This is a genomic window from Allobosea sp. P4_C6 (assembly GCF_056402015.1).
In genome coordinates this window covers 56464-111390 of the sequence record NZ_JBFUIF010000011.1, presented here as the reverse complement: position 1 = coordinate 111390, position 54927 = coordinate 56464, and the positions used below count along the sequence as shown (strand labels likewise).

Below are 54927 nucleotides of genomic sequence, written 5' to 3'. Positions count from 1 at the left end.
CATTCCTTCCATCGCATCCTGATGCGCTCGGCCGCCAAGCTCTCCTACCAGCAGGCCCAGGCCGCGATCGACGGCAATCCCGACGACAAGACCGGGCCGATCCGCGAGAGCATCCTGATGCCGCTCTGGGCGGCCTATGGAATCGCGGCCCGCGCCCGCGATCAGCGCCAGCCGCTCGAACTCGACCTGCCGGAACGCAAGCTCGTCCTGAAGCCGGACGGTGCGGTCGATCGCGTGATCACGCCGGAACGGCTGGCGGCGCACCGGCTGATCGAGGAGTTCATGATCCTCGCCAACGTCGCGGCGGCCGAGACGCTGGAGAAGGCGGGGAGCCTGCTGATCTATCGCTGCCATGACGAGCCCTCGCTCGAGAAGATGCGCGCGCTCGGCGAGGTACTGGCGTCGATCAGCATCAAGCTGCCCAAGGATGGAGCGCTCCGGCCGGTGCTGTTCAACCGCATCCTCGGCATGATCAAGGGCTCGGAAAACGAGACGCTGATCAACGAGGTGGTGCTGCGCACGCAGGCCCAGGCCGAATACGTCGCCGAGAATTACGGCCATTTCGGCCTCAACCTGCGCCGCTACGCCCATTTCACCTCGCCGATCCGGCGCTATGCCGATCTGATCGTGCATCGCGCGCTGATTTCCGCGCTCAGGCTCGGCGATGACGGCCTGCCGAAGAGCACGGCGCTTGCCGAGCTGCGCGAGGTCGCGACGCGCATCTCGGCCGCCGAACGGCGCGCCATGGCGGCCGAGCGCGAGACCACTGACCGGCTGATCGCGCATTTCCTCGCCGATCAGATCGGCGCCAGCTTCGACGGACGCATCGGCGGCGTGAACCGGGCCGGGCTCTTCGTGAAGCTCGATGGAACCGGCGCCGACGGTTTCATTCCGGCCTCGACACTGGGCGGCGATTACTACCGCTATGACGAGGCCGCCCATGCCCTCATCGGCGAACGCACCGGCGAGAGCTGGAGGCTGGGCGACAGGGTGCATGTCAAGCTGGTCGAAGCGGCCCCTGTCGCCGGCGCCCTGCGCTTCGAATTGCTCTCCGCCGGTCGGACTGTGGCGACGGGACGCGCTGGCAAGCGGCGCGGCGGCGCGCCATATGGCGAGAGCCGGCCGGCCAGCTTCGCCAAAAAGGGCAAGCCGAACTGGGGAAAGCCCGGCAAGAGGCGGTGATGGGCGTCCAGATCCATAGCGCAGGTATGCATGTCGAGAGCCGCGACTGGCGCCAGGCCGTGGCCCGCGGGCTGAAGGGCCGGTGCCCGCATTGCGGGCGCGGCCGCCTGTTCCGCGCCTTCCTCAAGCCGGTCGACCGCTGCGAGGCCTGCAACGAGGACCTGCACCACCAGCGCGCCGACGACCTGCCGCCCTATATCGTCATCACCATCGTCGGCCATATCGTGGTCGGCGGTATCCTGCTCGCCGAGAAATACGCCGACTGGCCGATGTGGTGGCACATGGCGCTTTGGCCGGCGCTCACCCTGATCCTGTCGCTGGTCCTGATGCAGCCCGTGAAGGGCGGTGTCGTCGGCCTGCAATGGGCCGTGCGCATGCATGGCTTCGGCGGCGAGCCCGACAGGCCCGAGCGCCAGCCCCTGCCCTCACCCGGCCCCCAAGCCTGAAACGAACCGCGTCATGACCGATCACACCGTCACCCTGACCCAGGCCGAACGGGCACGAACCGGGGTCAATCTGCGGCCCAAGGACGCCGCCACCATGATGATCCTCGACCGCAGCGGGGCGCGGCCGAAGGTGCTCATGGGCAAGCGCCATGCGGGCCACAAATTCATGCCGGGCAAATACGTCTTCCCCGGTGGACGCCTCGACGACGGCGACCGGCGCATGGTCGCGACCGGGGCTGTGCCGCAGATCTGCGAGGATCGCCTCGGCAAGCGCTGCCTGCGGCCCAGCGCCGGCAAGGCACGGGCGCTGGCGCTCGCCGCGATCCGGGAGACCTTCGAGGAGACCGGGCTGCTCTTCGGCTCGGATGAATTCGGCGCGCCCGAGAGTCCGCCGCCCGGAAGCTGGACCGATTTTGCGGCGCAGGGCGTTTTCCCCGATCTCTCTGCGGTCACCTTCGTCGCCCGTGCGATCACGCCGCCGCGCCGGCCTAAGCGCTTCGACACGCGCTTCTTCACGATCGACGCCTCGGCCGTCGCCAAGAAGGTCGAGGGCGTGATCGGCCCCGATTCGGAACTCGTGGATCTTGTCTGGGTCGATTTCGACGAGGCCAAGGAACTCGACCTGCCGACGATCACCAAGGTGATCATCCAGGAGGTCGAAACCCGCATCGCCGGGGGCTTTGCGCCCTATCTGCCGGTTCCGTTCTATTGGGAGAAGCGCGGCAGCTTCGTACGCGAGGAGCTCTGACAGCGCAGATGCCTGTCCATACGGGCCGGACGTCATCCAATCGTTATTCTTTCTTGACTTCACCGGCTCGTTGCGGCATTCCCCGCGCTGACGGTTTGCCGGGTTCGCCCGGCCATTTTCTTTTCCGAGGGCCGACGGCCCGCATGGTTCGAGGATAGTCCCATGGCCAAGGCCGTGACGATCAAAATCAAGCTGCTTTCGACCGCCGACACGGGCTTCTTCTACGTGACGAAGAAGAACTCGCGCACGATGACCGAGAAGATGTCGAAGAAGAAGTACGACCCGGTCGCGCGCAAGCACGTCGAGTTCAAGGAAACCAAGATCAAGTAAGGCTTGGCCTTACCGATCTGGCACAACATGAAACCGCCCTTTCGGGCGGTTTTTTCTTGCCTGGATTTCAGTGTGCTTTTCGTCGCCAGCACCCACGGATCGAGCGAGCGCAAAGCCCTATCGAGCGGCCAAAGCGGCTAGATTTCGAGCGGCAGATGCGTGCGATCGGCGATGAGCCACGACAACAGGCCCGTGCCCAGCATGAGGACGGCCACCAACAAGGCTTCGACCATGACGCTACTGCCCCCGATTCCCCGCGCGGCAATAGCTAGAATTTTAATGTTTTGTAAATGAATTTGTTGAGCAGAATCGCGTTGATGAAGGCTGCATGACACCTGTGGAGCAGCCCGATATGGACGAACTCTCTGAAGCCGGGCTGGATCTCGAGCTCGGCGAATTCGGCAAGCGATTGGATTCGCTCCTGATTTCCCGCGGCTGGAACCCGAAGGCTCGTCGAGGCCAGCGCTCCTCCTTCGAGTTTTCGGCCAAGCGGTATGCTCCTAATTGTGTACATATCGTGCTGGACGCGATCATCCCTGAAGCCGCAGCCAGGGAAATCATGACGCTCGTCGCCCGGCATGGCGTCATCGAAGCCACAGAGCAGCAACAGCCGCCTCCGCAAAGCTGAACAGCTCGAGGCCGGCCACAGGCCGTCGATAGCCATCGAGCACGAGAATTTTGAGCCTGCCTCCCCCGGGAGCTGCCCAGCAGCATCCGCCATTGACTCTTTCGGGAAAGCGCCCGCCAGATGACCCTTCAACGAGGTCACGCGACCTGAATCTTTTGACGCATGACCAGCGAGGCCACATTGCCCCTCAGGGGCCGGCCTTCGCCTCGGATGTGCGGTGAACGAGATCGGCAGGCGCGACAGGGCGCGAACGGCATGTTGCGAGGGCTGCTGAAACTACTGGTCGAGATCGATTCCTCGCGTTTCCTGACGACACGCGCTGCGGCGGCACTCGGCCTGATCGCCTTGCTCGCGGCCTTCGGCGCGGTGGGATACTGGCTGCCGGCAGCTATTGCCGGCTATTTCGGTCACTGACCTTGCGCTGAAAAACGAGGTGGCCGGCCGGCGGCGGTTCTGAGGAGGCCAGAATTCCGTCACCGACCGACCGAGCCCTCCGGTTTCCCAGGAGATGCGGCGGACCTGAGCACCCGAGGGGCATTTGGGAGCGATCCGTGGATCGCTGCCTCGCGAGAACCCTTACAATGCAGCGTATCCGAATCAATCAAATCCGACCGATTCGCTAATGTTCATCGATCGTTAACCCTACCTGCTAATCTTAAATTTCCGGGATTCCGACCTGACTCTACGGCAATTGTCGAAATAACTTCAGAATCTTGCCCGCGGTTCTTCGCGCATTGGATAAGAACCCTCACCGAAGCGCGCCGAAGCCCGAACGATCGGCGCCGCCGAAGCCGCCGCGGGATCGACCCGAGCCGCTTTACGCCTCTTCGGAATTGGGAATGGCGCTGGGAGGCGTTGTCAGGCGGCGCTGGCGACGATGACGCGATTGCGGCCGTTGGCTTTCGCCCGATACACGGCGTCGTCTGCGCGCTTCATGATATCGGCCGAGGAGGCATCCCCCGCGCGACGATTCGCGACGCCGACCGAAACCGTGACCCTGATGTCGCGCGTCTTGTTCTGGATCGCGAACGGCTCGCTTTCGACCCTCTCGCGGATGCGTTCGGCGACCTGACAGGCGGCATCGCGCCCGGTATCGGGCAGGACGACGACGATCTCTTCGCCGCCCATGCGGGCGACGAGATCGATGCCGCGCGTACAGGCACGGACGCGGTCGGCGAATTCGCGCAGCACTTCATCGCCGGCATCATGCCCCCAGCTGTCGTTGACCGCCTTGAAGTGGTCGACATCGAGCACGAGGATCGCCAGCGAACGGGCGCGCAAAGCCGACTCGTCGAACATCATCGCCAGCCGGCTGTCCATGAAGCGGCGGTTGTACAGGCCCGTGAGCTGGTCCATCACCGCCATCTCCATCGAGGACTGCACGCTGTCGCGCAGCCGCTCGGTGAAGCGCTTGCGGCGCACCTGGGTGCGGACGCGGGCAAGAAGCTCGTTTCGGTCGATCGGACGCATCAGGAAGTCGTGCGCACCGATGTCGAGGCCACGCAGGATGCGGGCGCGGTCCTCGACCTCCCCCATCAGGAGCACCGAGATGTTGCGCGTGCGCTCCAGCGAACAGAGCTGGCTGCACAGCCGCAAGCCATCCTGGTCCTTCAAGTCGAGGCTGATGATGACGCTGTCGAAGCTGTCTTCGGCTGCCCGCACAGCGGCTTGCCGGATATCGCTCTCGACCTCGACCGCGTGGAAGGCCGAAAGCGCGTTCTGAAGCCGCTCGACCACATGCGGACGGTCCTCGACCAGCAGGATGCGGCCATTGAGCCCCGTCTCGGCGGCGGCAGCCACCAGCGGATCGGCGATGCCGAGCCGGACCGAGGCGACGGCACGGCCGCGCAGCTCGTCCGTCATCGCCTTCAGCCTTGCCAGGCTGCGGACACGCGCAAAAAGAGCCGCATCGTCGAGCGGCTTGGTCAGGAAGTCGTCGGCCCCGGCATCGAGCCCTTGCAGGCGGTCGCGCGGCTGGTCTAGCGCCGTCACCATGACCACGGGAATATGGGCGGTTGCCGGCGTGCTCTTCAGCCGGCGGCAGACATCGAAGCCGTTCATGCCGGGCATCATGACGTCGAGCAGCACGATGTCGGCCTCGCCGCGCTCGCAGATCGCGATCGCCTCGGCGCCGCTCAATGCCGTCACCACGGCGAAGTACTCGGCCGAAAGCTTGGCCTCGAGCAGCTTCACATTGGCGGCTATGTCATCGACGACGAGAATGCGGGCGGGCATGGATCGCTCTAGGGTCGTCAGGCCGCGCCGGCATAGGTGCGGACTGTCTCCAGGAATTTCGCGACCGAGATCGGCTTGGAAAGATAGGCCTCGCAGCCACCTTCGCGAATCCRCTCCTCGTCGCCCTTCATCGCGAAGGCGGTGACCGCGACCACCGGGATCATCTTGAGGTCGTCGTCCTCCTTGATCCATTTGGTTACTTCGAGGCCCGAAACCTCGGGAAGCTGGATGTCCATCAGGATCAACGCCGGATGATGCGTCCGCGCCAGCTCGATGGCCTCGATGCCGTCCGACGTCTTCAAGGTCGCATAGCCATGCGCTTCGAGAAGATCGTTGAAGAGCTTCATGTTAAGCTCGTTGTCCTCGACGATCAGAACCGTCTTCATCAGGCCGCCCTTCATTTGCGCCAGGGATACCCGCCGTGAGGCGACGGTCTTCCCAAAATGGCGGCGTCGTTGGATGATTGCAGTAGCACGCGAGCAGTTGACGAAACGCAAACCGGATACGCGACTCCAAGCCCCATGGCACTCAGACTGACCTACGAGGACGCAGAAGCGCTGGCACTGCGTGCCCTCGGCTTCCTTGCCGCCGAACCGGAGCGGATCGAGCCGTTCCTGAGCACGACCGGCCTCGGCCCCGCGAATCTCCGCTCCGCTGCGAGCGAACCCGGCTTCCTGGCGGCCGTGCTCGACCATATCTCGGGCAGCGATTCGCTACTGCTAGAGTTTGCAGAGAATTTAAGGCTGAATCCGGAAAGAGTCGGCGAAGCGCGCCGCCTGCTCGCCGGGCCGGAGCCGGACGACTTCGCTTGAGCGCGTCAGCCCTCTCGCTGCGCAGCCTTTGCCGCGATTGCCTGGCGGACCATGATGGGCCCGAACCGTTGCGGCGCTGCCCGGCCTGCGGCTCGCCGCGCCTGATCCGCCACGCCGAGCGCGACACGCTAAGCCTCGCCCATATCGACTGCGACGCCTTCTACGCGACGATCGAGAAGCGCGACGATCCCAGCCTGCAGGACAAGCCGGTGATCGTCGGCGGCGGCAAGCGCGGCGTCGTCTCGACCTGCTGCTACATCGCCCGCACCTATGGCGTCCGCTCGGCCATGCCGATGTTCAAGGCGCTGAAGGCCTGCCCCGAAGCGGTAGTGGTCAAGCCGAATATGGCGAAATACGTCACCGTCGGCCGCGAGGTCCGGCAGATGATGCGCGAGCTGACGCCGCTGGTCGAACCGCTCTCGATCGACGAGGCCTTCCTTGATCTCTCCGGCACGGAGCGACTGCATCATGCCAGCCCCGCCGCGACGCTGGCGCGCTTCGCCAGGCGTATCGAGGCCGAGCTCGGCATCACCATCTCGGTCGGCCTGTCCTATGCCAAGTTCCTGGCCAAGGTCGCGTCCGACCTCGACAAGCCGCGGGGCTTCTCGATCATCGGCCGTGGCGAGGCGGTCGCCTTCCTCGCCGACAAGCCGGTCAGCCTCATCCCCGGCATGGGCCCGGCGAGCGTCGCGAAGCTGGCGGAAGGCGGGTTCAAGCTGATCGGGGATCTGCGCGAGGCGCCGGTCGAGAAGCTGTTCCGGCTCGCCGGCAAGGACGGCCCTCGCCTGAAGAATCTCGCCAACGGCATCGATGCGCGCACGGTCACGCCGGAGCGCGAGACCAAGAGCGTGTCCAGTGAAACGACGCTCGATGTCGATCTCTCGGGCTTCGATGAGCTGGAGCCGATCCTATGGCGGCTCTGCGAGAAGACCTCGAAACGCCTGAAAGCGCAGGAACTCGCCGGCCGGAGCATCACGCTGAAGCTGAAGACGGCCGATTTCCACACCATCACCCGCGCCACCCGGTTGCCCGAGCCGACGCAGCTTGCCGCGCGGCTCTTCGCCGCCGGCCGCGACCTGCTGAAGCGCGAATGCACAGGACCGCGCTATCGCCTGATCGGCATCGGCACGAGCGATTTCAGCCCGCCCGCTGAAGCGGACCATGGCGACCTCGCCGACACGGCGACGCCACGCCTGAAGGCGATGGAAGGCGCGCTCGACAAGCTGCGCGCCCGCTTCGGCGACGAAGCGATCGGCAAGGGGCTCAGCCTCAGGCTGCCGCAGCGGCGCTCGGGCGAGCCCGCTATTTCGCGCAAGCTTCCTGAGGAAGAAGATCCAGACGCGTGAGCGTGCCGCGCAGCGCGAAGCTGCCATAGTCGAGCTTGATCGCGCCGGTGACGCCGTTGTCGTAAAGCTCGAAGGAGATCGTATAGGACGGCGTCGATTCACCCGAGCCGACCTTGAAATACGAGATCGTGACCGGCCAGCGCGCGATCTTCTCGAATTCGGGACGCTGCAGCGGCTTCTCCGTGGGCTCGCTCTCGATGCGCTTTCCGATGACCGAAAGCGTGTCGTAGACCTCCTTGCCGGAGTTCGCGCCGTCATAGAGCCGCACGTTCAACGTATGCTGGCCGGCGCGCGCTGCCTGGATGACTGCCTTCATCTGGGCATTCGGGAAAAGCGCGTCGCTTCCGTCCCGATGGGTTTCGTCCTTGGGCTGACGCAGCTTCACCTCGTAGCCGCCGCCGTTCTTCGCGGCGGTGCCGTCGACCGTCTCGGGCTTGGAGCCGCCGGACGAGCTTTCGGTCTTGAAGCGGTAGCTGGCGCCGTCGCCCGCCTCGAAGCTGGTGGTGCGGGCGTCGATGACGCGCGGGCCGGCTTCGGTGCCGAGCTGCGTCACCTGGCGGAACGACAGTGCATAGCCCTCGCAGGCATCGCCGGTGAACTCGAAGGCAATGCGGCCGCGCGCCGTCTCGATGTTGCCGGAAGGCTTGGCGTTGTCGAGCACGAGATCATAGACCGCGCGATGCGGGGCGAGGATCACGCGATCCGCCCCCGACTGAGCCGCCGTTCCCTGCGCCCAGGCCGGCGCCGCGGCCAGCATCAACGCTGCGATACCGACTTGGCCCGCGTAAGCCGCGAGCCTCAAACCTGTTCCGTTCATGCGCCGCTTTCCGTTCCGTCCTCGTTGGAAATCTAGGTGCATTGCGGCAATGGCGCAAACATGGCGAAACACCGTTTCGCGAGCGGCGCAGCGGCCCTGCCGAGGCGGCATGGCGCGATGCTTGCGGGCCGTCCGGGCTTCGGCCATGAAAGACCGTCTCGAAAGACCCTGCCTCGCTCGCGGAGCCACGCCATGAACGTCGTCGAAACCCGTCTCGCCGAACTCGGCATCACCCTGCCGAGCCCGGCCGCGCCCGTCGCGAACTATGTGCCTTACGTGATCACGGGCAATCTTCTGATCATCTCGGGGCAGATCTGCTTCGGCCTCGACGGCAAGCTCTCCGACTCCCACAAGGGCAAGCTCGGCGCCGAGATCTTCAACGAGGCCGGGCTGGAAGCCGCGCGGCTCTGCGCCATCAACGTGCTGGCCCAGGCCAAGGCCGCGCTCGACGGCGATCTCGGCCGCATCGTGCGCTGCGTCCGCCTCGGCGGCTTCATCAATGCCGCCCCGCATTTCGCCGCGCTGCCGGCAATCATGAACGGCGCGTCCGACCTGATGGTCGAAGTGCTCGGGGACAAGGGCCGCCATGCCCGTTCGACCGTGGGCGTCGCCGAGCTGCCGGCCGATGCCGCAGTCGAGGTCGAAGCGATGTTCGAGATCATCTGATGGCTCAGGCTTCCAGGGATGCCGGCCGACCCGATCTCGGCTGGCTGGTCGCACGGCCGATCGCCCATCGCGGCCTGCACGATCTTGCCGCCGGTGTGATCGAGAACAGCCCCTCGGCCGCACAGGCTGCGATCGCCGGCGCCTTCGGCATCGAGTGCGACGTCCAGCTCACCGCCGATGGCGAGGCGGTCGTGTTCCACGATTTCGTGCTCGACCGCCTGACGGGCGAGACCGGCGCGGTCGTCGAGCGCAAGGCCGAAGCACTTTCCGCCATCACGCTCAAAGGCAGCAACGACCCTATCCTGACGCTCTCGGCCTTCCTCGACCTGATCGGCGGGCGGGTGCCACTCGTCATCGAGATCAAGAGCCGCTTCGACGGCAATCTGGCGCTGACGCGCCGGACCGTCGAGGTTGTCGCCGGCTACCGGGATCATCCGATCGTGATCAAATCCTTCGATCCCGCAATCGTGACCGCGTTGCGTGAACTCGCGCCGGACATTCCGCGCGGCATCGTGGCGATGAACGCCTATGACTATGGGGACTACGACAGGCTCTCCCCGGAGCGGAAACACGCGCTCGCCAATCTGTTGCACTTCACCGAGAGCCGGCCGCATTTCCTGTCCTGGAAGGTCGTCGATCTCGAAAGCGCCGCGCCGTATCTCTGCCGCAACGCGCTGGGCCTGCCGCTGATGAGCTGGACCGTGCGCACGCCGGATGAACGGCAGCGGGCGGCGAAATACGCCGACCAGATGGTCTTCGAGGGTTTTCGCCCTTGAGCGAGCCTGAGGGCGGCGATCTCACCGTTCGTGTCGCGACCTCCCTCAAGGCCGTCCCCGCAGGCGCGTGGAACGCCTGCGCCAATCCTCACGCGCTGCTGGACGCCGTCTCGGTGCTCGGCAGCGCTCGCCCGGGCCCGGCCATAGACCGGGACAACCCCTTTGTCAGCCACGAATTCCTCACCTCTCTGGAGGAGAGCCGCTGCACCGGCGGGCGCAGCGGCTGGTCGCCCGCCTATCTGGTCGTCGAGGATGGCGCGCGGCAGATCCTCGCCGCCGCGCCCAGCTTCCTGAAAAGCCACAGCCAGGGCGAATATGTCTTCGATCATGGCTGGGCCGACGCCTATGAGCGCGCGGGCGGTCGCTACTACCCCAAGCTTCAGGTCGCGGCGCCCTTCACGCCGGCGACGGGCCCGCGCCTGCTCGTCGCCGACGGCCCGCGCGCGGAGGAAGCCCGCGCGGCCTTGATCGCGGGGCTGGAAGCGCTTCGCGCGCAGACGCAAGCCTCCTCCGTCCATGTCACCTTCGCGCAGGAGCCCGATATCGCCGCGCTGAAGCAGGCCGGCTATCTCGAACGCAACGATCTGCAGTTCCATTGGCAGAACGAAGGCTTCGGCACCTATGACGACTTCCTCGCCACGCTGGCCTCGCGCAAGCGCAAGGCGCTGAAGCGCGAACGGCGCGAGGCTGTGTCCGCCGGCATCACCATCGAAGCTTTGTCGGGCAGCGATCTCACCGAGGCCGTCTGGGACGGTTTCTTCGGCTTCTACCAGGACACCGGCTCGCGCAAATGGGGCCGCCCCTATCTCAACCGTGCTTTCTTCTCGCAGGTCGGCGCGGCGATGGGCGAGCGCGTCGTCCTGATCATGGCCAGGCGCGCCGGCCGCTATATCGCGGGCGCGATCAACTTCCGCGGTGCCAACACGCTCTATGGCCGCAACTGGGGCTGCATCGAGGATCACCCCTTCCTGCATTTCGAGGTCTGCTATCATCAGGCCATCGACTATGCGATCGCGCACGGGCTCGCCCGCGTCGAAGCGGGCGCACAGGGCGAGCATAAGCTGGCGCGCGGCTACAGGCCCGTCATCACCCACTCCCTGCACCATATCGCCGATCCCGGCCTGCGCCGGCCGGTCGCGGCCTACATCGCGCAGGAGCGCGATCAGATCGCAGCGGCACAAGTGGCGCTCGCAGCCGAAAGCCCTTTCCGCAAGAGTGACACGGCCGATGACTGACGCCCCGGGCATTGCGGCCGCGCCGGCCGCGTCGAGCTTCTGCGGGGATGCCGAACTCGGCTACCGGCGCAGCCTCACCGATTTCTCCGCGCCGCTTCGGCTCGACGACAGCTACCGGCTGGCACATCTGCCGCTGGTCGCGCCGGAGCATCCGGGCGTGATCCCCCGGCGTGCGGACGGGTTCTACGAGATGGGGCGGCACCCCCGCGTGTTCTCGCTGGTGCTGCCGGTCGAGGATGCAGCGCTACGCGCCTCGCCCGCATTTCTCGCGCTGGAACAGGACCTGAAGGCCGCGCCTTTCGCCCGCAAGATCGCCTGGGACATCCTTCCGAAGCGACAGGACAGGCTCCACGCCACGGTCTGCGGCTCGCTCGGCCTCGATCACCCGCCGGTCATCGCCGAGGAGACCGCCAGGGAACTCCGGCAGGTGGGGCCTTTCGCCGTGGAGCTGCGCGGGCTGTTCTCCGGCAACGTCAATCGCGGCAGACTCTACCTCGCCGTCTATCCGGAGAAGCGCGGCGGCAGGAACATGCTGCAGGCCGCGCAAGTCGCGTTCGGGCGCCCGCCCGGCGACATCTGGCTCGTCGGCCTCTACAATCTCGTCGACGATCTCGATGCCGCCGAGACGGCGGCGTTGGCCGGCATCGTCTCGCGCTGGTGGAACGAGCCGCTCCTGCGCCTGACCGTGATGGAGCTGCAGGTCATGGGCGCCTGCGACGATCTCGTCCTCGACAGCGCCGTCGAGACGACATTGTCGCTGGGTTCCTGACGCAGGACGGGTCCGATTTCGCGGCCTTGACGCCCTCGCGAGCGGGCCACAGGTTGCATGTTCCGCTTCCAAGCCGTTCGGAACCGCCATGACCGCCTATGATCCGTCCAACGTCTTCGCCAAGATCCTGCGCGGCGAGCTGCCCTCCCACACCGTCTACGAGGACGACGAGACGATCGCGATCATGGACATCATGCCGCGCGCCGACGGGCATGTGCTGGTGGTCCCGAAAGCGGCGTGCCGCAACGTCTTCGACGCGCCGGCCGAGGCGCTGAAGGCCGTCGCGCTGTCGACGCAGAAGCTGGCGCTGGCGGTCAAGACCGCCTTCGCCGCCGAGGGAGTGACCATCCAGCAGTTCAACGAGGCTGCCGGCGGGCAGGTCGTGTTCCATCTCCACGTCCACGTCATGCCGCGTTTCGACGGCGTGGCGCTGCGGCCGCACACCGGCGCGATGGAGAAGAACGAGGTGCTGGCTGACAATGCCGAGAAAATTCGCGAGGCCCTGAAAAAAATCTGACGGCGGATGTCACAGGGGCGGAGGCTGCCTCGTCTTATCGTCATCAACCGATGGAGATGACCATGAGCCAACGCCTCAATGCCTTCCAGGTCGCGCCCGGAGCGATCGAAGCGCTGCTGAAGACGCAGAATTACGTCAATGAGAGCGGGCTCGAGCACAGCCTGCTCGAGCTGGTGAAGATGCGGGCGTCGCAGATCAACGGCTGCGCCTACTGTCTGCACATGCACGCGATGGACGCCCGCAAGGCCGGCGAGACCGAGGCGCGGCTCTATCTGCTCGACGCCTGGCACGAATCCGAGCTCTACACGCTGCGCGAGAAGGCCGCTCTCGGCTGGACGGAGGCCCTGACCCGACTGTCGGAAGCGAGCCCGAGCGACGCAGCCTTTGCGGAACTCCGCGCCCATTTCAGCGAGAAGGAATGCGTCGATCTCTCGCTGTCGATCAGCACGATCAACGCCTGGAACCGGATCAATGCCGGCTTCCGCTCGCGCCATCCGGCCGACAAGCCTGCCAGGGCTGCCGCCTGACCTCCACCTCTTGACGCTCCCGGCCCTGAGGCCGAACCTGAAGGCCGGGAGCCGCACTGCCAGCGAGAACCACGATGAGCAAACGTCTCAACCCCTACACAGTCGCGCCCGATGTCATGAAGCCGCTGATCGCGCTCGAATCGGCGATCAAGGATTCCGGCCTGGAATACAGCCTGATCGAGCTCGTCAAGATGCGGGCGTCGCAGATCAATGGCTGCGCCTATTGCCTGCACATGCATTCGGCCGATGCCCGCAAGGCCGGCGAGAGCGAGGCGCGGCTCTACCTGCTCAGCGCCTGGCACGAATCCGCCCTCTACACCCCGCGCGAGCGCGCCGCACTGGCCTGGACGGAAGCCTTGACGCTTCTGCCGCAGACCCACGCGCCGGATGCCGACTATGAAGAGACGCTGCGCCATTTCAGCGAGGAGGAGATGGTCAAGCTCACGCTGCTCATCGGCACGATCAATGTCTGGAACCGGGTCGCGGTCGGCTTCCGCTCGCACCATCCCAACGACAGGGCTCCGAAGGCCGCAGCGGCCTGAGCCGTCCGACGCCACCGGAGCATGACAACAGCACCCGCCAGCCTCTTCGAGGCGCATCGGTCCTATCTGACCCGCCTCGCCTACCGCATGCTCGGCTCGCTCAGCGACGCCGAGGATGTGGTGCAGGACGCCTGGCTGCGCTGGCACGATTCCGCCCCGGAAGCGTTGTCGAACCCGCGCGCCTGGCTGGGGCGCGTGGTGACGCGGCTTTGCCTCGACCTGATGAAATCGGCGAGGCGGCGGCGCGAGAACTATGTGGGTGCATGGCTGCCCGAGCCGCTGATCGAGGAGATCGGCGGCGCCTCCCATAGCGATGAGGGGCTCGACGTTCCCTATGTGCTCCAGCTCGCTCTGGAGCGCCTCTCGCCGCTCGAACGCGCCGCCTTCCTGCTGCATGATGTCTTCGACCTGCCCTTCTCCGAGATCGCTGACACGCTCGGGCGCAGCGAGGCGGCCTGCCGGCAGCTCGTCTCGCGGGCGCGCCGGCATGCGCGGCAGGACGGGCCGCGCCATCCGCTCTCACCCGAGGAGGCGAAGCGCTATGCCACGGCCTTCTTCGAAGCCGCCCACAGCACCGATCCGACCGCGCTGAAGGGCCTGCTCGCGCAGGACGCGGTGCTCCATGGCGACGGCGGCGGCAAGGCGAACTCGGTGCTCAACCCGATCTTCGGGAGCGAGAAGATCGGCCGTTTCTTCGCCGGTCTCGCTCGCAAGCCGGAACAGCAGGGCTTCGTGACCCGCTACGAGCCGGTGCTGATCAACGGCATGCCCGGCTATATCAGCGCCGAAACGGACACGGAGCAGGCCGTGGTTCTCGACATCCGCGACGGGCAGATCCAGGCGATCTACGTCATCCGCAACCCGGACAAGCTCGGCCCCGCACGGAAGCGCCTCAACGCGACCAACAGCTAGACCGCCCCGAACAGCCAGACGCCCCCGATCAGCACCACCTCGCCCGAAAGCACGGCCAGCATCATCCGGCGGCGGCTGATGGCCATCACGGCGGCGGAGGTGGCGAGCGCGGCGACGCGGATGAACAGCGGTGCGTGCGCCAATGCCCCCGGCGGCGAGACCATCAGCTTGGCGACGATGCCGGCGAGCAGCGCCGTGGCGACCGCCCTCACCCATTCGAGCAGCGGGGAATCCGCGTCGAGCCCGCGCGCGAAGCCGACGGCGAGCCAGCGCCAGATCTCGGTCGGCAGCACGGCGAAGAGCATGAGCGCGAGATAAGGCCACAGCGGCCCGTCGAGCAGGGCGATCGGCTGGGTCATGCGGCCGCTCTGCGCCGGCGGCCGACCAGGAAGGCGATGCTGCCGGCGGTCAAGCCGGCGACGATGAGATCGAAGCCGCCGCCGATGAAGCGCTCGCAGATCGGCGCTAGCGCCAGCCCCAGGACCAATGCGGTGACATCGCCGCGATGACGCAGCCCCGCCGTCAGCGAGACCAGGAAGAAGATCGGCGTCAGGCAGAGCAGCCCGGCCGCAAACGGAATCGGCAGCGCGTCGAGCAGGTAATACCCGGCGAAGGTTCCGATCGCACTCACCGCCATGCAGGTGTTGGCGAAGCCGAGGAAATAGGCCACGCGCTGGTTCACGGGGATGCCCGGCAGCCGGCGCAGCCCCTCGGTCCAAGCCGTTACGGCGACATAGTGCGCGAGGAAAAGCTGCTGCCAGACGCTCTGGCCAGGCCGGCGCAGGAGCGGCAGGATCGCCATCGTCATCGGCAGGAAGCGCAGCGAGGCGAAGGCGATGGCGATCGCGATGGCGCTCCAGGCGGCGCCGGCGGCGATCGAGGCGAAGAACAGCACCTGCGATGGGCCGGCCCAGACCAGGATGGTCGACAGCACGGCGACATCGACGGGATAGCCGACATCTCGTGCCAGGGATCCGATGCCGATCAGCCCGAAGCCGACGATCCAGGCCGGGAGCAGCAGCGCATCGCGCATGCCGGCCAGCGCCACGCGCTGCCAGCTCCAGTCTGCGGATACGCTCATCGGATCATTGCTGCGAGCAGCCTCGGGAAAACGAAACCGCCCGCGCGGGAGCCGGGCCTGTTGTCCCTATGGCTTATGCCGTGAAGCCGCGCCAAGGCTTCGCAGGGAGTGACGGCCCTGCATTGACCGCAGGGCCGAGCGCGCCGGTCAGCTCTTGCCGCCCTTCATCGCCACGGCGATCAGCTCATTGGCGAAGTCGATCAACTCTTTGGGAATGCCGCCGACCGCCTTGATGCCGAGATAGATCAGATAGACGAGGGCCGGCACGAGAATCCAGCCGAGCACTTCCTCGAAGATCTTGCGGCGGCGCCGGCGGCGGTCGCGCTTCTCGAACCAGCCCAGCTTCTCTCTTGCCGGGCGGGCCGGTGCCTGGGCGGCTGGCATGCCCTCGCCGGCTTCGGCGGCGAGGGTCGCGGATTTGCGTTTGAACAACACGTTCTCAGGCCTTTGTCAGCGGAACCTTCGGCACGGTACGGACCGCACGGCCGGACGCCTTGGGCGGTGTACCAGGCCCGTCATCCGGCCCGGCTCCGCCCTTCGGGCTTCGCCGCGGCGTGGTTTTCGCCGCCTTGCCGCCAGCCGCCGCCTTGGCGCGCGGCTTCGGCGACCTCTTGGCGGTCGCGGCTTCGACATCCTTCTCGGGCTTGGGCTTCGCCGGCCCGTCCGGGAATTCGAGGCCGAGGACCTTGATGCCGGTCTCGGACTGGACGACCACGACCTTGACGGCACCGCCATTCTTGAGGCGCCCGAACAGCACCTCGTCGGCAAGCGGCGTCTTGATGGTCTGCTGGATCAGCCGGGCCATCGGCCGGGCGCCCATCGCCTCGTCATAGCCGTTCTCGACCAGCCATTCGCGGGCCTCGTCCGAGAGCTCGATGGTGACGTTGCGGTCGGCGAGCTGGGCTTCGAGCTGGAGCACGAACTTGTCGACGACGCGGGCGACCACCGTCTTCGGCAGGTGGCCGAAGGAGATGACGGAGTCGAGCCGGTTGCGGAATTCCGGCGCGAACAGCTTGTTGATCGCCTCGGTATCGTCGCCCTCGCGCTTGCTCCGAGTGAAGCCATAGGCGTTGCGGGCCATGTCGGCGGCTCCGGCATTGGTCGTCATGATCAGGATGACGTTGCGGAAATCGACCTGCTTGCCGTTGTTGTCGGTCAGCTTGCCGTGGTCCATCACCTGCAGGAGGATGTTGAACAGGTCCGGGTGGGCCTTCTCGATCTCGTCGAGCAACAGCACGGAATGCGGATGCTGGTCGATCTGGTCGGTCAGCAGGCCACCCTGGTCGAAGCCGACATAGCCCGGAGGCGCGCCGATCAGCCGTGAGACGGTGTGGCGTTCCATGTACTCGGACATGTCGAAGCGGATCAGCTCGACGCCGAGCGAGGAAGCGAGCTGGCGCGCCACCTCGGTCTTGCCGACGCCGGTCGGGCCGGCGAAGAGATAGCAGCCAATCGGCTTCTCGCCGTCGCGCAAGCCGGCGCGGGCGAGCTTGATCGAGGAGGACAGCGCCTCGATCGCCTTCTCCTGGCCATAGACGGTGCGCTTCAGCGTCTGTTCGAGATTGCGCAGCACCTCGGCATCGTCCTTGGAGACGGTCTTGGCCGGGATGCGGGCCATGGTCGAGACAGCGATCTCGACCTCCTTCACGCCGATGATCTTCTTGCGCTTGTGCTCCGGCAGCAGCATCTGCGAGGCGCCGGTCTCGTCGATGACGTCGATCGCCTTGTCAGGCAGCTTGCGGTCGTGGATGTAGCGCGCCGACAGCTCCACCGCCGCCTTGATGGCGTCGTTGGTGTAGCGCAGCTTGTGGAACTCCTCGAAATAGGGCTTGAGGCCCTTGAGGATCTCGATCGTGTCCGGCACCGACGGCTCGTTGACGTCGATCTTCTGGAAGCGGCGCACCAGCGCCCGGTCCTTCTCGAAATACTGGCGGTATTCCTTGTAGGTGGTCGAGCCGATGCAGCGCAGCGTGCCAGAGGCGAGCGCCGGCTTCAGCAGGTTCGAGGCATCCATCGCACCGCCCGAGGTCGCACCGGCGCCGATCACCGTATGGATCTCGTCGATGAACATGATCGCCTTGGGGTGCTGCTCGATCTCCTTCATCACCTGCTTGAGGCGCTCCTCGAAATCGCCGCGATAACGGGTGCCGGCGAGCAGCGTGCCCATGTCGAGCGAGAAGACGGTCGCGTCCTTCAGGACCTCCGGCACCTCGCCGCGGGTGATCTTGAGCGCGAGGCCTTCGGCGATCGCGGTCTTGCCGACGCCGGGGTCGCCCACCAGCAGCGGGTTGTTCTTCTGGCGGCGGCAGAGGATCTGGATCGTGCGCTGCACCTCGGCCTCGCGGCCGATCAGCGGATCGATGCGCCCGTCCCTCGCCTTCCGGTTCAGGTTGACGCAGTAAGCGTCGAGCGCGCTTTCCTTTTTCTTCTTGTCCTTGTCCTCGTTGCTGCTGCCCTGCTCGGAGCGCTGCTCGCGCTGCGGCTCGCCCTCCTCCTCGGAGCCGCGCACCGGGCGGCTCTCGCTGGCGCCCGGGCGCTTGGCGATGCCGTGGCTGATGTAGTTGACCGCGTCGTAACGGGTCATGTCCTGCTCCTGCAGGAAATAGGCGGCGTGGCTTTCGCGCTCGGCGAACATCGCGACGAGCACGTTGGCGCCGGTCACCTCTTCGCGGCCGGAGGACTGGACGTGGATCACCGCGCGCTGGATCACGCGCTGGAAGCCGGCGGTGGGCTTGGAATCATCGCGGCCGTCGGTGACGAGATTCGTCAGCTCCGAGTCGATGTAGTCGACGAGGTTGCGGCGCAGCAGGTCGAGATCGACGCTGCAGGCGCGCATGACCGCGGCCGCGTCCTGGTCGTCGACCAGGGCGAGCAGGAGATGTTCGAGGGTGGCGTATTCGTGACGGCGCTCATTGGCCAGGGCCAGAGCCCGGTGAAGCGCCTGTTCGAGACTGCGCGAGAAACTCGGCAAGGGGAGCGCTCCTATCTGTTTGCGGAGTGTGCGATCGGACCCAAGGCTACTTTTTCTCCATCACGCATTGCAGCGGATGCATGTGCTTGCGTGCAAGATCCATGACGAGCGTAACCTTGGTCTCGGCGACCTCGTAGGTGAAGACGCCGCATTCGCCGACGCCGTTCTGATGCACATGCATCATGATATGCGTCGCTTCGGCGCGGTCCTTGTTGAAGAACCGCTCCAGAACGTGAACGACGAACTCCATGGGGGTGTAGTCGTCATTCAACAGCAGGACACGATAGAGGTTCGGCTTGCGTGTGCGGGTGCGGGTCAGCACCGCGGTGCCTGTGCCGTCGCGTCCACCATCGACAGGCGGTCCGGCGCGCTTGGGACGATCAGCCATGACAAGCCCGCCCGAACCCGCCCGCACGGGCGATGTCGGATCGGCTCGCATTGCTGTGTCCTTGCCTGCCTGCATCGTTCCCGTCCGCGCCATGCCTGCCGAAACCCGGTCCAAATCGATCCTGCGTTCCCACCCGAGATAGTGCTTCGCTTGCGAATTTACAGACCTCTCCGCCGCTTCGCCAGCCCGTTCCCGCCTCCTGCACCCAACTCTTCGCGACATGGCAGCCAAGCGCCCCGCCGCTTGACCCATCATACCCGCCGGACATAAGCCCCTCGGGCCGCTGGATGAAGGAAATCGCCATGACCCCCAACGCCGTCGTCACCATCGGCGAGGATCTCGCCCGGCCCGTGCGCTTCGGCAATGCCCTGCCGCTCGCCCTGATCGCCGGTCCCTGCCAGATGGAAAGCCGCGACCATGCGCTCGAATGCGCCCTGGCGCTGAAGGACATCGCGGCCGCTCTCAACATCGGGCTCGTCTTCAAGGCCTCCTTCGACAAGGCGAACCGCACCAGCGTCAGGGGCGCCCGCGGCATGGGGATGAAGGCCGCGCTGCCCGTCTTCGCCGAAATCCGCGCGCGCACGGGGCTCCCCGTCGTGACCGACGTGCATGACGCCGCCCAATGCGCTCCGGTGGCGGAGGTCGTCGACATCCTGCAGATTCCGGCCTTTCTCTGCCGCCAGACCGACCTGCTCGTGGCGGCGGCGCAGACCGGCCGCGTCGTCAACGTCAAGAAGGGCCAGTTCCTGGCACCCTGGGACATGGTCAACGTCGCGGCGAAGGTGACCGAAAGCGGCAACTCCAATGTCATGCTGACCGAGCGCGGTGCCTCCTTCGGCTACAACACGCTGGTCACCGACATGCGCGCCTTGCCGATCATGGCGGAGATCGGCGCACCGGTGATCTTCGACGCCACGCACTCCGTGCAGCAGCCCGGCGGCAAGGGAGCCTCGACGGGCGGACAGCGCGAGTTCGTGCCCGTGCTGTCGCGCGCGGCGGTCGCCGTCGGCGTCGCCGGCCTCTTCATCGAAACGCATCCCGACCCGGATCGAGCGCCTTCGGATGGCCCGAACATGGTGCCGCTCTCCGAGTTTCAGGGCCTGATCGCCGAGTTGCAAGGGTTCGACCGCCTCGCCAAGAACCGCCCGGCCCCAGCCGTCGCCTATGTCTGAGCCCGCGCCGGCGTCCAGGTCCGATCTCGGTGCCCTGATCCCGGTCCTCGGGCTGTGTGGATTCGCATCGACGTTCACGATGCGGCTGATCGACCCGCTGGTGCCGACGCTCGCCTTCGAGTTCGGCCAGAGCGTGCACCAGATCGCATTCCTGGCGACGGCCTTCTCCGGATGCTACGCGCTCGGCCAACCCTTTCTCGGGCCGATCGCCGACTCGGTCGGAAAGCTGCGCAGCATCTCGACCTGCCTCGCCTTACTCTGCGTGCTGTCGGTGCTAGCGGCTTTCGCCACGAGCTTCTGGGTCCTGCTCATCCTGCGCGCTGCCGGCGGCGTGATGGCGGGCGGCGTCATCCCCGCGGCGATGGCGGCGATCGGAGACCGCGCGCCGATGGCCGAGCGGCAGATCATGCTCGGCCGTTTCCTCGTCATCATGATCATCGGACAGATGGCGGGCGCGACCTTCTCCGGCCTCGTCGCCGATCATGTCGGCTGGCGGGCCGTGCTGCTGGTTGCCGGTGTGCTCGCCGGCGGCGGCGCGCTGGTGGTCCGGCTGGTACTGAGGCCGCGGCCCGATGCGGCCCGCCCGCCGCTCAGCCTCGCCGGCGCGGTGATGAGCTACAAGGCGGTCTTCGCCAATCCGCGCAGCAAGCTGCTCTACCTGTTCGTCCTGCTGGAAGGCTCGCTCGTCTTCGGGCTGTCGCCGTTCATCGCCGCCATCCTGCACGAGCGCTCAGATGCCAGCCCCTCGCAGGCCGGCATCGCGATCGGTGCGATGGGGCTCGGCGGCCTCGTCTATGGCGTGCTGACCCGCATCCTGGTCGAGCGGGTCGGGCCGCGGCAGATGATGCGGTATGGCGGCCTTGCCGTCGCGCTGGCCTATTTCGCCTTCACCCTGCCCGCCCCCTGGTGGACCGCCATCGGCGTCTTCCTCCTGATGGGCTTCGGCTTCTTCCTGATTCACGGCACGTTCCAGGCGCAGGCGACCGAACTCGCGCCGACGGCCCGCGGCTCGGCCATGGCCCTGTTCGCGTGCTTCTTCTTCATGGGACACGCAACCGGCCCATTGGTCATGGGTGCGCTGCTGAATCTCATCGGGACCCAGCAGGCACTCATCGTCTTCGGCATCGGGATCGGCGTGCTCGGCTTCGTGACGCCCCGCCTTCTCCCGCCGCTCGGCTCGCGTACCTAGAAGGTTGGTCAGCGCCCGCGATAGGGCGCGACGCCCTGGTCCGGCAGCCAGAGGCCCTTCGGCGGCTCACCGATCTGCCAGAACACGTCGATCGGGATGCCGCCGCGCGGATACCAGTAGCCGCCGATGCGGAACCATTCCGGCTCGAGCAGATCGACCAGCGTCTTGCCTATCGAGACGGTGCAGTCCTCGTGGAAGGCGCCGTGGTTGCGGAAGGCGCCAAGATAGAGCTTCAGCGACTTCGACTCGACCAGCCACTGGCCCGGCAGATAGTCGATGACGAGGATGCCGAAATCGGGCTGCCCCGTGACCGGGCAGATCGACGTGAATTCGGGACAGGTGAAGCGCGTGAGATAGCGCGTGCCGGCATGGGGATTGGGCACGCGGTCGAGCCGCGCCTCCTCGGGCGAGGCGGGCAAGCTGCTGCTCTGGCCGAGCTGCAAGGTCGAGGCGTCGATGGCCATGGGACATGCTCCTGAAGTTTGCCGGAGCCTGTAGCGCATCTTTCGCGGAAGGGGGAAGCCATCGGCGGCCGAAAGGGCATTGCCGGCGAAGATCGCGCTCACGGGATTTCAAAGCATAGGCCGGCGTCAATTCGATCAATATTTATCGAATGTCCACACCCTTCCTTGCTTCGACGTAGATCACATTATAGCTCAACGTTGTTATTGGGCGGCCGATCACTACAATTCTATGATAATTGCAGGCATATTGTTCTTGATCGGACTGTTGATCGGTCTTTCATACGGATATCCGGCGATCGTCGGCGCGAGCACGCTTGTGACCTTCGTCATCTTTCCGGTTTGGCTGATCCGCGGGGAACTCGGCCTTTTCAGCATCCTCTTGTGGATCGGCTATCTGTTCGCCCTGCAGAGCGGCTTCATGCTCGGCAGCTACCTGGGCATGCCTGGAGACGAGGAATAGGCCCCCGGCCGATTACCAGAACCAGATCGGTCGACCGACGAACAGGCACAGCCCTGTCCACCAGAGAAAGGTCAGGCTGCACCAGAACAGAACAGCGAGCAGCGACGGTCGGCGGCGACTGGACAGATTCTGGAACATTTTCGTTTCTCGAAGGAATGCGGCGCGGCGTTCACCCTGCCTGTCCGCAATCCGTGGACCAGCTGGGCCAGCCAGCATCGAACGCGCGTGGGCACCCACGGCCCTCCCTCCCAAACACCGACCGCTTCATGCTCCCCGGATGCGGATCGGGGCTTTCGCAACGACAGGCTGTTGGCTAGAAGCGCGTCAGTCGTCTCACCCACCTCCCCTCCGGAGCCTGCCATGACCGCGATCATCGACATCATCGGACGCCAGATCCTGGATTCCCGCGGCAATCCGACTGTCGAGGTCGATGTCGTGCTCGAGGACGGCTCGATGGGCCGCGCGGCAGTTCCCTCCGGCGCCTCGACCGGCGCGCATGAGGCCGTCGAGCTGCGCGACGGCGACAAGAGCCGCTATCTCGGCAAGGGCGTGCTCAAAGCCGTCGAAGCGGTCAACGTCGACATCGCCGAGGCGATCGTCGCGATGGACGCCGAGGACCAGACCGCGATCGACCAGACCATGATCGAGCTCGACGGCACCCCGAACAAGTCCAAGCTCGGTGCCAACGCCATCCTCGGCGTGTCGCTCGCCGTGGCCAAGGCAGCTGCGGAGGCCGCCGGCCTGCCGCTTTACCGCTATGTCGGCGGCACCTCGGCCCGCGTCCTGCCCGTGCCGATGATGAACATCGTCAATGGCGGCGCCCATGCCGACAACCCGATCGACTTCCAGGAATTCATGGTCATGCCGATCGGCGCGACCTCCTTCGCCGAAGGCCTGCGCATGGGCGCGGAGATATTCCACACCCTGAAGAAGAAGCTGCACGACGCCGGCCACAACACCAATGTCGGCGACGAGGGCGGCTTCGCTCCGAACATCAAGTCGGCTGAGGCCGCGCTCGACTTCGTGATGCAGGCGATCGAGACCGCCGGCTACAAGCCGGGCGAGGACGTCGCGCTCGCGCTCGACTGCGCCGCGACCGAGTTCTTCAAAGACGGCGCTTACGTCTACGAAGGCGAGCGCAAGACGCGCGACCCGAAGGCGCAGGCCAAGTACCTCGCCAAGCTCGTCGGCAACTATCCGATCGTCTCGATCGAGGACGGCATGTCCGAGGATGACTGGGAAGGCTGGAAGGCGCTGACCGACCTCGTCGGCTCGAAGTGCCAGCTCGTCGGCGACGATCTCTTCGTCACCAATGTCGAGCGCCTGTCGCGTGGCATCAAGGGCAAGACCGCCAACTCGATCCTGGTCAAGGTCAACCAGATCGGCTCGCTCACCGAGACGCTCGCCGCCGTCGAGATGGCGCAGCGTGCCGGCTACACCGCCGTGATGTCGCACCGCTCGGGCGAGACCGAGGATTCGACCATCGCCGATCTCGCGGTCGCGACCAATTGCGGGCAGATCAAGACGGGCTCGCTGGCCCGTTCCGACCGGACCGCGAAGTACAACCAGCTGCTGCGCATCGAGGAAGAACTGGGCGCGCAGGCGATCTATGCCGGCCGCGCTGCGCTGAAGGCGCTGGCCTGACCGACGCTTCTCCTGCCGCGCCTCACCAGCGCGGCAGCAAGCTCGTCGTCTGGGACAAGCCCCAGGAACCGGCCGCCTGCACGCTGCCGGCCGCCCCGGAAACCGCGCCGACGACCTTGGTCGCCGGCGCGACCACGTACCGGCTCCAGGAATCGTCGCGCGACGATTCCATGGCCTGCACCGTTTCGATGACCGATGCCGCAGCGGGAGGCAGGATCACCAGCGGCCCGGCCATCGCCGTGTAGCGGTCCGACGGCGGCGCGCTCCGGCGCGCCGGAGATGCCGGTCTGGTCCGCTCGCCCGCGTCCGAACGCGGCTTGGCGAGCACAGCGAATTGCGGCGGCGCCCACTCGCCGCGCTCCGGCCAAGTCAGCGACATCGGCATCGCGAGGGCTGCCGGCGTGATCTGCAGGTTCGCCGCAGAATCCTCGCCACCCGCGATGTCCACCGCATCCAGCCGGTCCGTGATCTTGCCGTCCCGCAGCAGCGCCAGTTTCGGAATCATCGCCTGCTCGATGCGCGCACCGACAGCCTCGTGCCTTGTCGCAGCGCCGGACAGAAGGCCCGGAAGCGCYGCGAGCATCGCGGTCGCGGTCGCGATTCCCAACGACAGCAGGAGATGGTTGCCGAGGCGGCTCGCCATCGCGGCGGGCCTGGGGGAATAAGGGTGGCCGGGCATCGGCTGTCTCTCCGGTGGCTGCGCCCATTTGGTATTGCAACGCAAGCAAGCCGCCCGCTCTGGGCGCCAGCGGGGCCGAAACGCGGCGCAATTACGGTCTACCGCCGCTTGCGCGGCTGCCATGCGCATCAGCCCGTAACGGCACTGCAGCGATCCACGCTATGCGACGTCATGGATCAACGCATCGCGAGCCTTCCGGCGCCACACGACAGGGAGCGCCGGCGACGCCGGCTCGCCGTGGCGGGCATGCTGCTCAGCGTGGTGATCTTCGGCTCGAATTTCGTCATCAGCCGCCACGCCGTGCTGCACGGCATCACACCCTATGACCTGCTGGCGCTGCGCTTCGCGACGGCCGGGCTCCTGCTCCTGCCGCTGTTCCTGCGGCCGGGGCTTGCGAGCTGTGGCGGCGTCGGCTGGGGACGCGGGCTGTTGCTGGCGCTGTCGAGCGGCTTCCCGATGACGTTCCTGATGCTGATGGGGCTCACTTTGGCGCCCGCGGCCCATGGCGCCACGATCGGGCCGGGCACGGTGACGCTGATCGGCATCGTCGGTTCGGTGGTGCTGTTCGGCGCGGTGCTGACGCGCAATCTCATCATCGGCATCTGCGGCGTGCTTGCCGGCCTCGCCTGCCTCGCCATTGCGGGCACGACGGGGGCGAGCGCCGGCACGCTGCGCGGCGATTTGATGTTCCTCGGCGTCGGCCTGCTCTGGGGCTTCTATCCGCTGATGATCCAGCTCTGGAAGGTCGACGGCCTGCGCGCAGCGGCGGTCGTCTCGGTGCTGTCCCTCGCCTGGCTGCCGGTCTACGCCCTGTTCTTCTTCCGCGGCTTCGACATCGCGCCATGGTGGGTGCTCTCGCTGCACGCGCTCTATCAGGGCGTGATCAACGTCATCATCGGCCTGTGGATCTGGGGTTGGGCGGCGCATGTGCTGGGGCCGGCGGTCGTCGGACGCTTCCCGCCGCTGATCCCCGTTACCGGCACGCTGCTGGCGATCCCGGTGCTCGGCGAGATTCCGTCCTCGCTCCAGCTCATCGGGATCGTGCTCATCATCAGCGGGCTGTTCGTCGCCTCATGGCGCAAGCCGCCGCGAAAGGCCGGTCACGAGCACGTTCCAGCCGACCGAGACGGCCAGGCCTGACGCCAAGGCCGCCCAGGACCCGAACGGCACCGCCATCAGGTGCACCACGGCGAGCCCGAGCCCGACGCCGAGCAGGCCGAGCGCTCCGCTGCCGATCACCGCAGCTGCGGCCGGTCCGCCGACCCGCGGCTGGAGAATGACGATCAGGCTGGACAGGACGATGGGCAGCCCGGCGAGGACACCGGCCCAGGCCGCACCGACCCGTTCGCTGGCGACGGTGACGATGCCGACGAGCGCGGCCACGCAAGCGGCACGCAGCGGGATGGCGTAACGCGATAGCGTGACCGGGCCGGCCGCACGGACGGCGAGATAGGGCCGCACGAGCCGGTGCACGATAATGAACGCAAAGACCGTTAGGACGGCGAGCGGCAGCGCCTGCAGGTTCAGCGAGCGCACGGCCAGGAGCACCGCAACCCAGACGGCCAGGGATATCGCGAGCGAAGGCAGCGTCGTCAGGCGCTGTGCCAAAACCACATAGCTCAGCACGAAACTCGCATGGGTGACGTTGGCGTTCATCGTGCCCAATGCGCTGGCCGCGATGAACGCGGCGTCATGGTCCAGCGCCAGGAAGACGAGGACGGGCCCGAGCGAGATCGGCAATGTCGCGATCATCGCCGCGACGAGCGGTCCGGCGCGCTCGGCCAGCAGCGAACAGCTCACCACCACCGCGGCGGCGATGGCCATCTTGATCGGCAGCAGAGCGAGCCCTGCTATCAAGCGGTCTCGCCCCGCGCCCAGCCTTCCCTGGTCTCGGCGATGAAATCTGCGAGGCGACCGGCTGCGATGGCGGCGCGCAGGCCTGCCATCAAATCCTGGTAGTAGGCGAGGTTCACCCAGGTCAGCAGCATCTTGCCGAGCATCTCCTCGGCCTTGACGAGGTGGTGCAGATAGGCGCGCGACCAGTTGTTGGCCGCCGGGCAGGAGGACTGCTCGTCGATCGGGCGCGGGTCCTCGGCGTGCTTGGCGTTCTTGAGGTTCATCCGGCCGAAGCGGGTGAATATCTGGCCGTGGCGGCCGGCGCGCGTCGGCATCACGCAGTCGAACATGTCGATGCCGCGCGCGACGGACTGGACGATGTCGTCTGGCGTGCCTACGCCCATGAGGTAGCGCGGCTTTTCCTGCGGCAGATGCGGCTCGACCGTCTCGATCATCGCCAGCATGACGTCCTGCGGTTCGCCGACAGCGAGCCCGCCGATGGCATAGCCCTTGAGGTCCATGGCGGTGAGCTCGCGCGCGCTCTCGACGCGCAGATGCGGCACGTCCCCGCCCTGCACGATGCCGAACAGCGCCCGGCCGGGATGGTCGCCGAAAGCCGCCTTGCAGCGCTCGGCCCAGCGCAGCGAGAGCCGCATCGCCTTTTCCGCGACCTTCTCCTCGCAGGGCAGCGCGACGCATTCGTCGAGCTGCATGACGATGTCGGAGCCGAGCAGGTTCTGAATCTCGACCGAGCGCTCGGGCGTGAGCATATGCTTGGAGCCGTCGATATGGGAGCGGAAGGTGACGCCCTCCTCGGTCAGTTTCCGGAGTTGCGACAGCGACATCACCTGGAAGCCACCGGAATCGGTCAGGATCGGGTGCGGCCAGTTCATGAACCTGTGCAGCCCGCCGAGCCGCGCGACACGCTCGGCGCCCGGGCGCAGCATCAGGTGATAAGTGTTGCCGAGCACGACATCGGCGCCGAGCGCCCTCACCTGCTCGGGATACATCCCCTTCACGGTCGCGGCGGTGCCGACCGGCATGAAGGCCGGCGTGCGGATGACGCCGCGCGGCATGGTGATCGCGCCGGTGCGGGCGGCGCCATCGCGCGCGGCGACGCGGAAGGTGAAATCGGTGGTCGCAGCGGCTTCGGGCTGCGCGGGCTGGAACGGAGCGGTCATGGCCTGCGAGGTAGAGCAGCGCCGGCGTTTAGGGAAGAGACCCGAACGCCGGATGGCCTTTCCCCGCCGTCATGCTCGAGCTTGCCCGAGCATCTCAGGACGCGGGGGCTCTTGAGCCCCATTCGGCATGAGATTCTCGGGTCGACGCTACGCGCCGCCCGAGAATGACGGCGATTATCCAGGCTCAGCCCTTCGAGACCACCGCCTCATAGATCTCCGGCTTGAAGCCGACGATCGTCTTGCCCTTGCCGAGGTCGAGCACAGGGCGCTTGATCATCGAGGGCTGGGCGAGCATCAGCGCGATGGCCTTGCCGGCATCGAGCCCTTGCTTCTGATCGTCGGGCAGCGCGCGGAAGGTCGTGCCGGCGCGGTTCAGCACCGTCTCCCAGCCATGTTCCTTGACCCAGCGCTCGAGCGAGACCTTGTCGATCCCGTCAGCCTTGTAATCGTGGAAGCCGTAGGCCGCGCCATGGCCGTCGAGCCAGCTGCGCGCCTTCTTCATCGTGTCGCAGTTCTTGATGCCGTAGATGGTGATAGCCACGTCGAACGCCTCAAGCCGGCCGCTTCGGGATGTCGAGGCCGCGCTGCACCGCCGGGCGCGACAGGCAGCGCTCCAGCCAGATCGGCACATGCGTCAGCGTCGCGTAGTCGACGAGCTCGCCCGCGCCGTAGAAGCCGACGAGATTGCGCACCCAGCCGAGTATGGCGATATCGGCGATGGTGTATTCGTCGCCCATGATCCAGGGGCGGCTGGCGAGCCTCTCCTCAAGCACGCCGAGCAGGCGCTTGCTCTCGCTGGCGTAGCGGTCGCGCGGGCGCTTGTCCTCGTATTCGCGGCCGGCGAACTTGTGGAAGAAGCCGAGCTGGCCAAACATCGGCCCGATCGCCGCCATCTGGAAGAACACCCACTGGATGGTCTCATAGCGGGCGGCGGGGTCCTTGGGCAGGAGTTTGCCGGTCTTCTCGGCGAGGTAGAGCAGAATCGCGCCCGACTCCCACAGGCCGAGAGGCTTTCCGTTCGGGCCATCGGGATCGATGATCGCAGGGATCTTGCCGTTCGGATTGAGCGAGAGGAATTCCGGGCCCCAGGTCTCGTTCTTGCCGATGTCGATGAGGTGCGGCTCGTAGGGCAGCCCCAGCTCTTCCAGCACGATCGAGGCCTTCACGCCATTGGGCGTCGGCAGCGAATAGAGCTGGATGCGCTCGGGGTGGCTGGCGGGCCAGCGCTTGGTGATCGGGAAGGCGGAGAGGTCGGCCATAAGGTGCTCCGGTTGAATCGGATGAGCGTCGGCGCAGGACGATAGAGCCGGGCGCGCCCAAAGCAACGGGGCGGCCCGGCCCTATCCCGCAAGGCTGGCTTGCGGCAGTGCACGATCACCCGCCGGCGAGGTTCCAACGGCCCAGAATCTCATAGGGGCGCAGCGGAACGCTCCGGATCAGGGCAAAGTCCGTCACAAGCCAGCTCAGCGGCTGCACGCGGAACGTCTTGGTCCAGAAGCGATCGTAAAGCAGCGTCAGATGCGGACGGCCCGAAGACCGCCGGCCGCGAAAGCCCTCTGCCCGCATCTCCCACCCCAGTTTGTCCTGAAGCCTATCGGCTCCGATCACGCTATCGCCGCCGGTGATGACGAGCGCGGGTGTTTCGGCGCTTTGCGCGAAGGTCGCCACTTCATCGAGCCGCAGCTTGAAAGCGTTCTGTCTGACTCGCAACGCAACGCGATTCATCAAGGCAAAGTCCTTGGCGTCCGGCTCTCGATGCTCGGACCAGCCCCAAAGCGTAACGTGATATTTGCCGGTGCCGCGCGGACGGCCCGACAGGCTAAACCAATTGCGCAGCGCGCAGGCCATATGGTCGGCCGAAGCCGCCGCGACGGGATTGGGCAGAAGCGCGAAGAAGTAGTTCGCCTGCCTTGGAAGCCAGATTCTCCGTTCCATGGTCGCCTCCTTCAGAAAAGATGGCAGAAGCGGCATCATAGAACAAAACATGAACATGTAAATACGACTGCGGGCAGAATCTTCGCGCGAAAGCACGACGCCGCCGATCCGAGCTATCGTCACTTCGACATGGCGCGGGCAGCGTGTTCGGCTATGCTGCGAGCATCAGGTCGATTTTCCGGAAAGCTCGAACAATGAAGCTGGACGGCATCGCGGGCTTCGTGGCGGTCGCTGAGGAAGGCTCGATCAGCGAGGCGGCGCGCCGGCTGCGGCTGTCGAAATCGGTTGTCAGCGAAAGGCTGGCGGAACTGGAACGCAGCCTCGGAGCCGCGCTGCTGCATCGCACGACGCGCAGGATATCGGTGACGGAGGATGGCGTAGCCTTCCTCGAACGCGCCCGGCGCATCCTGCGTGAGGTGTCGGAGGCGGCGACGGACCTCGCCGAACGCCGCGGGACGCTCAGCGGCCCGATGCGGATCGCGGCGCCGGTCACCTTCGGGCGGATGCATCTGGGCCCCGCGCTCTACCCGTTTCTGGCCGCGAATCCCGGGATCGAACTGACGCTCGATATCGACGACCGTCGCGTCGATATCGCTTCCGGCGTCCATGACGGTGTCGTGCTCGAGGATTCCCGCCTGATGATCTGGCGCCTGGCCCCGAGCCGCCGCGTGCTGGTGGCATCGCCCGGCTATCTGACGCGTTGCGGCCTGCCTGCGACGACGACCGAGCTCGATGCGCACAAGGGCATCTTCTATACGAACCGCGGCGCATCGGATTGGCGCTTCACCACGCCGCAAGGGGCCGAGATCGTGCGCGCGCGGGTCGGGCTCAGGGTCAACAACGGCGACATGATGCGCGACGCCGCGCTCGCCGGCCTCGGCATCGCATTGTTGCCGCTCTTCATAACCGGGCCGGATATTCGGCAGGGCCGGCTCACTGTCGTCGATGTCGGCGTCCTGCCGGCACCGGAATTCATCTACCTCGCGCATCCCGAAGGCCGGCTGCCTTCCGCAAAGCTGCGCGCGGTAGCCGCTCATCTGCGAGCCGCATTCGGCGACCGGCCCTCCTGGGAGGACGGAGTCCCTTGAAACCATCCGGTCACGCCATGCCGGATTGTTCGGTTTCCCTGGAAACTAGAACCACTCGGAGCAGGCTAATCCGGACACTACGACAGCTTTACCTGAAACGAGCCACGGGGCTGAAAGCGACGGTCGCAGCGACCGCCCTCCCGATGGGTGGGATCATGCGATGTTGAAGTTCGTTCTGGCTCTTGGAGCCCTCGCCCTCGGCGCGCCCGCGATGGCGCAGGTCCCGGCCTTTCCGACGTCCTTCACGTCGCGAGCTATCGAGACCAACGGTGCAACGATCCATGTCCGGGTCGGCGGCTCCGGGCCGGCTGTCGTTCTGATCCATGGCTATGGCGAGACAGGAGACATGTGGGCGCCGATGGCGGCCGACCTCGCCCGCGATCATACCGTCGTCGTGCCCGATCTGCGCGGGCTGGGGCTCTCCTCCAAGCCACCTTCCGGCTTCGACAAGAAGACGCAGGCCGGCGATGTCGCCGGCGTCCTCGACGCGCTCAAGATCGAGCGTGCGGATCTTGTGACGCATGACATCGGCAACATGGTCGGCTTCGCCTTCGCCGCGCAGCATCCGCAGCGCGTCCGCCGCTTCGCCCTGATCGACGCGCCGGTTCCCGGCGTCGGGCCCTGGGAGGAGATCCTGAAGAACCCGTTGCTATGGCACTTCCGCTTCGGCGGCCCGGATATGGAGCGACTGGTGGCGGGGCGCGAGCGCATCTATCTCGACCGCTTCTGGAACGAGTTCTCGGCGACGCCGAGCCGCTTCAGCGAGGCCTCGCGCGAGCATTACGCCAAGCTCTACGCCTTGCCCGGCGCGATGCATTCCGGCTTCGCCCAGTTCGCCGCCTTCGATCAGGACGCGATCGACAACCGCGCCTATCTCGCGGCCGGCGGCAAGCTCACCATGCCGATCCTGGCGATCGGCGGCGAAAAGTCGTTCGGCCCGACGATGGCGGCCGTGATGCGCGCTGCGGCGACCGACGTGACCGAAGGAATCGTGCCCGATTCAGGCCACTGGATCATGGAAGAGAACCCCGAAGCCACGACCAGGATGGTCCGCGCCTTCCTCGACAAGACGCCCTGAGGCGGACATTTCCGGCCGGCGGGTATCCGCCGGACATCGAGACGAAACCGAACAACAAGGGCAGGTCGACGCACCCGCCCTTGCCGGCCGAATCTTTGGCGCCGGCCGCGGGGCCTCTAGGTCATTCCCACTCGATCGTGCCGGGCGGCTTGCTCGTCACGTCGTAGACGACGCGGTTGATGCCCTTGACCTCGTTGATGATGCGGGTCGCGGCGCGGCCGAGGAAGTTCATGTCGAAGGGGTAGAAATCCGCCGTCATGCCGTCGACCGAAGTCACGGCGCGCAGCGCGCAGACATGATCGTAAGTGCGGTAGTCGCCCATCACGCCGACCGTGCGCACCGGCAGCAGCACCGCGAAGGCCTGCCAGATCACGTCATAGAGGCCGGCCTTGCGGATCTCGTCGAGATAGATCGCATCCGCCCTGCGCAGGATGTCGAGCTTTTCCTTGGTGATCTCGCCCGGGCAGCGGATGGCGAGGCCCGGCCCCGGGAAGGGGTGGCGGCCGACGAAGGCCTCGGGCAGGCCGAGCTCGCGGCCGAGCACGCGGACCTCGTCCTTGAACAGCTCGCGCAGCGGCTCGACGAGCTTCATCTTCATGCGCTCGGGCAGGCCGCCGACATTGTGGTGGCTCTTGATCGTCACCGAGGGGCCACCGGAGAAGGACACGCTCTCGATCACGTCGGGATAGAGCGTGCCCTGTGCCAGGAAATCGGCGCCGCCGATCTTGGCGGCCTCGGCATCGAAGACCTCGATGAAGAGGCGGCCGATGGTCTTGCGCTTGGCCTCGGGGTCGGCCCCGCATTTCGCCAGCTCGGAGAGGAAAAGCTCTTCCGCCTCAACATGGACGAGCGGGATGTTGTAATGATCCCTGAACAGACGGACGACCTCTTCGGCCTCGTTCATCCGCATCAGGCCGTGATCGACGAAGACGCAGGTGAGCTGGTCGCCGATCGCCTCGTGGATCAGCACCGCCGCGACCGCCGAGTCGACGCCGCCGGAAAGGCCGCAGATGACGCGGCCGGTGCCGACCTGATCCTTGATCTTCTTCTGCATCTCGGCGCGATAGGCCGACATGCTCCAGTCCGGCTTGCAGCCGCAGATATCGACGACGAAGTTGCGCAGGAGCTTGCCGCCATCCGGCGTATGCACCACCTCGGGGTGGAACATCGTGGTGTAGAAGCGCCGCTCTTCGTCGCTCGCCACCGCGAAGGGGGCGTTCTCCGAGGTCGCCTTGACCGAGAAGCCCTGCGGCAACTGCGTGACGCGGTCGCCATGGCTCATCCAGACGGGATAGCGCGCACCCTTCTCCCAGACGCCGGCGAAGAGTGCCGAAGGGGCGAGGATCTCGACATCGGCGCGGCCGAACTCGGCGGCATGCCCGCCCTCGACCTTGCCGCCGAGCTGATGCGCCATGGTCTGCTGGCCGTAGCAGATGCCCATCAGCGGGATGTTCGCGCTGAAGACCGCTTCAGGGGCGCGAGGGCTGCCCTCGTCCGGCACCGAGGCCGGGCCCCCGGAGAAGATCACGCCCTTGGGCTTCAGCCGCTCGAACGCCTCACTCGCCGACTGGAATGGCGCGATCTCGCAGTAGACGCCGATCTCGCGGATGCGCCGCGCGATGAGCTGCGTCACCTGCGAGCCGAAATCGATGATGAGGATGGAGTCGTGATGGGGCTGAGCGCTCGTCATCGCGTCCCGTTAATGGATCACGCGGGCGCGCGCAACGGCCGCAACCGCCTCAATCCCCGCGCCGGAGGCAGGCCAGGTAGAAACCGTCCGTGCCGCTGCGTCGTGGCGAGAGCTGGAGGCCGAACTCCGTGGCAAAGCGCGCCAGCAGGGAAAAGTCGCTTTCCGCCCCCTTGAGCACATCGATCGGCGCCACTGGAGCGAAACCGGGGTGACGGCCGAGAAAGGCGCGGATCGCCTCGTCGTTCTCCTCCGGCAGGACCGAGCAGGTGATGTAGGCGATGCGGCCGCCGGGGCGAACCAACTTCGCGGCTCGGGCCAGCACCTCGGCCTGGTCCTTGATCCGCTCGGCAAGGGCGCCGGGGCGCACGCGCCATTTCGCATCCGGATTGCGGCGCCAGGTCCCGGAGCCGGTGCAGGGCGCATCGACCAGCACGAGATCGGCCTGGCCGGCGATGTCGGCGAACGGCTCGTGGCCGCGCGAACGGGGGATGCGGACCTCGACGATGCCTGCGCCCGAGCGCGCCACGCGGTCATGCAACGGCGCGAGCCGGCGGCTGTCGAGATCGGTGGCGTAGAGGCTGCCGCGATTGGCCATGAGGGCAGCGAGCGCGAGCGTCTTGCCCCCTGCCCCGGCGCAGAGGTCGATCACGGTCTGCCCCGGCTGCGCCCCGGCGAGCAGTGTCACCAACTGCGAGCCCTCGTCCTGGATTTCGAACGCGCCGGCGAAGAAGCCGGGCTCGGTCTGGAGCGAGGGGCCACGCCCGTCATGCCCCGGCTGGAAGCGCAGCGCGTCGGGAGACCAGGCGCCGGGCTCGGGCTGGAGATGGGCGAGGTCTCCGAGCACGGCGTCGCGGCTCGCCTTGAGTCGATTGACGCGCAGGTCGATCGGCGCGCGGGACGCCAGCGCGCGCCCCTCTGCCACCGCCGCCTCGCCGAAACCGCTCTCGACGGAGGGCCAGAGCCATTCGGGGACATCGGCGCGCACCCAATCGGGAGCGCCCTCGTCCGTAAAAGCGGTCAGAAGCGCCGTCTCGTCCGCATTCAGCGGGGCCGGAGCATGATTCTCACCCGAGAAGAGCTCGCCGATTTCCGCCAGAGGCAGGCCACGCAGGCCCGCCAGCATGCCGAGAACCAGCGCGCGAGGCTCCTCCGACGCCATCGCGTAGCAGGACGAGGCTTTGCGGCGCAGGGCGTCATAGACCAGCGAAGCGATGGCCGCGCGATCCTTCGAACCGGCGAAGCGCCGCGACAGCCCCCAATCCTTGAGCGCATCCGCCGCCGGGCGGCGGCGCTCGATAATGTCCTGCAGCACCTCGATGGCGGCGCTGATCCGGGCGGCTGGCGTCATGATGCGTCATTCCTGGCGCAGGCCGCTCCGGCCGGCGCCGCAAGGCGGTGAGTGGGTTGTGCTTCGACCAGTTCAAACATGACGCCGAGGCATGGGGGCTCCTGCGGCATGCTCTTGACGCGGTCGTTTCACAAGCGGAAAGACGATGCAACCGCATGTCGCGGTCTCTGGGGTATCCACATATGAAAAGCGCCAGCCGCATCGTCATCCTGAGCCTCGTCGCCCTCGGCCTCGCCGCCTGCGCGACCCAGCCGCAGCAGGACTTCACCCCGCCGGCTTCCAAGCGCCTGGACGCAAAGACGACCCTCGAGAACCGCCGCTGATACGGCTCCGGCGCGAGAGGCAGCCACCAGAGCGCGGCGCACCTACGACGCACCTGTTTACAATCCAGTGAAGCCCGCATCGACCCTCACGTCGGCGCGGGTATTTTCATGCCGGCAGGCCGCGACAACTCCGTGGCCCGGGCAATCGACAGCTGCTTGGGCCAGGTGAAGCAGAGAATCCGAATGCCGGCCTTCATGGCGTTGTCACAGCCTCTGACCTAAGTTCGCGCGTATTTCCGCGATCCGGGGTCAAACCATGAAAAAGACGTTCCTTCTCTCGACATCGCTTTTCGTCGCGCTGGCCTTGCAGCCGCTTGCGGCCGTCGCCCAGCCGGCGCCCACCCTCTCCGGCCAGAAGCCGCTCGTCGTCGCCCATCGCGGCGCCAGCGGCTACCTGCCCGAGCACACGCTTGAGGGCTACAAGCTCGCGATCGAACAGGGCGCGGATTTCATCGAGCCCGATCTGGTCTCGACCAAGGACGGCGTCCTAGTCGTGCGCCACGAGCCGATGCTGAGCGGCACCACCGACGTCGCCGACCGGCCGGAATTCGCCGGCCGCAAGACCACGCGCAAGGTCGACGGCGTCGACACCGCGGACTGGTTCGCCAATGATTTCACGGTGACCGAGATCAAGACGCTGCGCGCCAAGCAGGCCTTCGCCGACCGCGACCAGTCCCATAACGGCAAGTACCAGATCCCGACCTTCCAGGAGGTCATCGACCTCGCCAAGGCCGAGAGCGCCCGCACCGGCCGGACGATCGGCATCTATCCCGAGACGAAGCATCCGACCTATCACGCGGCTCTCGGCCTCGCCTTCGAGGACAAGCTCCTCGACATGCTCAAGGCCGCCGGCTGGACCGAGAAGACCTCGCCGGTGTTCATCCAGAGCTTCGAAACGGGCAACCTCAAATACCTGCGCAAGAAGACGCAGCTGCGTCTCGTCCAGCTCGTCGATGGCGACGGCGTCGACAAGGACGGCAAGGTCTCGCTGGCAGCGCCGTTCGACCGTCCCTACGACTTCGCCGTGCTCGGCGACAAGCGCAGCTTCCAGGACATGCTCTCCGCCGAAGGGCTCAAGGAAATCGCGACCTATGCCGACGGTGTCGGCCCCTGGAAGCCCTATCTGCTCGGCGCGAAGCAGACGATCGGGGCCGACGGCAAGCCGCAGGACCTCAACGGCGACGGCGCCATCGACGAGCGCGATCGCACGCTGATCGCGCCGACCAACGTGGTCAAGGATGCCCACGCAGCCGGCCTCCTCGTCCACAGCTGGACCTTCCGCAGCGAGCCGAAGCGGCTGGTTTCGGACTTCAAGGGCGACGCTGGCGCGGAGTACAAGGCTTATTTCGCGCTTGGCATCGACGGGCTGTTCTCGGATTTCCCCGACCAGGCCGTGAAGGCGCGCGACAGCAAATAAGCCTCCTGCGACAGATCAACAGAAAGCCCGCGGCGTATTCCGCCGCGGGCTTTTTATCGGCCGGTCCGATCAGTCAGGCTGGACCTGCTTCTCGAAACAACTCTGTAAGCAACTCTGGACGCAACTCAATCACAGACGCGGGTGGTACGACGCACCATGCCGCGCGGGGTCTCCCGCTCGGTCGTGACCGTGCGGCAATCCTCGCCGCGGTAGTTCGCGCGCCGCCACTCGCGTTCGCGCGCCCGCTCATAACGGTCGTGACGCATGTCGCGATCTATGGCCCGCTCTTGCGGCGAGCGCGTGTCGACGCTGACGCCACCGGGGCCGACATTGATCGACTGAGCATAGGCGCCGCCCGTCATCAGAACAGCGGCGATAATAGCAGGAACAAGACGTTTCATGACGTATCCTCCGTTCCCGCAGATAACGCATCACGTAAGGAAGCGTTCCGCCGTCGGAGGTTTTTCTGCAACGACATCCTTCGCGATGCTTCCGCGGCGCCCCGGAAAAGCGAAGGAGCGCGCCGGCAGAACCGGCGCGCTCCTGAACGTTGGAAAGCTTCTTTGACTCAGTTCAGAATCTGGTCTCAGTGCAGAATCTGGCTGAGGAAGAGCTTGGTGCGCTCGTGCTGCGGGTTCTTGAAGAACTCGTTGGGCTCGTTCATCTCGACGATCTGGCCGGCATCCATGAAGATGACGCGGTCGGCGACCTGGCGGGCGAAGCCCATCTCGTGGGTGACGCAGAGCATGGTCATGCCCTCATCGGCCAGCGAGACCATGGTGTCGAGCACCTCCTTGACCATTTCCGGGTCGAGCGCCGAGGTCGGCTCGTCGAACAGCATGATCTTCGGGCTCATGCAGAGCGAGCGGGCGATCGCCACGCGCTGCTGCTGGCCGCCGGAGAGTTGGCCGGGGTACTTCAAGGCCTGTTCCGGGATCTTGACGCGCTTGAGATAGTGCATCGCGATCTCCTCGGCGTCTTTCTTGGGCATCTTGCGCACCCAGATCGGAGCGAGCGTCAGGTTCTCCAGGATCGTCAGATGCGGGAACAGGTTGAAGTGCTGGAAGACCATGCCGACGTCGCGGCGGATCTCGTCGATCTTCTTCAGATCGTTGGTGAGCTCCGTGCCGTCGACGATGATCTGGCCCTTCTGGTGTTCCTCCAGACGGTTGATGCAGCGGATCATCGTCGACTTGCCCGAACCGGACGGGCCGCAGATCACCAGCTTCTCGCCGCGCGAGACCTTAAGGTTGATGTCGCGAAGAACGTGGAACTCGCCGTACCACTTGTTGACGCCGATCATCTCCACCGCCGTCGCGGTGTTGAGCGAGGTCTGCTTCAGCGCGGCGGGCCGGGCGTCGGTCATCTTGGTTTCTGCCATTGCCATGGTCGTCATTCCTCTCAACGTTTTTGGCCGGCGGCGAGGCGCTTCTCGACAGCTACCGAGTAGCGCGACATTCCCCAGCAGCAAAGAAAATAGAACATCGCGGCGAAGGCATAGCCGGTCGTCCGCGTCGTCGGCGTCGCCCAGGTCGGGTCGACGAGAGTCGCCTCGATGGTGCGCAGGAAGTCGAAGATGCCGACGATGGTGACCAGCGTCGTATCCTTGAACAGCCCGATGAAGGTGTTGACGATGCCGGGGATCACGATCCGCAGCGCCTGCGGCAGGATGATGAGGCGCATCATCTGCCAGTAGCCGAGGCCGAGCGACATCGCGCCCTCGTACTGGCCCTTGGGGATCGCCTGCAGGCCGCCGCGCACCACCTCCGCCATATAGGCGGCGGCGAAGAGCGCGACGCCGATCAGCGGCCGCAGCAACCGGTCCGGAGACCATTCCTGCGGCACGAAGAGCGGCAGCATGGTGTTCGCCATGAACAGCACCGTGATCAGCGGGACGCCACGGACGAACTCGATGAAAATCACCGAGAGCAGCTGGATCGCCGGCAGCCGCGAGCGACGGCCGAGCGCCAGGAGCACACCGAGCGGCAGCGAGAACACGATGCCCACCGCCGAGATCAGGAAGGTCACCGTCATGCCGCCCCAGAGGCCGGTATCGACGCGCGGGAGGCCGACCTTGTCGGCGAGAACGGCGAGAATGCCGAACACGACGAGCGCGATCAGGATCAGCCGCTTCGGCCGATAGAAGCGCTGCCAGGCCGGCGCGGCCTCCTCTACGGCAAGCTGCCCCTCCCCGATCCAGAACTTCACCAGACTCGGCGCGAAGGACAGGACGAGATAGACCACGGCCAGCGCGAAGCTGAGCAGGATCAGGAAGCGCAGGAAGCCCTCGGCCCGGTCACCGCCGAGCAGCAGGATGAAGGCGCTCGTCGGCAGGATGACGAAGAAGAAGAATACGCCGATCTTCTTTATCGGCGCCCGGTTCCAGAGCAGCCAGATCACGCCGAGCGCGAACATCGCGAAGACGATGTTGACCCGCCAGCGCTCCGTCACCGGATAGGAACCGTAGATGAAGTACTGCAGACGATCGCCAATATAGGCCCAGCAGGCGCCGACCGGCCGCCCGACCTTGTCCGCGAGGCAGGCGTCGCGGCTCGTGCCGGTCCAGACCGCATCGAGGAAGTAGAACCGGATCAGCCCTGGCACCGCATCGATCACCAGATAGAGGCAGAGCAGGGTCAGGATGGTGTTGAGAGGGCCCGAGAACAGGTGGGCCCTGATCCAGGCCAGGGGGCCGGCGACGGAAAGCGGCGCGGGCTCCTGCTCCAGCGTATCCCTGCGAACGAAGGCGAAGGGCGCGAGTTCGGTGGTTGCGTCGGTCATCGGTCAGCCCTCACCGTTCAACCAGCGCCATGCGCTTGTTGTAGATGTTCATGAAGAACGACGTCACCAGCGAGATCGTCAGATAGACCGCCATGGTGATCGCAACGACCTCGACCGCCTGGCCGGTCTGGTTCAGCACCGTGCCGGTGAAGACCTGCACGAGATCGGGATAGCCGATCGCCACCGCCAGCGAGGAGTTCTTGGTGAGGTTGAGGTATTGCGAGGTCAGCGGCGGGATGATGACGCGCATCGCCTGCGGGATGACGACGAGCTTCAGCGTCGGGCCGGAGCGCAGACCGAGCGCGTTGGCCGCCTCCGTCTGTCCTCTGGACACCGCCAGGATGCCGGCCCGCACCACCTCGGCGATGAAGCCACCCGTGTAGGTCGACAGGCCGATCAGCAGCGCGACGAACTCCGGATAGATCTGCATGCCGCCGGTCAGGTTGAAACGACCCTGCTGCGGATAGTCGAAAGTGAGCGGACGGCCCGTGATGAAGAACACGAGAAGCGGCAGCCCGACGATGAGCGCGAGCGCGACCCAGCCGTTGTGGTACTGCTTGCCGGTCTGCATCTGCTGGCGCCGCGACCAGACGAAGAAGGCGATCGCCCCGGCGATGCCGATGAAGAAGGCGATGACGACCGCCTCGAAGGCCGGGCCGAAATTCGGGCTCGGCAGGATGATGCCGCGGTTGTTGAGATAGATGCTGCCGGGCAGCGCAATCGAGTTGCGGGCATCAGGCAACGGCTTCAGCACCGCGTTGTACCAGAAGAAGAGCTGAAGCAGCAGCGGGATGTTGCGGATCACCTCGACATAGATCATCGCCAGCTTGGCGACGATCCAGTTGTTGGAAAGGCGCGCCACACCGACGAAGAAGCCGATCATGGTGGCGAGTACGATGCCGAGCGCGGCGACGAGCAGCGTGTTGAGCAGGCCGACCAGGAAGGCCTGGCCATAGGTCGAGCCACCGGATGCCGAGAACGGGATCAGCTTCTGATTGACGTCGAAACCGGCAGCGTTGTTCCAGAAGCCGAAACCGGAGGCGATCTTCTGGGCACGAAGGTTCTCGATGGCGTTGGATGCGGCCGACCAGATCAGGAAGCCGACGACCGCCAAAAGAAGGATCTGATAGACATAGCCGCGGATCTTGGGGTCGTAGAACAACGACGCCTTGCCGGGTGATACCGTTTCGGTCGGAATGCTCGACACTTGTCACGCCCTTTTTGCTTCGCTTGTTGCGGCCGGCGATCCTTCGGCGGTGCGGTTGCGCCGAGGTCGTGTTGTTGTCCGTGCCGCTATTCTTCGTGTTTCGTGCAGGAGGCGCGCCATGCGAGGGAGCGCCTCCCCGTCATTCAGGGAAGCGTCGCGCTACCGACGCAGATAGCTGCCGCCCCCGCGGCAGTCGCGATCTCTGTCCTCATGCCGCCGTACCCCTGTTCGGAGCGGGTTTGTCCCGCTCTCCCCGATTGTGCAAATCTTGAGCAGCAAATGCCGATGCGGCAAGTCCTGCTGACGTAAATTTCCAATCAGCAAATCCCGGACCAACCGCCCTGGTGGTCCTGTCCGGCGCTGTCCGCAAATTTCTGCGCCCCCGCCCTCGTCGTCAACGAACAATCCCGTCAGTGGGATGGAGCGGCACACAGCCTGCCAGAGACCCCTTTCCTGAAGACCGTGCCGGGCGAAATGAAGCGTTCTCGCGCAGGATCTGCCGGTGCCTGCCGAGATACAAGAACGCCGCGAAACGCTTGCAGGCGGCTCGCGGCGATGGTGCAGCGGATGTCACTAGAAACGGGGCACCGGTCAGGCCGGCGCCCCGCAAGACGTATCAGCGAACCGGCGGGGCGTATTGCAGTCCGCCCTTGGTCCAGAGCGCGTTCTGACCGCGGGCGATCTTCAGCAGCGAGCCCTGGCCGACGTTGCGCTCGAAGGATTCGCCGTAGTTGCCGACGTGCTTGACGATGCGGACGACCCAGTCCGCCGTCAGGCCGACCTGCTCGCCGAACTTGCCCTCGGTGCCGAGCAGGCGCTTGACCTCGGGGTTATCCGACTTGAGCTGCTGATCGACGTTGGCCTGGGTCACGCCCAGTTCCTCGGCGTTCAGCATGGCGAAGCCGACCCACTTCACCAGGTTGAACCATTGCGGATCGTTGTTGCGGACGGACGGGCCGAGCGGCTCCTTGGAGATGATCTCCGGCAGGACGATGTGGTCGTCGGGGTTCGTCAGCTTCAGGCGCTCGGCATAGAGGCCCGAAGCGTCGGTAGTGAAGGCGTCGCAGCGGCCGGCGTCATAGGCCTTGATCGTCTCGTCCGCGGAGGCGAAGGCGACGACTTCGTACTTCAGGTTGTTGGCACGGAAGTAGTCGGCCAGGTTGAGCTCGGTCGTGGTGCCCTGCTGGGTGCAGACCGAGGCGCCGGAAAGCTGCAGCGCCGAGTTCACGCCGAGCTTCTTGCGGACCATGAAGCCCTGGCCGTCATAGTAGTTCGCGCTGGTGAAGAGCAGGCCGAGCGACGCGTCGCGCGTCATCGTCCAGGTCGAGTTGCGGACGAGCACGTCGATCTCGCCCGACTGCAGCGCGGTGAAGCGATCCTTGGCCGAGAGCGGGATGAACTTCACCTTGTTCGGGTCGTTGAAGATTGTCGCTGCGATGGCGCGGCAGACATCGACGTCGAGCCCCTTCCAGTTGCCCTGCGCATCCGGAACGCCGAAGCCGGCGAGCCCGGTGTTGGAGCCGCAGTTGAGGGCGCCGCGCTGCTTGACCTGCGCGAGGGTTGCCTGGGCGGAGGCCCCGGTCGCGGAAACGGCCATGCCAATTCCCGCTGCGAGGGCGGCTGCTACAAACTTTTTCATCGGTACTCTCCCATTGAAGCCACGTTCCCGGCTCGCGCCGAACGCCATCCTGGTCTCGCCGCCGGCAGCGATTTCGCTGCTCGGTTCACCTTGCGGTTGCGCGGCGCCCCCGTCATCGAGTCGATTGCCAGAGCGACCCATGAGCGTCAAGCAACCGCCATACGCATGAGCCGCCCCTTGTCCACTGCATACATCACATGCGAGTTTGTGGGTCGTGGTCAAGTGCGACCGCATTCTCCCGCCTGCCGGACGTGCCGTTTCCATGAAAAAGCTGTCTTCGCCTGAATTTGCCCGCCTCGGCGAGCGGACACGCCTTGTGCTTGCCGGCCGCGACCCCGAGGACAGTTACGGCTTTGTCAATCCGCCTATCGTACGAGGCTCCACGGTCGTTTACCCGAACACGGCGGACTTCCTGGTTCGCAAGGCGCGCTACACCTACGGCACGGATGGCAGCCCGACGCTGGACGCGCTGATTGCGGCGGCCAACACGATCGAGGGCGGCGCCGGTGTGGTCGCCACCCCGTCCGGGCTGCTCGCCTGCACGCTCGCCTTCCTGACCATCCTGTCCTCCGGCGATCACGTCCTGGTGACGGACAGCGTCTACCGCCCGACGCGCATCTTCTGCGACACGTTCCTGAAGCGTATGGGCGTCGAGGTCACCTATTACGACCCGCTGATCGGCGGCGACATCGCCAAGCTCTTCAAGCCGAACACCAAGGCGGTCTGGACCGAGGCGCCTGGATCCCAGACCTTCGAGATGCAGGATATCCCCGCCATCGTGGCGGCAGCCCATGAGCGGGACATCCTGGTCGCGTTGGACAACACCTGGGCGACGCCGCTCTTCTTCGACAGCCACAAATTCGGCGTCGACTTCTCGGTGCAGGCCGGCACGAAATACTACGCCGCGCATTCGGACGTGCTGATCGGCACCATCTCGGCGCGGACACCGGAACAGTTCAAGAAGCTCAAGGCCGCCTGGCACCAGCTCGGGATGATCGTGGCGCCGGAAGACGCCTTCCTGACGCTGCGCGGCATGCGCACCATGGCCGTGCGGCTCAAGGAGCAGATGCCGGCCGGCATCGCCATGGCCGAATGGCTACGCGAGCGCCCCGAAGTCGCCCGTGTCCTTCACCCCGCCCTGCCGGGCGCGCCGGGGCATGAAATCTGGAAGCGCGACTTCACCGGCGCCTCCTCGCTCTTCACGATCGAGCTCGAACCGGTTTCGATGACGGCGGTCGGCGCGATGTTGGACGGGCTGACGCTGTTCGGCATCGGCGCATCCTGGGGCGGCTATGAGAGCCTCGTCCTGCCCTTCGACTGCAAGGACTACCGCACCGCGACCAAGCCCGACTTCAAGGGCCCGACGATCCGCATCCATATCGGGCTGGAAGACACCGAGGATCTGAAGGCCGATCTCGATGCCGGCTTCGCGCGGTTGCGCGCCGCGGCCTGAGAAACCAAGGCTGCCGGTCTCTCGGTCTCCGGCCGGCTCGTTCAGAGTCGGCCGATCTCGACATCACGCCCGAGCAGCTTGGCGAGCTGCTTGAGGCGGCCTTCGACACGGTCGCTGGCCAGAGCGGCGAGATCGTCCGGAAAGCGCAGCACCAGGCGGTTGTCGACACAGGCTGCCGGGATACGCGGCAGGATGCCGGCCATGCCGGCGGACAAGAGATAGGCGACACGGAAGATCGCCGCGATCAGCGTCGCGCGGGCGAGCAGGGTCGGCTGCAGCAATGTCCTCAGGCCATCGGCAGCCGGAGAGCCTGCCTTGAGGCCGGCGTAACGATGGAAGATCGTCAGTGCCAGGAACGCCCGCCCGACATGGTCGATGCCCGTGAAATAGGCATGCGCGATCACGTTCATGCTCTGCTCGCCGCGATAGTCGGGATGGGCGCGCCAGCCGATATCGGACAACAGGCAGACGGTCTCGATCAGCCGTCCCGACGGCTCGTCCTGCGGCAGGCCCGCGGTTTGGAGGATGCCGCTCGCCCAGGCGATAAGGTCGGCAGCATGGCGCGGATCGCGGGCGCGCAGGAGATTGTAGTCGCGCGCGGCCTGCAGCAGGGGATCGGCCACCTGTTCGGCCGGCGAAAGCTGTTCGTGCAGGAGGCCCTCGCGCACGCCCTGGGCGGAGATGACGATGTTGCGTGGCTTCCCGCGCTTGATCAGCTCGTCAAGCACGAGCGCGCCATAGGCGAGCAACGGACGCCGTGCCGAGGACACCGAATCGATCGCGTCGAGGACGGACGCATCGGCCCGCTCGACCAGCTTGGCGAAATCGGCCGCATCCTTCGGCGGAATGGCATAGCCATGCATGACGTTGAGGGGGTAATTCGCGCGTCGCTGGTGCAGCGTCGCCAGCGCACGCCAGGTCCCCCCGACGGCGTAGAAGTCGCGGCCCTTCATCGCAGCGAGCTGCGGCAGCTTGTCGAGCTCGTCCCGGACGATCTTCTCGGCCGCCCGGATCGAGCCCTTCGAGCGATCGAGCAGCGCGAGGCCGCCGAGCGGCACGCTGGCGCCCTTCCCCACTGCGCCGTTCTTGACGGAAATCAGCTCCAGGCTGCCGCCGCCGAGATCGCCGACGACCCCGTCGGGGGCATCGAAACCGGAGATCACGCCGAGCCCCGAGAGAATCGCCTCGCGGCCGCCGGAGATCAGCTCGATCGGCTGGCCGACCGCCTTCTCGGCGCGGGCGATGAAGTCCGGCCCGTTCTCGGCATAGCGCGCCGCGGCGGTGGCGATGACGCGAATCTCGCCGACATGCATCGCCTCGCAGAGGATGCGAAAGCGCACGAGCGCGTGGATCGCCTTATCGATCGCATCCTCGGCGAGCCGGCCGGTCGAGGCGACCTGCCGGCCAAGCCCCGCCATCTCCTTCTCGTTGAAGACCTGCGAAGGCGCCCGCGCCAGCATCTCGTAGACGACGAGGCGGACCGAGTTCGAGCCGATATCGACGATGGCAATGGTGTCGGAGAGCGCAAGCCGCCCCGGCGCGTGCCTGAGCTCAGGCTTTACGGCCTCCCCGGCGCGTGAGGGAACGGGGACTTGAATTGGAGAGCGATTTTCCACGTCCAGACAGACTCGGGTTTGTCATGAAGTACTTATGCGCGTTGAACGGCTCTTCGTTCGCCGCCGGGACAATGCGGCGCGAGCCGCCATCGGCCAATATCGTCCAGCTCTGCTCGTTGTCGAGCAGGTTGGCCAACATAATCTGATCGAGCAACTGCTGATGCACCGTCGGGTTCAGAATCGGCGTCAGCGCCTCGACCCGGCGATCGAGGTTGCGCGGCATCAGGTCCGCCGATGAGATCGAGACCTTGGCCTTGGCCGAGGGCAGGCCGTGGCCGGCGCCGAAGGCGTAGATGCGGGTGTGCTCGAGGAAGCGGCCGATGATCGACTTGACGCGGATGTTGTCCGACAGGCCGGGCACACCCGGCCGCAGGCAGCAGATGCCGCGCACGACGAAGTCGATCTCGACGCCGGCCTGGCTGGCATCATAGAGCGCGTCGATGATCTCGGGATCGACCAGCGAGTTACACTTGCCCCAGATCGCGCCCTTGCGGCCGGCCTTCACATGCGCGACCTCCTCGGCGATGTCGGCGAGCAGCCGCTGCTTCAGGCCGGTCGGCGAGATGGCCATGCGCTCCAGCCCGTCGGGCTCGGCATAGCCGGTGATGAAGTTGAAGACGCGCGCGACATCCTGCGCGATCACCGGGTCGGCGGTGAAGAAAGAGACGTCGGTATAGATGCGCGCCGTGATCGGGTGATAGTTGCCGGTCGCGATATGGCAGTAGCTGACGAGCTGGCCCGCCTCGCGGCGCACGACCAGCGAGAGCTTGGCGTGGGTCTTGAGCTCGATGAAGCCGTAGACGACCTGGACGCCGGCGCGCTCCATCTCCTTGGCCCAGCGGATGTTCGCCTCTTCGTCGAAGCGGGCCTTGAGCTCGACCAGCGCGGTGACGGACTTACCGGCCTCGGCTGCTTCCGTCAGCGCCTTGACGATCGGCGAGTTCGCGGAGGTGCGGTAGAGCGTCTGCTTGATCGCGACGACGTTGGGATCGCGCGCCGCCTGTTGCAGGAACTGCACGACGACGTCGAAGCTCTCGTAGGGGTGGTGGACGAGCAGGTCCTTCTGGCGGATCGCGGCGAAGCAATCGCCGCCATGCTCGCGGATGCGCTCCGGGAAGCGGGCGTTGTAAGGCTTGAACTTCAGGTCCGACCGGTCGACGCCGACGAGCTGGGAAAGCTCGTTCAGTCCGATCATGCCGTCGACCTCGACGATCTCGTCGGCATCGACCTTGAGTTCGCGCACGATCAGCCGGCGCAGATGGTCGGGCATGCCGAGCGAAAGCTCGAGCCGGATGACGACGCCGAGTCGGCGCTGCTTCAGCATCGTCTCGAAGACGCGGACGAGGTCCTCCGCCTCCTCCTCGATATCGAGATCGGAGTCGCGGATGACGCGGAAGGAGCCGGTTCCCTTGACCTCGTAGCCCGGGAAGAGCTTGCCGATGAAGAGCGAGATCGCATCCTCGAGCGTGATGAAGCGATGCAGGCCTTCGCGGGCAAGATCGGGCAATTCGATGAAGCGATCGATCTTGATCGGCACGCGGATCAGCGCGTCGAGCTGGCGCCCGTCGTTCTTGCGCTCCAGCGCCAGCGCGATGGTGAAGCCGAGGTTGGGGATGAAGGGGAACGGGTGCGCCGGGTCGATAGCCAGCGGCGTCAGCACCGGGAAGACGTAGTTGAGGAAATAGTCCTCGAGCCAGATCCGATCCTGCGAGCCGATATCGGCGGGCTGCAGCAGGTGGATGCGGTTCTCATGCAGATCGTGCCGCAGCTCGGCCCAGCGGGCCTGCTGGTCGCCGGTCAGTGCGTGGACGGCCTCGCCGATCGCAACGAGCTGCTCGGCCGGGGTCAGCCCATCCTGGCTGCGGGTGACAACGCCGGCCTTGAGCTGCTCGCGCAGGCCGGAGACGCGGACCATGAAGAACTCGTCGAGATTGTTCGCCGAGATCGAGAGGAAACGCAGCTGCTCCAGCAATGGATGGCTGCGGTTCGAGGCCTCTTCCATGACGCGGCGATTGAACTGCAGCCAGCTGAGCTCGCGATTCATGAAGCGCCCGGGCTGCTGACGCAGCGCCAGCGAGTCGGTCTCGCCGGTGAGCCGCTCCGGCTCGTCGGTCACGGTATCGAGATTCATGCGCTTCACCCGCGTCCTGGTCGCTTTTTCGCTCATGGYGCCGTTGAAGCCATTCTAGCGTGACGTTTCAATGACAGGCGACATGATTTCACGCCGAGACATGTCGGTCTTGCCCGCGATCGCTCAACCCGGCTCTTCCGGGAAGAGTTCCGCCAGCACCTCCTGCACGAGCAGGCGCGTCACCCGCCGGCCGCGCTCCAGCGCGACGCGATCGAGACGGTCGACGACCTGCCGGGCGGCGGCGAAGGAGCGCTCCATCCTCAAGGCGAGGGCTTCAATCACGGCGGTGTCGACGACGAGCTGCCGGTCGATGAAAAGCTTGACCAGGACAGCTCGCAGAAGCCCGTCATCGGGCGGTTCGATGGTAGCGCTCGGCGCCAGCCGCAGCCGTGACAGCAGGTCGGGCACGCGCAGGCCCCAAAGATCGGGCTGGCGGCGCGCCGTCAGGAGCAGCGAGCCGCCGCGCGCCTTGACCGCGTTCATCAGATGGAACAGCGCGGCCTCGTCGATCGGGCCGGCATCGCAATCCTCGATCACCAGCGCGCCGCCCGAGACCAGATGCGGCACCTTAGCCTCGCTCAATTCGACGGCGGAAAGCGTCCAGGCATGGGCGGCGCGGGCCCAGATGGCGGCGAGATGGGTCTTGCCGGCGCCTTCGGGCCCGGTCAGGCGCAGCCAGGCATCCGGCCATTGCGGCCAGCTTTCGACGAGCCCGTAGGCCGCCTCATTCGACGGGCCGACCAGAAAATCCTCGACGCCATGGCGGCTGTCGACGGGCAGGTCGAAGGCGAGCTGGCGCGGGCGCGACGGTATGTCGGACATGATCGGATCAGAGATCGGCGTCGGCGCGCGCCCTCGTCCGGGCCGTGCGCGTCGTTTCGCTGCCATGGTAGAGCTTGCTGGCCAGATATTCCCTGAGCGCGAAGCGGCAGAGCACGCCGATGACCGCCGCAAGCGGCACCGCGAGTAGCAATCCGACGAACCCGAACAGCGTGCCGAAGGCAAGTAGCGCGAACATCAGCCAGACCGGATGCACACCGATCGAATCGCCGACGAATTTCGGCTGGAAGATGTTTCCTTCGAGGAACTGCCCGGCAAAGAAGACGCCGAGCGTCACCAGCGGCCAGGTCCAGTCCGGCCAGAACTGCACGATGGCGACGCCGACCGACAGCACGAGGCCCGTGAGCGAGCCGACATAGGGAATGAAGGAGAGGAAGCCCGAGATGATGCCGATCAGGGCGCCGAAATTGACGCCGATCACGCTGAGTCCGATCGCATAGAAGCTGCCGAGCAGCACGCAGACCAGGGCCTGGCCGCGCAGGAAGCCGGCGATGGCCAGATCCATCTCGTGCAATAGCCCGCGAATGGTGTCGCGGTGGTCGCGCGGCAGCCAGCTGTCGACGGTCGCGACCATCCGGTCCCAGTCGACCAGCAGATAGAAGGCGATGACCGGCGTCAGCACCAGGAGCGAGAACACGCCGACGATGGCGGTGCCGCCGCTCCAGAGCGACTGAAGCAGGCCGCCGACCCATTTCGTCGCCTCGCCGACGAGGTTGCCAAGCGAGTTCTGCGCTTCCTGCTGCAGGTTTCCGCCACCGAAACGCTCGAGCCAGGGGGCGCCCTTCTCCATCGCGAGCGCCTGGAGCTTGGCGGCATCGGCGGGCAATCTCTCGACGAGCCCGGCCAGCTGCCGTCCCAGCAGCGGCGCCAGCAGCACGAGCGCCAGTACGAAGATGATCAGAAAGACGACCAGGATGACGATGGTCGCCGTAAGCCGGTTCATGCCCATCCGCTCCAGCCTGTCGGCCAGCGGATCGAGCAGATAGGCGAGCGCCAATGCGGCGATGAAGGGCAGCAGAATATCCCGCAGCACCACCAGCAGGAGGATGAAAACCAGGAGGGACCCGAGCCAAAAGCCGATCTGGCGTTGCAACGTCATCGATCAGCCTCTTTCGCGTCTCCGGCCGGCGGAAGGGGATAGATGTGCATGGAAGCCCATGGTTCCAAGCCGCGGCGGCGGGTGAAGACCGGTCAGCCCGCCATATGGCGCAGCCAGAAGGCGAGATAGGCCGTCATCGAGGCGAGCGTCAACAGAGCGACGAGAATCTCGCCAATTGTGGAGACGTGGCCGGGATCGACCCCGAAGGCGCGCGAGCCGAGCGCCAACGCCGCGAAGGCGATCTGCGCGGCCGTGTTGAGCTTGCTGACGAGCAAGGGGGCGATCGTCACCGGCCGGTCCATCAGCCAGGACAGGATCACCGCCGCCACGATCATCAGGTCGCGCGCCACGACGAAGATGACCAGCCAGGTCGGAATGGCGCCGACCATGGCCAGGGTGATGTAGATCGAGACGATCAGCGCCTTGTCGGCGATCGGGTCGAGATAGGCGCCAAGCTCGCTCGCCATGCCGCAACGCTTCGCGAGGAAGCCGTCGACGGCATCGGATATGCCGGCCACCACGAAGATGATGAAGGCGGCCTGCCAGCGCGCATTGACGATCATGACGATCACCAGCGGCACCAGGAAGAGGCGGCCGACCGTGATCAGGTTGGGGATCGTCATTCACAACGCCCGAGCGAAACTCGACAGAGAACGACGCTAAGGGCGCCGGCAGTGGATCGGCAAGAGCGAAAACGCCGATACGCCTTGCAAGGCGCGGCGTGCTTGCCTATCGCTCGCGCGACCACATGGAAGGCGGAATTCAATGAGCAAGCCCGGTGCGAACGGACTGACCTATGCGCAGGCGGGTGTCGATATCGACGCCGGCAATGCCATGGTCGACGAGATCAAGCCGCTGGTGCGCGCCACGCGCCGGCCGGGCGCGGACGCCGAGATCGGCGGCTTCGGCGGGCTGTTCGACCTCAAGGCCGCCGGCTTCAGCGATCCGATCCTCGTCGCCGCCAATGACGGCGTCGGCACCAAGGTGAAGATCGCGATCGAAAGCGGGCTGCATTCGACGATCGGCATCGACCTCGTCGCGATGTGCGTCAACGACCTGATCGTGCAGGGTGCCGAGCCTCTGCTCTTCCTCGACTATTACGCCACCGGCAAGCTCGACCCCAAGGTCGGCGTCGAGATCGTGCGCGGCATCGCCGATGGCTGCCGCCAAGCCGGCTGCGCGCTGATCGGCGGCGAGACCGCCGAGATGCCCGGCATGTACGCCGAGCAGGACTATGACCTTGCCGGCTTCGCGGTCGGCGCCGCCGAGCGCGGCACCTTGCTGCCGCGCGAGGACCTGAAGCCCGGCGATGTGGTGTTCGGCCTGCCCTCCTCCGGCGTGCACTCCAACGGCTATTCGCTGGTGCGCCGCATCGTCCAGCTCAGCGGCCTCGCCTGGGAGGCGCCCGCCCCCTTCGCGCCGGAAAAGACCCTGGCCGAAGCCCTGCTGGAGCCGACCCGCATTTATGTGAAGCCCTTGCTTCAGGCGCTGAAGGCAACCGAGGGCATCAAGGCGCTGGCGCATATCACCGGCGGCGGCTTCCCTGATAACATCCCGCGCGTGCTGCCCGAGGGGCTCGGCGTCGCGCTCGACCTGCCCGCGATCCCCGTACCGCCCGTCTTCGGCTGGCTCGCACGGATCGGCGGCGTCGTCGAGCGCGAGATGCTGCGCACCTTCAACTGCGGCATCGGCATGATCGTGGCAGCCGATGCGGCCAAGGCCGACGAGGTTTTCGCCGCGCTGAAGGCGGCCGGCGAAGCTCCGGTCAAGCTCGGCGAGATCGTCCCGGTCTCGGGCGGCGAGGAGCAGGTCAGCTATCGCGGCAAGCTCTCCCTGTGAGCCCAAAGCCTGCCCGCATGCGCGTCGGAGTGCTGATCTCCGGGCGCGGCTCCAACATGGTCTCGCTGGCGGAGGCGGCGCAGGCGCCTGACTATCCGGCCGAGATCGCGCTCGTCATCTCCAACATCCCGGATGTCATCGGGCTGGAACGGGCGCGCGGCTTCGGCATCGCCACTGCGACGGTCGACCACAAAACGTTCGGCAAAGACCGCGAGGCGTTCGAGCGCGCGATGGACGAGCTGCTGCGCGTCAACCAGATCGAGCTCATCGTGCTCGCCGGCTTCATGCGCATCCTGACCCCCTGGTTCGTGAAGCGCTGGGAAGGGCGGGTGATCAACATCCACCCCTCCCTGCTGCCGCTGTTCAAGGGCACGCATACTCACAGGCAGGCGCTTGAAGCCGGCGTCGTCGAGCATGGCTGTTCGGCGCATTTCGTCGTGCCCGACCTCGATGCCGGGCCTGTGATCCTGCAGGCGAAGGTGCCGGTTCTGCCCGGCGACGACGAAGACAAGCTGGCACAGCGCGTCCTCGTCGAGGAACACAAGCTCTATCCTGCGGCGCTGGCCGAGGTCGCCTCCGGCCGGGCGAGGCTCGCGGGGGATGCCGTCATCCGTGCCTGATCGTCTTCAGGCCGCTTCGCACCGGGCGGAAGCTCGCCGCCGCCCTCGCGCTTGCAGCGCTCCCATTCCTCGCGGGTCTTCTCCTCTTCCTTCTGCCAGCGGCGGAAAAGATCGGCACGGCGGGCGGGATAACGCTCTTCCAGCGCGGTGAGCCCGGTCATGCGGTCGGTGCGGAAATGGCGGAAGGCCTGCCTGAGCTCGCACCAGGCGATGACGATGCGCACGCGCTCATAGAAGGTCATGCCGATCGGCCAGATCATGCGCTCAGTCGCATGGCCGCTCTCGTCGCTGTACTCGATCGAAAGCTTGCGGCCATTGCGGATTGCGGCACGCACGGCGGCGACATCGACCTGGTCGGACGGCACATCGCCGGGATAGGAGGCGGCGAACAACGCGCCGTCGAGGAGGATCGGCCGTAGATGCGGCGGCAACACGGCCGCGACCTTGCTGACCACATCCTCCGCCGCACGCGCCAAAACCGGGTCGGCGCGTTCGCTCAGCCAGCGCATGCCGACCAGCACCGCCTCGATCTCGTCGGGCGAGAGCATCAGCGGCGGCAGGTCAAAGCCGGCATCGAGCACATAGCCGATGCCGGCCTCGCCGCGCACAGGCACGCCCTGACGCACCAGCGCGCCGATGTCGCGGTAGACCGTGCGCACGGAGACGTCGAGCTCGGAGGCCAGCGTCTCGGCGGTGACGGGGCGCCTGCGTCGCCGCAGGCTCTGGATCATGTCGAGCAATCGTTCGGCGCGCTGCACGGCGTCGTCTCCCCACTCGTCTCCGGTCCAATGCCCGTTCCGTTCGACCGGAGCGATCGAACGGATGACGGCTTTGACCTGCGGCAAGATGGCTCAGCCGCGCTGACAGCTTCTGTCAGGAGTCTGTCAGCAGCAAGGCGGCGTGGGAAGAATGGGAACGCGCCAGTGCTTGGGCGCGTCGATCAGCTCAGAACGGGCGCTTGAGCTTGCACTGGTCGATGAAGCGGAGGCCCTTTTCGCGGGCCGTATCGTTGAAGTAGCCGGTGTCACGGAACGCCTGAATCTCGTCCTTGGTCATGGCGTTGACAGTGCCCTTGGCGTAGCAGCTGCAGGGCGTGTGCACGGCCTCGCGCGTCGTGCCGAGGAGCTGAGACTGCGTGACCAGGCAGGCGTCGAAGGCGCGCAGCTGGATCATGTAGGGGGTCAGGTTCTTCGCCGTCGGATCGGGAGCCGGCAGCGTCGTCGAGCTGCTCGCGGCGTAGGCCGAGACGCTCGCCAGGATCGATAGTCCACCGGCCAGCAAGACCGCACCCATCCGCCGCATCATCATGATTCCGCCTGCTCTTCGAGAATGGGGCACATCGAAGACCACATGCTGCGCCCGTTTCCCGGCATGGCCATAGAGCTAGCTCAACGTCAAGAGGATGCGTGTTCGCTCATCGCTGTTTTCAGGGACAGTGCTTCCGCTGCGACGCTCTCCGGCTAGTCGCCGCCCATATGCCGGGCGCCAGAGTCGATCCCGAGCCCCGCTTCGTCGATCACCGGAGCCCGGTCCGCCAGCTCGAGAAACACGGCGGCGCAAAGCAGCCAGACAACCGCCACTTCCATGATCATCGCCGCCTCCTGCGACCCTGTCGATCGGACCTTCAGATCCCTGGGACACATTCTGGCCACCATCGATTAACGAGCGGTTCCCGGTGCCCGCCGGCGCCAGCCTCCGGCACGGCCACGGCGGCTGCGATCAAGCCCGGCTAACGCCAAGAAAAAGCCCCGACGTCACAACACATTGATATTCCTGAGATAACGAAAAACTCACCTTAACCGCGCATTAATCCCCTTCCCTCAGATTGCCTCCATTCAAATCCATCGGGCGCTGTCGCGTCGGAGTTCTGGACTATGCGTTGCGTTGCGTATCTGGCGGGTCTGGCGACCTGCTTCTTCCTCTCGCTGCCCGGCCAAGCCCAGGCGCAGTCGAGGGACTACTCCACCCTGACCTCGCCCCAATCGGCGCAGAACTGGTATGTGACGCTTGGTGCAGGCGTGCGCTATCAGCCCGACTACACCGGCTCGGACGATTACGTGTTCCGCGCGCGCCCCATCATCTCGCTGGGCAAGGGCCTGAAGAGCACATGGTGGAGCGCCGAGGACGACGCGATGCTGAGCATCGGCGTCTTCTCCGGCCAGGGCTGGCGCATCGGCTTCTCCGGCGACCTGCTCTGGAAGCGCAGCGCCAAGGTCAATCCGTTGCTCGTCGCCGTGCCCGCGACCAAGTTCGGCGCCGAGGCCGGCGCCTTCGCAGAATTCTATCCGACGTCCTGGCTGCGAGGCCGGGTCGACCTGCGCCGCGGCATCGTCGCGCATGATGGCGTCGTCGCCGACCTCAAGCTCGATGCCTTCACCAATATGGGCCCGTGGACTCTCGGTGTCGGCCCGCGCATGCGGATCGCCTCGGCGGACTATGTCCGGACCTACTTCGGAACCTATGGAGCCCAGCCCGGTACCGGCGGCCTGCTGCAGCGCTTCAACGCCGGCGTCCATACGGTGGGCGCCCTGGCGCAGATCACCTATCACTGGTCGGATCAGCTCAAGACCACGGCCTATGTCGAGTACAAGCACCTCGTCGGCGACGCGACCCGCTCCGCCATCGTCAGGCCGTTCGGCTCGCGCGACTCGCTCACCATCGGCCTCTCGGCGAGCTACTCCTTCGATACCGGGTCGAGCTATTCTCTGGGGCTCTGAGGACGATGGCATCGTGGCCGGGCTTGCCCGGCCGCGGACAGAAGCCCGAAAAGAAAAAAAGGCGGACCGGGAAACCGGTCCGCCTTTTCTGCTTGTCAGGAAGCGGCTGCGATCAGCCGACGATCTCGTTGCCCGCGAAGAACTGGGCGATCTCGATGGCCGCGGTCTCCGGCGCGTCCGAGCCGTGCACGGTGTTCTCGCCGACCGACTCGGCGAAGAGCTTGCGGATGGTGCCCTCGGCGGCGTTGGCCGGGTTGGTGGCGCCCATCACGTCGCGATACGCGGCGATCGCGTTCTCGCCTTCCAGCACCTGCACGACCACGGGGCCGGAGGTCATGAAGTCGACGAGCTCGCCGAAGAAGGGACGCGCCGAGTGGACGGCATAGAAGGTCTCGGCCTGAGCCTTGGTCATCTGGATGCGCTTCTGAGCGACGATGCGCAGGCCGGCCTTCTCGATGACCGCGTTGACCGCGCCAGTGAGATTGCGCTTCGTCGCATCGGGCTTGAGAATGGAGAAGGTACGCTGAACAGCCATCGAAAAATCCTAGGGTAC

60 protein-coding genes (1 of these 60 only partly in view) are annotated in these 54927 nt (G+C 66.1%); 29 read left to right on the top strand and 31 right to left on the bottom strand.

The window, feature by feature from the left end:
• The 6 genes from rnr to AC1DVA_RS10835 form a co-directional block, all read left to right on the top strand.
• Positions 1-1182, top strand: partial view of a ribonuclease R gene (gene rnr / locus AC1DVA_RS10860; RefSeq protein WP_476805927.1) — the 3' portion only. It extends 1134 nt beyond the left edge of the window; the window shows 1182 of its 2316 coding nt (coding positions 1135-2316); the start codon falls outside the window, past its left edge; its stop codon occupies positions 1180-1182.
• Positions 1182-1628 (top strand): DUF983 domain-containing protein, encoded by a 447-nt coding sequence (locus AC1DVA_RS10855; protein ID WP_476805926.1) that lies wholly within the window; start codon positions 1182-1184, stop codon positions 1626-1628. The genes rnr and AC1DVA_RS10855 overlap by 1 nt, the downstream gene beginning before the upstream one ends.
• 13 nt (positions 1629-1641) lie before the next feature.
• Positions 1642-2376, top strand: a complete 735-nt coding sequence (locus AC1DVA_RS10850) for an NUDIX hydrolase (RefSeq protein ID WP_476805925.1) — start codon at positions 1642-1644, stop codon at positions 2374-2376.
• A 162-nt stretch (positions 2377-2538) separates the two neighbouring features.
• Positions 2539-2706: a 50S ribosomal protein L33 gene (rpmG, locus tag AC1DVA_RS10845; RefSeq protein ID WP_038367996.1), complete on the top strand. Its 168-nt coding sequence runs from the start codon at positions 2539-2541 to the stop codon at positions 2704-2706.
• Between the two features lie 352 nt (positions 2707-3058).
• Positions 3059-3334, top strand: a complete 276-nt coding sequence (locus AC1DVA_RS10840; RefSeq protein ID WP_476805924.1) for a hypothetical protein — start codon at positions 3059-3061, stop codon at positions 3332-3334.
• A gap of 255 nt (positions 3335-3589) precedes the next feature.
• Entirely contained in the window at positions 3590-3748 is a 159-nt protein-coding gene (locus tag AC1DVA_RS10835; RefSeq protein WP_265053062.1) for a hypothetical protein, read from the top strand.
• Positions 3749-4192: 444 nt separating this feature from the next.
• Here AC1DVA_RS10835 and AC1DVA_RS10830 read toward each other — a convergent pair whose 3' ends face one another.
• Both AC1DVA_RS10830 and AC1DVA_RS10825 read right to left on the bottom strand, forming a co-directional pair.
• Positions 4193-5569: a PleD family two-component system response regulator gene (locus tag AC1DVA_RS10830; protein WP_476805923.1), complete on the bottom strand. Its 1377-nt coding sequence runs from the start codon at positions 5567-5569 to the stop codon at positions 4193-4195.
• Positions 5570-5586: 17 nt separating this feature from the next.
• A complete protein-coding gene (locus AC1DVA_RS10825) occupies positions 5587-5958 on the bottom strand; it encodes a response regulator (RefSeq protein ID WP_476805952.1) in 372 nt (123 codons plus the stop codon).
• A 132-nt stretch (positions 5959-6090) separates the two neighbouring features.
• Between AC1DVA_RS10825 and AC1DVA_RS10820 the strand changes: the two genes are divergently transcribed.
• Together AC1DVA_RS10820 and AC1DVA_RS10815 are read left to right on the top strand one after the other, a co-directional pair.
• Complete coding sequence (locus tag AC1DVA_RS10820; RefSeq protein WP_476805922.1) at positions 6091-6381, top strand: DUF3572 domain-containing protein; 291 nt, start codon at positions 6091-6093, stop codon at positions 6379-6381.
• On the top strand, positions 6378-7727 hold the full coding sequence (locus AC1DVA_RS10815; RefSeq protein ID WP_476805921.1) for a DNA polymerase IV: 1350 nt from the start codon (positions 6378-6380) through the stop codon (positions 7725-7727). The genes AC1DVA_RS10820 and AC1DVA_RS10815 overlap by 4 nt, the downstream gene beginning before the upstream one ends.
• On the opposite strand, the gene AC1DVA_RS10810 is transcribed toward AC1DVA_RS10815, so the two are convergent.
• A complete protein-coding gene (locus AC1DVA_RS10810; RefSeq protein WP_476805920.1) occupies positions 7684-8544 on the bottom strand; it encodes a cell envelope integrity EipB family protein in 861 nt (286 codons plus the stop codon). The two genes, AC1DVA_RS10815 and AC1DVA_RS10810, sit on opposite strands and share 44 nt — an antisense overlap.
• Positions 8545-8736: 192 nt before the next feature.
• Between AC1DVA_RS10810 and AC1DVA_RS10805 the strand changes: the two genes are divergently transcribed.
• The 8 genes from AC1DVA_RS10805 to AC1DVA_RS10770 all read left to right on the top strand — a co-directional run bounded on the left by AC1DVA_RS10805 (position 8737) and on the right by AC1DVA_RS10770 (position 14488).
• Complete coding sequence (locus tag AC1DVA_RS10805; RefSeq protein WP_265053057.1) at positions 8737-9210, top strand: RidA family protein; 474 nt, start codon at positions 8737-8739, stop codon at positions 9208-9210.
• A complete protein-coding gene (locus AC1DVA_RS10800; RefSeq protein ID WP_476805919.1) occupies positions 9210-9986 on the top strand; it encodes a glycerophosphodiester phosphodiesterase family protein in 777 nt (258 codons plus the stop codon). Before AC1DVA_RS10805 ends, AC1DVA_RS10800 begins: the two co-directional genes overlap by 1 nt.
• Complete coding sequence (locus AC1DVA_RS10795) at positions 9983-11221, top strand: GNAT family N-acetyltransferase (protein WP_476805918.1); 1239 nt, start codon at positions 9983-9985, stop codon at positions 11219-11221. The genes AC1DVA_RS10800 and AC1DVA_RS10795 overlap by 4 nt, the downstream gene beginning before the upstream one ends.
• Complete coding sequence (locus tag AC1DVA_RS10790) at positions 11214-11990, top strand: hypothetical protein (protein WP_476805917.1); 777 nt, start codon at positions 11214-11216, stop codon at positions 11988-11990. Before AC1DVA_RS10795 ends, AC1DVA_RS10790 begins: the two co-directional genes overlap by 8 nt.
• An 88-nt stretch (positions 11991-12078) precedes the next feature.
• Positions 12079-12507, top strand: coding sequence for an HIT family protein (locus AC1DVA_RS10785; protein WP_476805916.1), 429 nt, complete (start codon positions 12079-12081; stop codon positions 12505-12507).
• 62 nt (positions 12508-12569) lie between these two features.
• A complete protein-coding gene (locus AC1DVA_RS10780) occupies positions 12570-13034 on the top strand; it encodes a carboxymuconolactone decarboxylase family protein (RefSeq protein WP_476805915.1) in 465 nt (154 codons plus the stop codon).
• 74 nt (positions 13035-13108) lie between these two features.
• Positions 13109-13576, top strand: a complete 468-nt coding sequence (locus tag AC1DVA_RS10775; protein ID WP_265053051.1) for a carboxymuconolactone decarboxylase family protein — start codon at positions 13109-13111, stop codon at positions 13574-13576.
• A 21-nt stretch (positions 13577-13597) separates the two neighbouring features.
• On the top strand, positions 13598-14488 hold the full coding sequence (locus tag AC1DVA_RS10770; RefSeq protein ID WP_476805914.1) for a sigma-70 family RNA polymerase sigma factor: 891 nt from the start codon (positions 13598-13600) through the stop codon (positions 14486-14488).
• On the opposite strand, the gene AC1DVA_RS10765 is transcribed toward AC1DVA_RS10770, so the two are convergent.
• From AC1DVA_RS10765 to clpS, 5 genes are all read right to left on the bottom strand, one after another.
• A complete protein-coding gene (locus AC1DVA_RS10765; RefSeq protein ID WP_476805913.1) occupies positions 14485-14847 on the bottom strand; it encodes an AzlD domain-containing protein in 363 nt (120 codons plus the stop codon). The two genes, AC1DVA_RS10770 and AC1DVA_RS10765, sit on opposite strands and share 4 nt — an antisense overlap.
• Positions 14844-15569 carry an AzlC family ABC transporter permease gene (locus AC1DVA_RS10760; RefSeq protein WP_476805912.1) on the bottom strand — a complete coding sequence of 242 codons (726 nt, stop codon included), beginning with the start codon at positions 15567-15569 and terminating at the stop codon, positions 14844-14846. The genes AC1DVA_RS10765 and AC1DVA_RS10760 overlap by 4 nt, the downstream gene beginning before the upstream one ends.
• A gap of 147 nt (positions 15570-15716) precedes the next feature.
• Positions 15717-16001 (bottom strand): hypothetical protein, encoded by a 285-nt coding sequence (locus tag AC1DVA_RS10755; protein ID WP_476805911.1) that lies wholly within the window; start codon positions 15999-16001, stop codon positions 15717-15719.
• A 7-nt stretch (positions 16002-16008) separates the two neighbouring features.
• Complete coding sequence (clpA, locus tag AC1DVA_RS10750; protein ID WP_476805910.1) at positions 16009-18540, bottom strand: ATP-dependent Clp protease ATP-binding subunit ClpA; 2532 nt, start codon at positions 18538-18540, stop codon at positions 16009-16011.
• Positions 18541-18586: 46 nt separating this feature from the next.
• Positions 18587-18928: an ATP-dependent Clp protease adapter ClpS gene (clpS, locus tag AC1DVA_RS10745; RefSeq protein ID WP_265054809.1), complete on the bottom strand. Its 342-nt coding sequence runs from the start codon at positions 18926-18928 to the stop codon at positions 18587-18589.
• 302 nt (positions 18929-19230) lie between these two features.
• Here clpS and kdsA point away from each other — a divergent pair, with 302 nt between their 5' ends.
• Together kdsA and AC1DVA_RS10735 are read left to right on the top strand one after the other, a co-directional pair.
• Positions 19231-20100: a 3-deoxy-8-phosphooctulonate synthase gene (kdsA, locus tag AC1DVA_RS10740; RefSeq protein ID WP_476805909.1), complete on the top strand. Its 870-nt coding sequence runs from the start codon at positions 19231-19233 to the stop codon at positions 20098-20100.
• Positions 20093-21289: an MFS transporter gene (locus tag AC1DVA_RS10735; protein WP_476805908.1), complete on the top strand. Its 1197-nt coding sequence runs from the start codon at positions 20093-20095 to the stop codon at positions 21287-21289. Before kdsA ends, AC1DVA_RS10735 begins: the two co-directional genes overlap by 8 nt.
• Positions 21290-21297: 8 nt before the next feature.
• Here the strand turns inward: AC1DVA_RS10735 and queF are convergent, their stop codons facing one another.
• Positions 21298-21753, bottom strand: coding sequence for a preQ(1) synthase (queF, locus tag AC1DVA_RS10730; RefSeq protein ID WP_476805907.1), 456 nt, complete (start codon positions 21751-21753; stop codon positions 21298-21300).
• A gap of 253 nt (positions 21754-22006) precedes the next feature.
• On the opposite strand from queF, the gene AC1DVA_RS10725 reads away from it, so the two are divergent.
• The gene (locus tag AC1DVA_RS10725; RefSeq protein ID WP_476805906.1) at positions 22007-22213 is read left to right on the top strand and encodes a hypothetical protein; all 207 of its coding nucleotides are present in this window, start codon (positions 22007-22009) and stop codon (positions 22211-22213) included.
• A 360-nt stretch (positions 22214-22573) separates the two neighbouring features.
• Positions 22574-23857 carry a phosphopyruvate hydratase gene (eno, locus tag AC1DVA_RS10720; RefSeq protein WP_476805905.1) on the top strand — a complete coding sequence of 428 codons (1284 nt, stop codon included), beginning with the start codon at positions 22574-22576 and terminating at the stop codon, positions 23855-23857.
• Between the two features lie 22 nt (positions 23858-23879).
• Here the strand turns inward: eno and AC1DVA_RS10715 are convergent, their stop codons facing one another.
• Positions 23880-24536: a hypothetical protein gene (locus AC1DVA_RS10715; RefSeq protein ID WP_476805904.1), complete on the bottom strand. Its 657-nt coding sequence runs from the start codon at positions 24534-24536 to the stop codon at positions 23880-23882.
• Positions 24537-24707: 171 nt separating this feature from the next.
• On the opposite strand from AC1DVA_RS10715, the gene AC1DVA_RS10710 reads away from it, so the two are divergent.
• Positions 24708-25676 carry a DMT family transporter gene (locus AC1DVA_RS10710; RefSeq protein WP_476805903.1) on the top strand — a complete coding sequence of 323 codons (969 nt, stop codon included), beginning with the start codon at positions 24708-24710 and terminating at the stop codon, positions 25674-25676.
• Here the strand turns inward: AC1DVA_RS10710 and AC1DVA_RS10705 are convergent.
• From AC1DVA_RS10705 to AC1DVA_RS10685, 5 genes are all read right to left on the bottom strand, one after another.
• Positions 25608-26393 (bottom strand): hypothetical protein, encoded by a 786-nt coding sequence (locus AC1DVA_RS10705; protein WP_476805902.1) that lies wholly within the window; start codon positions 26391-26393, stop codon positions 25608-25610. The two genes, AC1DVA_RS10710 and AC1DVA_RS10705, sit on opposite strands and share 69 nt — an antisense overlap.
• Positions 26390-27553 (bottom strand): tRNA guanosine(34) transglycosylase Tgt, encoded by a 1164-nt coding sequence (tgt, locus tag AC1DVA_RS10700; RefSeq protein WP_476805901.1) that lies wholly within the window; start codon positions 27551-27553, stop codon positions 26390-26392. Before tgt ends, AC1DVA_RS10705 begins: the two co-directional genes overlap by 4 nt.
• A 184-nt stretch (positions 27554-27737) precedes the next feature.
• On the bottom strand, positions 27738-28094 hold the full coding sequence (locus AC1DVA_RS10695) for an ArsC family reductase (protein WP_476805900.1): 357 nt from the start codon (positions 28092-28094) through the stop codon (positions 27738-27740).
• Positions 28095-28104: 10 nt separating this feature from the next.
• A complete protein-coding gene (locus tag AC1DVA_RS10690; RefSeq protein ID WP_476805899.1) occupies positions 28105-28812 on the bottom strand; it encodes a glutathione S-transferase N-terminal domain-containing protein in 708 nt (235 codons plus the stop codon).
• A 115-nt stretch (positions 28813-28927) separates the two neighbouring features.
• Positions 28928-29584: a 2'-5' RNA ligase family protein gene (locus AC1DVA_RS10685; protein ID WP_476805898.1), complete on the bottom strand. Its 657-nt coding sequence runs from the start codon at positions 29582-29584 to the stop codon at positions 28928-28930.
• A 98-nt stretch (positions 29585-29682) separates the two neighbouring features.
• Here AC1DVA_RS10685 and AC1DVA_RS10680 point away from each other — a divergent pair, with 98 nt between their 5' ends.
• Together AC1DVA_RS10680 and AC1DVA_RS10675 are read left to right on the top strand one after the other, a co-directional pair.
• Entirely contained in the window at positions 29683-30576 is an 894-nt protein-coding gene (locus AC1DVA_RS10680) for a LysR family transcriptional regulator (RefSeq protein ID WP_476805897.1), read from the top strand.
• A 160-nt stretch (positions 30577-30736) separates the two neighbouring features.
• Entirely contained in the window at positions 30737-31654 is a 918-nt protein-coding gene (locus AC1DVA_RS10675; RefSeq protein WP_476805896.1) for an alpha/beta fold hydrolase, read from the top strand.
• Between the two features lie 121 nt (positions 31655-31775).
• Here the strand turns inward: AC1DVA_RS10675 and guaA are convergent, their stop codons facing one another.
• Both guaA and AC1DVA_RS10665 read right to left on the bottom strand, forming a co-directional pair.
• A complete protein-coding gene (gene guaA / locus AC1DVA_RS10670; RefSeq protein WP_265053030.1) occupies positions 31776-33344 on the bottom strand; it encodes a glutamine-hydrolyzing GMP synthase in 1569 nt (522 codons plus the stop codon).
• 49 nt (positions 33345-33393) lie between these two features.
• Positions 33394-34692: an RsmB/NOP family class I SAM-dependent RNA methyltransferase gene (locus AC1DVA_RS10665; protein WP_476805895.1), complete on the bottom strand. Its 1299-nt coding sequence runs from the start codon at positions 34690-34692 to the stop codon at positions 33394-33396.
• Between the two features lie 182 nt (positions 34693-34874).
• Here AC1DVA_RS10665 and AC1DVA_RS10660 point away from each other — a divergent pair, with 182 nt between their 5' ends.
• Together AC1DVA_RS10660 and AC1DVA_RS10655 are read left to right on the top strand one after the other, a co-directional pair.
• On the top strand, positions 34875-35015 hold the full coding sequence (locus AC1DVA_RS10660) for a hypothetical protein (protein ID WP_476805894.1): 141 nt from the start codon (positions 34875-34877) through the stop codon (positions 35013-35015).
• A 256-nt stretch (positions 35016-35271) separates the two neighbouring features.
• Positions 35272-36432 carry a glycerophosphodiester phosphodiesterase gene (locus AC1DVA_RS10655; protein WP_476805893.1) on the top strand — a complete coding sequence of 387 codons (1161 nt, stop codon included), beginning with the start codon at positions 35272-35274 and terminating at the stop codon, positions 36430-36432.
• Positions 36433-36557: 125 nt separating this feature from the next.
• Here the strand turns inward: AC1DVA_RS10655 and AC1DVA_RS10650 are convergent, their stop codons facing one another.
• From AC1DVA_RS10650 to AC1DVA_RS10630, 5 genes are all read right to left on the bottom strand, one after another.
• Positions 36558-36833: a hypothetical protein gene (locus AC1DVA_RS10650; protein ID WP_476805892.1), complete on the bottom strand. Its 276-nt coding sequence runs from the start codon at positions 36831-36833 to the stop codon at positions 36558-36560.
• 185 nt (positions 36834-37018) lie between these two features.
• Positions 37019-37735 (bottom strand): amino acid ABC transporter ATP-binding protein, encoded by a 717-nt coding sequence (locus AC1DVA_RS10645; protein ID WP_057193382.1) that lies wholly within the window; start codon positions 37733-37735, stop codon positions 37019-37021.
• A gap of 98 nt (positions 37736-37833) precedes the next feature.
• On the bottom strand, positions 37834-39213 hold the full coding sequence (locus tag AC1DVA_RS10640; protein ID WP_476805891.1) for an ABC transporter permease subunit: 1380 nt from the start codon (positions 39211-39213) through the stop codon (positions 37834-37836).
• A 10-nt stretch (positions 39214-39223) separates the two neighbouring features.
• Complete coding sequence (locus tag AC1DVA_RS10635) at positions 39224-40420, bottom strand: amino acid ABC transporter permease (RefSeq protein WP_265053024.1); 1197 nt, start codon at positions 40418-40420, stop codon at positions 39224-39226.
• Between the two features lie 616 nt (positions 40421-41036).
• Positions 41037-42059 (bottom strand): amino acid ABC transporter substrate-binding protein, encoded by a 1023-nt coding sequence (locus AC1DVA_RS10630; RefSeq protein ID WP_265053023.1) that lies wholly within the window; start codon positions 42057-42059, stop codon positions 41037-41039.
• Between the two features lie 262 nt (positions 42060-42321).
• On the opposite strand from AC1DVA_RS10630, the gene metC reads away from it, so the two are divergent.
• Positions 42322-43512, top strand: coding sequence for a cystathionine beta-lyase (gene metC / locus AC1DVA_RS10625; RefSeq protein WP_476805890.1), 1191 nt, complete (start codon positions 42322-42324; stop codon positions 43510-43512).
• A gap of 41 nt (positions 43513-43553) precedes the next feature.
• On the opposite strand, the gene ppx is transcribed toward metC, so the two are convergent.
• The 5 genes from ppx to AC1DVA_RS10600 form a co-directional block, all read right to left on the bottom strand.
• Positions 43554-45128 (bottom strand): exopolyphosphatase, encoded by a 1575-nt coding sequence (gene ppx, locus AC1DVA_RS10620; protein WP_476805889.1) that lies wholly within the window; start codon positions 45126-45128, stop codon positions 43554-43556.
• The gene (locus tag AC1DVA_RS10615; RefSeq protein ID WP_265053020.1) at positions 45064-47259 is read right to left on the bottom strand and encodes an RNA degradosome polyphosphate kinase; all 2196 of its coding nucleotides are present in this window, start codon (positions 47257-47259) and stop codon (positions 45064-45066) included. Before AC1DVA_RS10615 ends, ppx begins: the two co-directional genes overlap by 65 nt.
• Before the next feature lie 123 nt (positions 47260-47382).
• The gene (locus AC1DVA_RS10610; RefSeq protein ID WP_476805888.1) at positions 47383-48081 is read right to left on the bottom strand and encodes a P-loop NTPase family protein; all 699 of its coding nucleotides are present in this window, start codon (positions 48079-48081) and stop codon (positions 47383-47385) included.
• Positions 48082-48088: 7 nt separating this feature from the next.
• Positions 48089-49198, bottom strand: a complete 1110-nt coding sequence (locus tag AC1DVA_RS10605) for an AI-2E family transporter (RefSeq protein WP_476805887.1) — start codon at positions 49196-49198, stop codon at positions 48089-48091.
• 92 nt (positions 49199-49290) lie between these two features.
• Positions 49291-49821, bottom strand: coding sequence for a CDP-alcohol phosphatidyltransferase family protein (locus AC1DVA_RS10600; RefSeq protein ID WP_476805886.1), 531 nt, complete (start codon positions 49819-49821; stop codon positions 49291-49293).
• Positions 49822-49963: 142 nt separating this feature from the next.
• Here AC1DVA_RS10600 and purM point away from each other — a divergent pair, with 142 nt between their 5' ends.
• A complete protein-coding gene (gene purM, locus AC1DVA_RS10595; RefSeq protein ID WP_476805885.1) occupies positions 49964-51037 on the top strand; it encodes a phosphoribosylformylglycinamidine cyclo-ligase in 1074 nt (357 codons plus the stop codon).
• Positions 51034-51657, top strand: coding sequence for a phosphoribosylglycinamide formyltransferase (gene purN / locus AC1DVA_RS10590; RefSeq protein ID WP_476805884.1), 624 nt, complete (start codon positions 51034-51036; stop codon positions 51655-51657). Before purM ends, purN begins: the two co-directional genes overlap by 4 nt.
• On the opposite strand, the gene AC1DVA_RS10585 is transcribed toward purN, so the two are convergent.
• The 3 genes from AC1DVA_RS10585 to AC1DVA_RS10575 all read right to left on the bottom strand — a co-directional run bounded on the left by AC1DVA_RS10585 (position 51585) and on the right by AC1DVA_RS10575 (position 53249).
• Positions 51585-52415 carry a helix-turn-helix transcriptional regulator gene (locus AC1DVA_RS10585; RefSeq protein WP_476805883.1) on the bottom strand — a complete coding sequence of 277 codons (831 nt, stop codon included), beginning with the start codon at positions 52413-52415 and terminating at the stop codon, positions 51585-51587. The two genes, purN and AC1DVA_RS10585, sit on opposite strands and share 73 nt — an antisense overlap.
• Positions 52416-52602: 187 nt before the next feature.
• Positions 52603-52950: a hypothetical protein gene (locus tag AC1DVA_RS10580; RefSeq protein WP_476805882.1), complete on the bottom strand. Its 348-nt coding sequence runs from the start codon at positions 52948-52950 to the stop codon at positions 52603-52605.
• Between the two features lie 167 nt (positions 52951-53117).
• Positions 53118-53249, bottom strand: coding sequence for a hypothetical protein (locus tag AC1DVA_RS10575; RefSeq protein WP_476805881.1), 132 nt, complete (start codon positions 53247-53249; stop codon positions 53118-53120).
• Between the two features lie 282 nt (positions 53250-53531).
• Here AC1DVA_RS10575 and AC1DVA_RS10570 point away from each other — a divergent pair, with 282 nt between their 5' ends.
• A complete protein-coding gene (locus AC1DVA_RS10570; protein WP_476805880.1) occupies positions 53532-54374 on the top strand; it encodes a MipA/OmpV family protein in 843 nt (280 codons plus the stop codon).
• 112 nt (positions 54375-54486) lie between these two features.
• On the opposite strand, the gene ndk is transcribed toward AC1DVA_RS10570, so the two are convergent.
• Positions 54487-54909 carry a nucleoside-diphosphate kinase gene (gene ndk, locus AC1DVA_RS10565; RefSeq protein ID WP_265053011.1) on the bottom strand — a complete coding sequence of 141 codons (423 nt, stop codon included), beginning with the start codon at positions 54907-54909 and terminating at the stop codon, positions 54487-54489.
• Positions 54910-54927 lie beyond the last annotated feature (18 nt).

Coding starts and splice junctions, on each gene's coding strand:
- AC1DVA_RS10855 (WP_476805926.1), top strand. CDS start 1,182: ATGGGCGTCCAGATCCATAGCGCAGGTATGCATGTCGAGAGCCGCGAC.
- AC1DVA_RS10850 (WP_476805925.1), top strand. CDS start 1,642: ATGACCGATCACACCGTCACCCTGACCCAGGCCGAACGGGCACGAACC.
- rpmG (WP_038367996.1), top strand. CDS start 2,539: ATGGCCAAGGCCGTGACGATCAAAATCAAGCTGCTTTCGACCGCCGAC.
- AC1DVA_RS10840 (WP_476805924.1), top strand. CDS start 3,059: ATGGACGAACTCTCTGAAGCCGGGCTGGATCTCGAGCTCGGCGAATTC.
- AC1DVA_RS10835 (WP_265053062.1), top strand. CDS start 3,590: ATGTTGCGAGGGCTGCTGAAACTACTGGTCGAGATCGATTCCTCGCGT.
- AC1DVA_RS10830 (WP_476805923.1), bottom strand. CDS start 5,569: ATGCCCGCCCGCATTCTCGTCGTCGATGACATAGCCGCCAATGTGAAG.
- AC1DVA_RS10820 (WP_476805922.1), top strand. CDS start 6,091: ATGGCACTCAGACTGACCTACGAGGACGCAGAAGCGCTGGCACTGCGT.
- AC1DVA_RS10810 (WP_476805920.1), bottom strand. CDS start 8,544: ATGAACGGAACAGGTTTGAGGCTCGCGGCTTACGCGGGCCAAGTCGGT.
- AC1DVA_RS10805 (WP_265053057.1), top strand. CDS start 8,737: ATGAACGTCGTCGAAACCCGTCTCGCCGAACTCGGCATCACCCTGCCG.
- AC1DVA_RS10800 (WP_476805919.1), top strand. CDS start 9,210: ATGGCTCAGGCTTCCAGGGATGCCGGCCGACCCGATCTCGGCTGGCTG.
- AC1DVA_RS10790 (WP_476805917.1), top strand. CDS start 11,214: ATGACTGACGCCCCGGGCATTGCGGCCGCGCCGGCCGCGTCGAGCTTC.
- AC1DVA_RS10785 (WP_476805916.1), top strand. CDS start 12,079: ATGACCGCCTATGATCCGTCCAACGTCTTCGCCAAGATCCTGCGCGGC.
- AC1DVA_RS10780 (WP_476805915.1), top strand. CDS start 12,570: ATGAGCCAACGCCTCAATGCCTTCCAGGTCGCGCCCGGAGCGATCGAA.
- AC1DVA_RS10775 (WP_265053051.1), top strand. CDS start 13,109: ATGAGCAAACGTCTCAACCCCTACACAGTCGCGCCCGATGTCATGAAG.
- AC1DVA_RS10770 (WP_476805914.1), top strand. CDS start 13,598: ATGACAACAGCACCCGCCAGCCTCTTCGAGGCGCATCGGTCCTATCTG.
- AC1DVA_RS10765 (WP_476805913.1), bottom strand. CDS start 14,847: ATGACCCAGCCGATCGCCCTGCTCGACGGGCCGCTGTGGCCTTATCTC.
- AC1DVA_RS10760 (WP_476805912.1), bottom strand. CDS start 15,569: ATGAGCGTATCCGCAGACTGGAGCTGGCAGCGCGTGGCGCTGGCCGGC.
- clpS (WP_265054809.1), bottom strand. CDS start 18,928: ATGGCTGATCGTCCCAAGCGCGCCGGACCGCCTGTCGATGGTGGACGC.
- kdsA (WP_476805909.1), top strand. CDS start 19,231: ATGACCCCCAACGCCGTCGTCACCATCGGCGAGGATCTCGCCCGGCCC.
- AC1DVA_RS10735 (WP_476805908.1), top strand. CDS start 20,093: ATGTCTGAGCCCGCGCCGGCGTCCAGGTCCGATCTCGGTGCCCTGATC.
- queF (WP_476805907.1), bottom strand. CDS start 21,753: ATGGCCATCGACGCCTCGACCTTGCAGCTCGGCCAGAGCAGCAGCTTG.
- eno (WP_476805905.1), top strand. CDS start 22,574: ATGACCGCGATCATCGACATCATCGGACGCCAGATCCTGGATTCCCGC.
- AC1DVA_RS10710 (WP_476805903.1), top strand. CDS start 24,708: ATGGATCAACGCATCGCGAGCCTTCCGGCGCCACACGACAGGGAGCGC.
- tgt (WP_476805901.1), bottom strand. CDS start 27,553: ATGACCGCTCCGTTCCAGCCCGCGCAGCCCGAAGCCGCTGCGACCACC.
- AC1DVA_RS10690 (WP_476805899.1), bottom strand. CDS start 28,812: ATGGCCGACCTCTCCGCCTTCCCGATCACCAAGCGCTGGCCCGCCAGC.
- AC1DVA_RS10680 (WP_476805897.1), top strand. CDS start 29,683: ATGAAGCTGGACGGCATCGCGGGCTTCGTGGCGGTCGCTGAGGAAGGC.
- AC1DVA_RS10675 (WP_476805896.1), top strand. CDS start 30,737: ATGTTGAAGTTCGTTCTGGCTCTTGGAGCCCTCGCCCTCGGCGCGCCC.
- guaA (WP_265053030.1), bottom strand. CDS start 33,344: ATGACGAGCGCTCAGCCCCATCACGACTCCATCCTCATCATCGATTTC.
- AC1DVA_RS10665 (WP_476805895.1), bottom strand. CDS start 34,692: ATGACGCCAGCCGCCCGGATCAGCGCCGCCATCGAGGTGCTGCAGGAC.
- AC1DVA_RS10660 (WP_476805894.1), top strand. CDS start 34,875: ATGAAAAGCGCCAGCCGCATCGTCATCCTGAGCCTCGTCGCCCTCGGC.
- AC1DVA_RS10655 (WP_476805893.1), top strand. CDS start 35,272: ATGAAAAAGACGTTCCTTCTCTCGACATCGCTTTTCGTCGCGCTGGCC.
- AC1DVA_RS10650 (WP_476805892.1), bottom strand. CDS start 36,833: ATGAAACGTCTTGTTCCTGCTATTATCGCCGCTGTTCTGATGACGGGC.
- AC1DVA_RS10645 (WP_057193382.1), bottom strand. CDS start 37,735: ATGATCGGCGTCAACAAGTGGTACGGCGAGTTCCACGTTCTTCGCGAC.
- AC1DVA_RS10640 (WP_476805891.1), bottom strand. CDS start 39,213: ATGACCGACGCAACCACCGAACTCGCGCCCTTCGCCTTCGTTCGCAGG.
- AC1DVA_RS10630 (WP_265053023.1), bottom strand. CDS start 42,059: ATGAAAAAGTTTGTAGCAGCCGCCCTCGCAGCGGGAATTGGCATGGCC.
- metC (WP_476805890.1), top strand. CDS start 42,322: ATGAAAAAGCTGTCTTCGCCTGAATTTGCCCGCCTCGGCGAGCGGACA.
- AC1DVA_RS10615 (WP_265053020.1), bottom strand. CDS start 47,259: ATGAATCTCGATACCGTGACCGACGAGCCGGAGCGGCTCACCGGCGAG.
- AC1DVA_RS10610 (WP_476805888.1), bottom strand. CDS start 48,081: ATGTCCGACATACCGTCGCGCCCGCGCCAGCTCGCCTTCGACCTGCCC.
- AC1DVA_RS10605 (WP_476805887.1), bottom strand. CDS start 49,198: ATGACGTTGCAACGCCAGATCGGCTTTTGGCTCGGGTCCCTCCTGGTT.
- AC1DVA_RS10600 (WP_476805886.1), bottom strand. CDS start 49,821: ATGACGATCCCCAACCTGATCACGGTCGGCCGCCTCTTCCTGGTGCCG.
- purM (WP_476805885.1), top strand. CDS start 49,964: ATGAGCAAGCCCGGTGCGAACGGACTGACCTATGCGCAGGCGGGTGTC.
- AC1DVA_RS10580 (WP_476805882.1), bottom strand. CDS start 52,950: ATGGGTGCGGTCTTGCTGGCCGGTGGACTATCGATCCTGGCGAGCGTC.
- AC1DVA_RS10575 (WP_476805881.1), bottom strand. CDS start 53,249: ATGATCATGGAAGTGGCGGTTGTCTGGCTGCTTTGCGCCGCCGTGTTT.
- AC1DVA_RS10570 (WP_476805880.1), top strand. CDS start 53,532: ATGCGTTGCGTTGCGTATCTGGCGGGTCTGGCGACCTGCTTCTTCCTC.
- ndk (WP_265053011.1), bottom strand. CDS start 54,909: ATGGCTGTTCAGCGTACCTTCTCCATTCTCAAGCCCGATGCGACGAAG.